Source organism: Enterovirga sp. CN4-39, from assembly GCF_049446235.1.
GTDB lineage: Bacteria > Pseudomonadota > Alphaproteobacteria > Rhizobiales > Beijerinckiaceae > Enterovirga.
Genome location: NZ_JBMSEF010000003.1, coordinates 1 through 55,022, shown reverse-complemented (window position 1 = coordinate 55,022; position 55,022 = coordinate 1). Strand labels below are relative to the sequence as shown.

Below are 55,022 nucleotides of genomic sequence, written 5' to 3'. Positions count from 1 at the left end.
GGACGCGCGAGAAGCGGCTCGCGATCATGAAAGACTCGCGGCTCGGTACCTACGGAGCAGTCGCACTCGGCCTGAGCCTCGCGCTGCAGGTGGGCGCACTCGCCGCGCTGCCGCCCCTTTTAGCGGCCTCTGCCCTCCTGGCAGCCCATGCCGCTGGGCGCCTCGGCCCGGTTCTTCTGATGGCGACCGCGCCCTATGCGGGCGATCTCGACGCCTCGCGCATCGAACACCGAAACGACCGGCCGAGTCCGGGCGAGGTGGCTGTCGCGGCTGTCTTCGGGCTCGCGGCCCTCGCGCTGCTTCCGCCCGAGCGTGCCGCCATGGCTCTCCTCATCGGCGGAGGAGCGGCCTTGCTCTTCGCCCAGGCCCTCTGCCGGACCCTCGGCGGCTACACGGGCGACGTCCTCGGCGGGACCGTGATGGTCTTCCAGACCGCCTTTCTCCTCGCCGTGGCCGGCGAGCCCGCGCGGACGCTCACGTGAGGCTGATCGGCTGCCCGGCACTGACCTTCGCGGATGTGTGCGGCGAATGCTCTCCGTCCCATATCGTGCTGCTTGCCTCCCCGGGCAGCGCCCCGCCCGACGCGCCGCCGGGTCCGCGCCTCCTGTCCCTCGCCTTCAACGACATCGAGGCCGAGCGGCCCGGCCTCGTGCCGCCCAGGTTTGCCGACGTGGAGGCAATCCTGGCCTTCGGCCAGAGTTGGGACGCCAGTGCGCCACTTCTCGCGAGTTGCCAGGCTGGCGTGAGCCGTTCCACGGCCGCGCTCTTCGTCATCGCCTGTGATCGCCGGCCGGACCTGCCCGAGGCCGTGATCGCGGATCGGCTTCGCACGGCTTCACCGTGCGCGACACCGAACCCGCTCCTGGTATCCCTGGCCGACAGGATCCTTGGACGACGGGATCGCATGATCCGGGCAGTCGCCGCGATCGGCCGCGGTGCGGATTACGTGCCGTACCGATCCTTCGAGGTCACGCTTCCCCCGGCCGGTTGAACGCCGCACGGCGACGTGCTTGGTCGCGGCCATGTCATCCCTGGCGACGACTCTCGTTCTCGGCGGCGCCCGCTCGGGCAAGTCTCGCCATGCCGAGCGCCTGCTGGCGGAGAGCGGCCTTGAGCGGGTCTATCTCGCGACCGCCCTGGCAGGCGACGGCGAAATGGCCGAGCGCATCGCCCGGCACCGCGAGGAGCGTGGTCCTGGCTGGCTCACGATCGAGGAGCAGTTCGACCTAGCCGGCGCGCTGCGTCGCGAGGCGCGACAAGGCCGGGCGATCCTGGTCGACTGCCTTACCCTCTGGCTGACGAACGTCATGCTGGCCGACCGGGACGTCGCAGCCGCCTCCGTTAGCCTCTGCGCGGTCCTGCCCGCCCTGCCCTGCCCGGTCGTCCTGGTCTCGAACGAAGTCGGGATGGGGCTGGTCCCCGAGACGAAGCTCGGCCGTCGCTTCCGCGACGAGCAGGGGCGGTTGAACCAAGCCGTCGCGGCCGTCGTGCCGGATGTCATCTTCGTCGCGGCAGGATTGCCGCTCACCCTCAAGCGGGCCGGAGAGCCCGGCCCACGGAGCCTCCCATGACCGAAGCAGTCGAGACGGCAGACGCAAATGCGCGCCATGCCGAGAAGATGAAGAAGTTCAAGGAGGCGAAGGACAAGCTCCTGGCCACCAAGACGGACGAGAAGGGACTCCTGATCGTCCATACGGGCGCCGGCAAAGGCAAAACCTCGGCCGCGCTGGGCATGGTGTTCCGCCACATCGCCTACGAGTACCCGGTCGGCGTCGTCCAGTTCATCAAGTCGCCCGATTGGGACACGGGCGAGGCGAAGCTCCTGCGGCGCTTTCCCGAACTCGTCACGCTGCAGGTCATGGGCGAGGGCTTCACCTGGAACACGCAGGACCGCGAGCGCGACATCGCGACGGCGCGCGCGGCCTGGGAAGAGGCCAAGCAGCTCATTCGCGACGATCGCCACCGGCTCGTCCTCCTCGACGAGCTCAACATCGTTCTCCGCTACGATTACCTGCCCGTGGACGAAGTCGTGGATTTTCTCCGAAGCGAGAAGCCGGATTGGAAGCACGTCGTCATCACCGGCCGGAATGCCAAGCCGGAGCTGATCGAGATCGCCGACCTCGTGACCGAGATGACGCTCGTGAAGCATCCCTTCAAAGCCGGAATCAAGGCGCAGAAGGGCATCGAGTATTGAGCGCTCGCGTCCCTGCCCTGATGATTCAGGGCACGGGCTCGAATGTCGGCAAGTCGACCCTGGTCGCGGGGCTCTGCCGCGCCTTTGCCCGCCAGGGTCTCGCGGTGCGGCCGTTCAAGCCGCAGAACATGTCGAACAACGCCGCCGTGACGGCGGATGGTGGCGAGATCGGCCGTGCCCAGGCCGTCCAGGCCCGTGCCGCGCGCGTTCCGCCCAGCGTCCACATGAACCCGGTCCTCCTGAAGCCGGAGACGGATACGGGCGCGCAGGTCATCGTCCAGGGAAAACGCAGGGGAACGCTTCGGGCGCGAGACTATGGCGCGCGGAAGGCCGACCTCATGCCGGCCGTGCTCGACAGTTTCGAGCGACTGTCCCGGGACGCCGACCTGGTCCTCGTCGAGGGGGCCGGCAGCCCGGCCGAGATCAACCTCCGGGCCGGCGACATCGCCAATATGGGCTTCGCGGAAGCGGCGGAGGTGCCGGTGGTGCTTGCCGGCGACATCGACCGGGGTGGCGTCATCGCGAGCCTCGTCGGGACGTATGCCGTGCTGGAACGGCAGGAACGTGAACGCATAAAAGGCTTTCTGATCAACAAGTTTCGCGGCGATGCTGCACTTTTTGCAGAAGGTGAGCGAGCCATCGCGCAGCGGACGGGCTGGCCCTCGCTCGGCATCCTGCCCTGGCTGCCCGCAGCCGCCTGGCTGCCCGCCGAGGACGCGCTCGATATCGACCGCAAGGGGCATGGCTCGGCCGCACCGAGGCGGGTGAGGATCGCCGTTCCGGTGATCGCCCGCATCGCGAATTTCGACGACCTCGATCCGCTCGGCATGGAACCCGGGGTCGAACTCATCCTGGTACCGCCCGGCCAGCCGCTTCCAGGCGATGCGGACCTCGTCATCCTGCCCGGCTCCAAGTCGACGATCGGCGATCTCGCCTTCCTGCGCGACCAGGGCTGGGACATTGACCTGCTCGCCCATCGGCGGCGCGGGGGAGCCGTCTTGGGTCTCTGCGGCGGCTACCAGATGCTCGGCCGCACGATCTCGGACCCGGACGGGATCGAAGGGCCGCCGGGCACGGTAGAGGGCTTGGCACTCCTGGACATCGCCACGGTCCTGGCCGGCGACAAGATCACGGCTGCGGCAGCCGGGACCCACATTCCGACGAACACCGCGATCTCAGGGTACGAGATCCATCTCGGCCGAACGGAGGGTGCTGATTGCGCCCGGCCGGTGCTGAGCCTGGATGGAGAGCGCCTCGACGGTGCCGCGAGCGCAGACGGCAAGGTAGCCGGTTGCTACGTGCACGGCCTGTTCGCGGCCGACTCCTTTCGCCGTGCCTTCCTGGCCGGCTTGGGCGTGTCGTCGGAACTCGCCTACGAGGCGCAGGTCGAGACAGCGCTGGAGGCGCTGGCCGACCATGTCGAGGAGCATCTGGACCTGGATCGGATGCTGGCGCTTGCCCGCGCCAGGTGAGGTCAGGCAGCGGCCGCCTGCTGGATGACGTCGGACACCCACTCGTTCAAGCTCTTGTTCTCGGCCGATGCCGCTATGACTGCTGCCTCGTGCGTCTTTGGATCGAGCCGCAGGTTGAAGCGCCCGGAGAATGCGCGGCGGGGCTCGATCCCCTTCTCGCGACACATCGCCAGAAATACGCTAAGGGATTTGCTTCCTTCCTCGCGCAGCTTCTCGACGCTGTCTGCATAAAAATCCGCCCCGCCATTCAGGCCGACGAACTCTCCGCGAAACATCCCGATCTCGGCGTCGAAGGAGAGCACGGCCCTCTCACCATCGATCTCGATCACGTTCTTCATGGCCTCACTCCGTGGCTCTCAAGCCACTTCCTGATGCTGGCAAGTGCACCCTTGTCGGTATTCGGGCTCGGATGCGGGCGATGGAAAACCCGGATTTCTCCAAAGAGAAACACGCCGACGCGGGATCCCTCGCGTTCGGTCACCTCCGCGCCTAGAGCCTTGAACAGAGCCTCCACGTCCGACCACCGGACAGACCCGCTCGCCGGCCGGCGGAAGATCAGTTCCAGAGTGGTCTGGTAGCGGCGGCTCAGCACGTCACTAAGTACCACTTAGTGGTACCAAAATCAAGAACTCACAGAACTAGCGGCGCTAGCGCCGCATACAGCAGACCGTGCAGCAGGGCGGCGGCGACCATCACCCGCAGCGCCCGCCCGATGTCCTTCGGCCCGGCATCCCGGCGGCCCGAAGCGTTGAGGAAGGGCTCGTCCACCGGACCGACGGCATAGATGCGGGGACCGCCGAGCGCGAGGCCGAGCGCGCCCGCCATCGCGGCTTCCGGCCAACCTGCATTCGGGGAGCGATGGACGGACGCGTCCCGCAGCATCACCGCTGCGGCGACCCGGGGAGAGCCTCTTGCAGCCCAGGCCGCACCCGCGACAAGGAATCCCGCGAGCCTTGCGGGAACGAGGTTGAGGAGGTCGTCGAGCCGGGCGGCCGCCCAGCCGAAATCACGGTGCCGAACCGACAGATGCCCGATCATGGAATCGGCGGTGTTCACGGCCTTGTAGACGACCAGGCCGGGAAGGCCGAGCAGCGCGAACCAGAAGGCGGGCGCGACGACGCCGTCGGAGAAATTCTCAGCCGTGGACTCGATGGCCGCCCGCGACACCCCGGCCTCGTCGAGCCGCTCGGGATCTCGCCCGACGATCATCGAAACTGCCTTCCGCGCCGCCGGGAGCCCACCCTTGGAGAACGCGTCCCGCACCGCCCGGACATGCCGATACAGGCTCTTCTGGGCCAGAAAGACGGAGGCGACGAGCGCCACGAGGATATCTCCGGCCGGAATCGCTCTGAGGAAGGATTCGAGGAGTAGCGCCGGCACGAAAGCGATCGCGACCAGCGCCGCAATGCTCAGGATGCCTGCCGTACGGCGGCTTTGCCCGCTCCAGCCCTCACGGTTGAAGAGCCGGTCGCAGAGCCCGATCAACGCCCCGAACCAGGCGACCGGATGCGGCACGCGGCGCCAGATCCGGTCCGGATCGCCGATGAGAGCGTCAAGAACGAGCGCGAGGAGAAGGACGAGCGGGGCGTCGGCCCGGAACAACATTCAGCGAATCCGCTCGATCTCCACCGCCAGACGGTCGAGCGCAGCCGCGATTTCCGGGCCGCCGCACACCGTCATCTGCTCGGGTAGCACGAGCCGGCGATCCGGCGGATAGCGCTCCTGCAACGCCGGATGATGAAGCAGGGCGCTGCCCTGATCCTCCGCCGCGGTCTCGCTGCGGGAGACAAGAAGCATGTCAGCCTTGAGGGCGACGATCTCCTCGAGACTGACGAGGCTGCCCTGGGATCCGAGCGCCGCGCCAGCATTGCGCAGGCCGACCGTCTCGAGAAAGGACGTCATCAGCGTCTCGCGGCCGGAAATCCAGCCACGCCGCTGGAGGGGCAACACCGTGACGGGGCGCGCGAGCGCTGCGGCGCGGGCCCTGGCGACCGCTGCCTCGATCTCGCCGATCTTGGCCTGCGCCCGATCTGGATGGCCGAGGATCGCCCCCGCGCGCCTGATCTGGTCGATCACTTGGCTGACCGAGGACGCCGCATCGAACTCGGCGACGCGCAGCCCGTGCGCCTTCAGGAGTTCACGGGTAGCACGCCGGGTGAAGCGGCCGGCCAGCACGAGGTCGGGCTTGAGGACGAGCACCTCTTCCGCCGTTCCGGACAGAATCGGATAGGCGCGGGCCTGGTCCCGCACCCAGGAGCGGCGGGGATCGCGCACGAAGGGGCTCAGACCGAGGATCTGATCCGGATCGGCCAGCGAGAGCAGCAGCTGGTCGGTGCAGAGATTGATCGAGACAACGCGCGGCCGATCGGGCGCGGCGGCAGCTGGCAATGTCGGCGTCGCCGCGGCAAATAGCGCAGCGAGAAGCCCCGTTCTCGCCGCCTTCGATGCCCACCTACGCGTCGCTGCGCCGATCGATTCCAGGGCCGGCCCAAACCATTTCAAGAAAGACCGGGAATGCAGCACGGCGGCGACCTTGGCGAGGCGGCCTCGCGGTTCGGCGGAACCGACTCCGCCTGGCTTGATCTCTCCACCGGCATCAACCCGCATCCCTGGCCGGTGCCTGACGAGTTGCGGAACGAGGGCTGGACTCGGCTTCCATCGGGCTCGGACCTCGCGCACCTGATCGCAGCCGCCCGCTCCGCCTACGAGGTCCCGCGGAACGTCGTGATCGCAGCCGCACCCGGAACGCAGGCGATCATACAATGGCTGCCGCATCTCGCGCCGCGGCGGCCGGTCGCGATCATCGGGCCGACCTATAGCGAGCACGAGACCGTGTGGCGCGGCCACGGGTCCCAAGTCGAACAGATCCAATCGCTTGGCGAGGCGAGCGATGGCTCGCGTCACATCGTCATCGTCAATCCGAACAATCCGGACGGCCGCATCGTCGGCCGCTCGGAAATCCTGGCGGCGGCCGCTCAGTGCCGGCGGCGCGGAAGCTGGCTCGTGGTGGACGAATCCTTCGCCGATGTCGAACCTTCCTGCAGCGTGGTGCGCGATTGCGGCGAGTTGCCCATCCTCGTCCTGCGCTCCTTCGGCAAGTTCTATGGCCTCGCCGGCCTTCGCCTCGGCTTCGCGATCGCGTCCCCGCCCATCGCCGAGAAGGTCGCGCGCGCACTCGGATTGTGGCCCGTCTCCGGGCCCGCCATCGCGGTCGGAACGGCGGCCCTCGCCGACACCGCCTGGGCCGCAGCGATGCGCGGACGGCTGATGAGCGAGGCGGAGGCGCTGGACGAGCGACTGACCGGGGCCGGGCTGAAGGTCGTCGGCGGCACGAGCCTGTTCCGGCTCGTCGAGCATCCGCGGGCGGGTCGGCTGCACGAGGCTCTCGCCTCCCGCAGGATCTGGATCCGCCGCTTTCTCTGGTCGCCGACGCTGCTGCGCATCGGCCTGCCGCCCGACGAGGCGGCTTCGGTTCGGTTGGCTAACGCCCTCGCGGCATGCCTGCGCGAGGTCGAGAACGGCCGTCACGACCAGGGCACCAGAACCGGCGCGCCCTGATACTCGCCGAGGAACGCCTCGATGCCGAAGACGCGGCGCAGAAGGTCGGGCGCCAGAGCTTCGGCTGGCGGTCCGGACCCGGCGAGCCGCCCGCCCTGCAGGAGCACGACCGTGTCCGCATAGCGGGCCGCGAGCCCGAGGTCATGGGTCACGGCTACGACGAGCGCGCCGCTACGGGCGCGCGCCCGTAGCGCGGACATCACGTCGATCTGGTGCCTGGGATCCAGGGCCGCCGTCGGCTCGTCGGCAAGGATCACCGGGGCGCCTGCCGCGAAGACCCTGGCGAGGGCGACGCGGGCGCGCTCGCCACCCGACAGCGAGGTGACCGGGCGATCCGCAAAGGCGACGGTTTCCGTGACCCGCATCGCTTCGGCGATCATCTCCAGGTCCGAAGGACCGAGCCGGTCGGGATCCGCCGCCCCATGCGGGAAACGGCCGAGGGCAACGATGTCGCGCGCCGGCAGCGGCCAGTGAACCTCGTGGCCCTGTGGCAGGTAGGCGATGCGGCGAGCACGCTCACGGGCGGAGAGCCCCGCGAGATCATCCGCCCCGAGCGCGACCCTCCCCCCATGGGGGACAAGCCCGACGATGGCGCGCAGGAGCGACGTCTTGCCGGCTCCGTTGGGTCCCACGACGGCGACGAAGCGTCCGAGGCTGAGGTCGAGCGAGACCTCGCTCAGCACGAGCCGTCCGCCGAGCCGGACCGAGAGGTCCCGGATGTGCAGGTCGGCGCTCATGCGAGCATTCCAGGCCCGAGCCGGCGGCGCTCGCGCAGGATCAGGTAGAGGAAGAAGGGCACGCCGATCAGCGAGGTCAGCACGCCGACCTTGATGTCGGTCGTCGAGGGGATGATCCGCACCGCGATGTCGGCGGCCGTCAGGAGGCACGATCCGGCCAGCGCGGCCGGCAGCAGCAGGCGGGCCGGGTCATAGCGGACGAGCGGCCGCACGAGATGCGGAGCGACGAGCCCGATGAACCCGATCGTTCCCGCAACCGCCACCGATGCGCCGACCCCGAGCGCCACGCCGACGATGACCAGGAGCCGGAGGCGGGCGACGTTCACGCCGAGGCTCTGCGCCGCCTCTTCCCCGAGCGTCAGGACCCGGAAGGCGCGCGCGTGGGCTGCGAGAATGGCCGCCCCGGCCAGGATGAAGGGGAGCGCCATCGCGACATGACGCATCGAGCGGTCCTCCAGGGACCCCAGCAGCCAGAACGCGATCTCCAGTGCGGCGAACGGGTTCGGCGCGAGGTTCATGGCGAGGGCCGTCGCGGCCCCGGCGAGGCTCGATATGGCGAGGCCGGCCAGGATGAGGAGCGTCAATCCGGCATTCCGGCCCGCGACCGCTATGAGAAGAAAAACGGACAGGAACGCCCCGACAATCGCCGCCACGGGCAGGGCGAATGAAAGCGCATCGGCCAGCCCGAGCGAGAGCGTCGCCACCGCCCCGAAGGCCGCAGCCTGCGGGGCCCCGAAGATCGAGGGGGCGGCAAGCGGGTTGCGCAGGAGCCCCTGCATGGCGGCGCCGCACAAGCCGAGGATCCCGCCGATCATCAGCGAGAGAATGGCACGCGGCAGCCTGATCTCCCGCACTATCACCTGCGCCGTCTCGTCGCCGCTTCCGAGGAGAGCAGCGGCCACGGTCGTGGGCGAGAGCCGGACCGGGCCGACGCCGAGCGAGAGAAGAAACAGGAGGAGTGCAACCGCCCCGAGGGCGCCCGCCACGATTCCCGTCGTCTTCCCCGCCTTCGTCGGCCCGCTGCTCACCACGTTACGCTAAGACCCGCATAGACCGCCCGCCCGGTGGTCCCATAATTCAGGACCTCCTGATAGCGCGCGTCGGTGATGTTCTCGATGCGGCCGAACACCTTCCAGGTCTGGTCGAACCGATACTCGCCGTAGACGTCGAAGCGGGCATAGGCCGGGAGGGGCAACGTCTCGTTGTTGCCGCTGAAGCGCTGCGCAACCATCGTGACGCGCGGCTCGAGCAGCAGCCCCGGCAAGGGCGTGACCGCGAGGCCGACCCGACCGACATGCGGCGGCCGACGTTGCAGCCTCAAGTTCGTCCGCTCGTCCTTCGCATCAAGATAGGTGTAGACGCCCGTCAGGGTGAGAAGCTCGGGCCAAAGGACGAGAGCGCCCTCGAGCTCAAGGCCCGAGGTCTTGGCCTTGGACACGTTGAAGTACCTGGACGTTGGCGAGTCGAACTCGATCATGTCCTGGAAGCGGTTTCCGAACACGGTCGCGGAGAGCGTCAGCCGGCCGTCCCAGACCGTCTGATCGATGCCGGCGTCCCAGCCGATGCTCGTCTCGGGAAGAAGGCCGGGATTGCCGAAGGTGGGCTGATAGAGCTGGTAGAGCGTGGGTGCCTTGCCGCCCGTACCGCCGGTGGCGCGGAGCTTCGTGCCAGTCTCCGGGATCAGGAAGGCGCCGGTAGCCCGCCACGTGTCGAAGCTGAGCCTGTTCACCTCGTCGTGGCGTCCGCCAGCCGAGAGGATGATGCGTTCGCCGATCGGCAGCTGGTAGAGCGCGAAGACGGACCGGGTGTCCTGCTGCGCCTCAAGGGTCCTTGTCCGGTTCGCCGGGCCAGGGACGTAGGATGTGGAGAAGGTGGCGGCCTTCTCCGATTCCACGCGGCCACCGAAGGTCATCGTCCCGAAGCTCTGAAGCCTGAGATCGCCCTGGTATTCGGTCCCGATGCGGTCGCCCCTGAACTCGGACAGGGCATCGCTCGTGATCCGCACCGGATTGGCCCGATATGTGAAGTCCCGAAATTCGCGATCGGTCTGGTTGGCGTAGACCTGGAGGGTCTGGGTCAGCGGGCCCTGCTCTGCCGTGCCCTTCGCCCAGATCTGCGTGAGCGTTCGGGTCGTCTCGGCCGGCGTATCGGGGAAGATCCGGCTATTGCCGCTATAGATCACGTTGCGCGGCAGCGCGGACGAGCCGGCATCGTATTCCGCCGAGGTGCGGAACGAGAGAAGCCCCGCCTCCAGCTTGACGCCCTCGCCGGCATCATAGCCCAGCCGCCCGTAGCCGCCCCAGCGCGTGAAGCCGTCCGGCTCGAACTTGCCGAACCGGCGCTCGAGCTGCGGGATGCGGTAGCCGTAGCGCGAGAAGCCGTTGCTCGTCTGGCCTCCGCCGGAGAAGGCATAAGACCAGGGCCCGATCGAGCCCGCAGCAGTCGCGCTGGACGAGAACGTGCCATAGGAGCCGCCCTGGCTCTGGACGTGGAAGCGAGGCTCTCCTCCCCCGCTGCTGGTGATGATGTTGACCACGCCGCCGATCGCGTCGGAGCCGTAAAGCGCGCTCTGCGGTCCGCGGAGCACCTCGATCCGATCGATGGCTGTCGGCAACAGGTTCGCAAAGTCGAACTCGCCGCTCGCCGAGCTCGGATCGTTCACGCGGATCCCGTCGATGAGAACCAGCGTCTGACCGGAATTTCCGCCGCGGATGCGGACGACGGTCGTCGAAGCGGGCCCGCCGGCGTCTGAGACGTCCAGGCCGGGAACATTGCGCAGCGCGTCGACGAGGGTCGTCGGGTTCGAGCGCTGGAGCTCCTCGCGTGTCACGACCGTGATGGCGCTGGCCGCCTGCCCGATCGGCTCCGGCCGCCGGTTGGCCGTGACGATGATGTCCGGAAGCGAAACCGCTTCGCCCGTGCCTTGGGCGTGTGCGGGGGCGCCGAGCGCCAGGACGAAAGCAAACGAAAAGAACAGCGGCGTCGCGCCGCTCAGGGGACGAAGCATGACATCTCCTCGCGGCCCACCGCCGCAGGTTTGGGGTCACGCTTCCGGCCGGTCTCCTGGCTCGCGGATCATCGCCTCCATCCGCCTTCCCGGCCGAGAGGCCAGTGGCATGTTGGAGAAGGCTCTCCGCTTACAGTTGCGGGGGCAGCCGCGGCATTGGGCCGAAGGTCACGAATGACCCTGGCCCGCACCGCATTCCCGTTTCACCCCGGATCATCCGAGGCACCGAAAGCCGGGCCAATGAGCATGCCGCGCCAGCCGCGGCAAGCCCCGAAAATCTCGGTCCGCGCGGTGAGATATTCCGGCAACAGCGGGAGCGGGTTCAGCCCTTCCGGCGGAAGACCAGGCTGAGATTGTTGGCTGGCATTTCGACACGCTGCGCCAGTCGGAGACCACACGCCTCCCCAAGCGCCCGCACCGCCCCAAGGTCCCGCAGGCCCCATTCTGGATCGCGCGCCTTGAGGCTGAAATCGAAAGCCTCGTTGCTCGGCGCGGTCGGCCTGCCGGCCTCGCGATACGGACCGTAGAGGAACAAGACGCCGTCGGAAGCGAGCAGCCGGGCGGCATTCGTGAAGAGCCCGACGGTAGCCGACCAGGGCGAGATGTGGACCATGTTGATCGAGACGACCGCGTCGATGCTCGGGGCGACCGGCCAGTTCCCCGAGGACGCATCGAGTTGGAGAGCCGCCATCAGGTTCGGCACCCCCGCGGCGCGCCGGTGGGTCGCTATGCTCGCGAGCGCATCCGGATCCCGGTCGCTGGGCTGCCAAACGATGCCAGGCAGATGGCCGGCGAAATAGGCCGCATGCTCGCCAGTGCCACTCGCGATCTCCAGGACGGTCCCTCGTCCCGGCAGGAGGTCGCGAAGGACCGCGAGAATGGGTTCGCGGTTGCGCGTGACCGCGGCTGAGCTGAGGGCCAGGTTCGACAAATTGGTCGGACGGTCCGCTTCGATCAGCGCGCCGAGAGAGGCCCAGCGACGAGGCTTCGCATCAGAGCGCGGTCGAACGGCTCGCGAACGACGGAATTCGCGAAAACCGTGGTCTTCATCCCCGTCTCGAAGTCGTAGGAGATGGACCGGGGCAGAAGTGACGTGACCTTACTCGGCTCCGCCGGGGAAGCGGCGGCGGCCACGGGCGATCCCTCAGGCAGCGTGGCAGCAGGCTGCGGTGCGGAACGAGGCTCCGCGCCGGCTGCCTGGGAAGACGATGCTGGGGAGAGAACGGGGGACCGGTCGCCCACCGCGACCGAGGCTGTCGCCTCGGGAGCCCGCTCCGGCTGCACCTCCAGGGCGCTCTTCGCCTTCAACTCATCGGCCCGCGCCTCGAGAGCGCGGCGTAGCCGAACGACCCGCTCATGTCCGGCGGTTCCGCTCTCATCTGCAGCCGGCACGGGCCCGACCGCCGCGGCGACGAGAGCCGCCTCGACGTCCGGCAGGACAGCCGCCGGCTGCGTCTCGCGCGGGCCGGGGATCGCCGCTGCGGCGGGAGGGGGCGTCTCACTACGGCGGAGGTCCAGTGGGGGGAGGACGACGTGGGTTGCCGTCGGCGGGACCTGCGTCACGCGGGGGACCGATGTCGTTCGACTCCCCTTGCTGGAGCGCGCGCGCGAACTCCGCTCGGCTTTCGGGAAACGCCCCTCGATCCAAACGCCGTTGACGCGCTTACGCGTATAGAATTGAGCCGCTTCGGCCGGGCCAATGCCGACCGTCTCGAAGGTAATCGCCGAGGATGCCAGGTATCCGCCGAGGGCAATTCCGGCTGTCACCGCTGCCCTCACGCACAAGCGCATGCGCATGAGAGTACTCCCGCTACACCCGCTCTTTTTGAACGATCACCTTGACAGGTGCAACCCGAGTGCGAATCAGCAGTAATCCGAAATGCCGTATGATGATCGGCAACCTTAACGCCGACGTGATGACTCATCTTCTGGCCCGCTTAGATCGACGAGTATCAGCTCAGTCGATCAGCGAAGCATGGCCGGATCGCGACCGGATCAGCTCGCGATTGCGGCGGTCCTGAAGGGTCTGATTTCGACCTTCGCCTGCTCCAGCACCGCGCGGACGCGCTGCGCCATGGCGATGGCCGTCGGCCCATCCCCATGGACGCAGATGGTCTCGATCTTTGCCGGAATGCGCTTCCCGGACGCGCAGAAGATCGCTCCCTCCTTGACCATCGCCAGAACACGCTCCGCGGCTTCGTCGGCATCGTGCAGCACGGAGCCAGGCTTCTTTCGGCTCATCAGCTGGCCGTCGTCCTCGTAGGCGCGGTCGGCGAAGATCTCCGCGGCCTGATCAAGGCCGAGTTCCTCGGCCACCCGCTCGGTGGGAAGACCCGGCATGGTGATGTAGACGAGCGAGCGATCGACCCCCTTGATCGCGCGGCCGATCGCCCGCGCGAATTCCGGCTCCTCGTTCGTCAGGTTGCCGAGCGAGCCGTGCGCCTTCACGTGAGTGACCTTGTGCCCGGCGAGCGCGGCGCAGGCCTGCATGGCGCCGATCTGATAGGCGACCATGCGCTCGATCTCGGCCATGCTGTCGCCGCGGATGACGCGACGTCCGAAGCCCCACAGGTCGTTGAACCCGGGATGCGCCCCGATCGCGACGCCGCGCTCCTTCGCGAGCCGGGCGGTCTCGACCATGATGTTCGGGTCGCCCGCATGATAGCCGCAGGCGATGTTGGCCGAGGTCACGATGTCGAGCATCGCCGCATCGTCACCGAGCGTCCAGCGCCCGTAGCCTTCGCCCATGTCGCAGTTGATATCGACCTGCATCAGACCAGCACCGGTTGGGGAGCGCGCTCGACGAATTCAAACATCCGGCGATAGCGCTCGATCTCAGATCGCGGCCCGATGGCCTTGGTCGGGTTGTCGGAAAGCTTCACGGTCGGCCGGCCATCCGCCGACACGACCTTGCAGACGATCGAGATCGGGTCGAGCTTGCCGTCCGGCACGAGGCCGCGGAAGTCGTTCGTGAGAAGAGTGCCCCAGCCATAGGCGACCCGCACCCGGCCATGGAACTGGCGGTGGACGCGCTCGATCCGCTCGATGTCAAGCCCGTCGGAGAAGATCACCAGCTTCTTCATCGGGTCCTGGCCGCGCGCGAGCCACCAGTCGATCGCCTCCTCCCCGCCCTCGAACGGGTCCTTTGAATCGACCCGGATGCCCGTCCACGACGCCACCCATTCGGGCGCATTCTTGAGGAAGCGGGTGGTGCCGTAGGTGTCCGGGAGGATCACAAGCAGGTTGCCCTGGTAGTCCTCCTGCCAGTCCGCGAGCACGTCGTAGGGAGCCTGGAGGAGCTCGGAATCGGTATTGGCGAGGGCCGCGTAGACCATCGGAAGCTCGTGAGCATTCGTGCCGATGGCCTCGACCTCGCGACGGAGTGCGATGAGGCAGTTCGACGTGCCCGTGAAGGCGGGCCCGAGCCCCTCGATCATGGCCTGCACGCACCAATCCTGCCACAGGAAGCCGTGTCGGCGACGCGTGCCGAAATCCGAAATCGACAGGTTCGGCAAGGCCTTGAGGCGTTGGATCTTCTCCCACACCCGCGTCATCGCCCGGGCGTACATGACCTGGAGCTCGAACTTGCCCATCCCCTTGGTCACGCCACGGGAGCGAAGCTCGTTCAGGATCGCGAGCGAGGGGATCTCCCACATCGTCGTCTCGATCCAGGGGCCGTGGAAGGTGAGCTCGTACTGGCCGTCGACACGCTCGAGTTCGTAATCGGGGAAGCGGAAGTTCTCGAGCCAGGCGATGAAGTCGGGCGAGAACATCTGGCGCCGGCCATAGAAGGTGTTGCCGCGCAGCCAGGTCGACTCGCCTCGCGAGAGGCGCAAGGTGCGGACGTGGTCGAGCTGCTCCCTCAACTCGCCCTGGTCGATGTACTCGGCGAGGCGGACGCGGGTCGTCCGGTTCTGGATGCCGAACGTCACCGCGACATCCCGATGGCGACGGAAAATCGTCTGCGCCATCAGGAGCTTGTAGAAATCGGTGTCCAGAACCGAGCGGATGATCGGGTCGATCTTCCAGCTGTGATTGTAGACCCGTGTGGCGATGTCGACCATCGCGATACTCACCTCGACGTGGATGCGACCAGCAGCCCTGGAGCCGCTGGTCGACATCATGCCCGGCCGGGCGAGCCAAAGCTACCTGGCCGCGAGATCGCGCTTAACTGGTCGCGAGGTCGCCGGGAAAGTCGCCTTGACCTCAGCTTGACCTCGTCTTGACCTCGTACGACCTCGCCCTCCCTCACGCCGTGAGGCTGACCTTCTTGTTGTCCGCCAATTCGGTCGGCTGCTCGCCGGTCAGCCGCGCCTTCGCATAGCCGTAGAGCTGCATGACGGTCCGGGAGGGGCTGTCCCAATATTCGCCGCCGGCCGGGTGGATGCGGATCAGCGCGATGTCCGGATCGTCCGACCCCTTCGGGAACCAGGTCCTCAGCGGCTCGCTCCAGAACTCCTTCACCTTGGCCTGGTCGCGCACGATCTCCGCCGTGCCGGAGATCGAGACGTAGTTCTGGCCGGACGGATCGGCGAAGGCGAGATTGACCTGGGCGTCCTTGCTCAGCTCGCGCACCTTCGGGGCTCGCTCCCGCGTGAAGAACCAGAGATCGCCGGATTCGTCCGCGCAGTGGTTCCACATCGGCCGGCTGTGCAGCGTCCCGTCCGGCTCCACCGTCGTCATCATGGCGACCTTGATGTCCTTCAGCATCGCGTAGAGCTTTTCCGCGCCCTCATGCTGCGTGTGGTCGTGCGCCATTCGAACTCTCCCTTATCCTGTGCGGTCCCGGACGCCTCCTTCGCGAGGAAGTCGTCCGCCTGCTCCGGTGGGGAACGGCCGGGGGGCGCGCATGGTTTCCCTTCGGCCGGTCACGGCCGCGTGCGCACGAGCTTCATCCGCCCGGCGGGATGGCGTAGAGCCGTCCGGTAATCAGGAGAGAGCCTGTGGCGGTTACCCGGGACAACGTCCTCGCAGCACTTCAGAACGTTCGCCTCGGCGGGCAGCCGCTTTCTGCGTCGGGCCGGCTGTCCGAGATTTCGATCGACCCCACGGGCCGCATCTCCTTCGCGATCGCCGCGAGCCCCGCGGAGGCCGGGACGCTCGAGCCCGTGCGGGCGGCGGCCGAAGCCGCCGTGCGAGCGCTCCCCGGAGCCGGAGCGGTCTTCGTGATGCTCACCGCCGACCGCCCCGCCGCCCCGGGACGGCCGGGCCCCTCCCCCGCGGCCCGCGGGCCTGCAGCCCCGCCCCGCGCGCAGGCAGTGCCGGGCGTGAAGCGCATCGTGGCGGTCGCCTCCGGGAAGGGCGGCGTCGGCAAGTCCACGCTGTCCTGCAACCTCGCCCTGGCGCTGAAGCTGCAGGGGCTGTCCGTCGGGCTCCTCGACGCCGATATCTACGGCCCCTCCGCGCCCAAGCTGTTCGGGCTGTCCGGTAAGCCGCGCCTCGTCGGCGAGCGCATGCTCGAGCCGCTCGACGGCTACGGCGTGAAGGTGATGTCGATCGGCTTTCTCGTCGACGAAAGCTCGGCCATGATCTGGCGCGGGCCCATGGTGACCTCGGCGATCCAGCAATTGCTGCGCGAGGTCGCCTGGGGCGAGCTCGACGTGCTGATCGTCGACATGCCCCCTGGGACGGGCGACGCCCAGCTCACGATGGCGCAATCGACCCCGCTGTCAGGCGCCGTGATCGTCTCGACGCCTCAGGACCTGGCGTTGATCGATGCCCGGCGCGGCGTCGCGATGTTCCAGAAGGTGGAGATCCCGATCCTCGGGGTGGTCGAGAACATGTCCACCTTCGTCTGCCCGCATTGCGGCACCGCATCGCCCATCTTCGGGCATGGCGGCGCCCGTCACGAAGCGGAGAAGCTCGGCGTGCCGTTCCTCGGCGAGATCCCCCTCCACATGGAGATCAGGGAGAACTCGGATGCCGGCCGGCCGGTGGTGGTCGCGGATCCCGGGACAGCCCATGCCCGCGCCTTCATGGATGTGGCGCAGCGTCTGTGGGCCGGGCTGGAGAGCGATGGCGGCAGGCGTGCCCCGCCGCGCATCGTCATCGAGTAAGGAAATTACCGGACGGCGAGCCGCTGTCCGGGGTGACGCAACTCCTGCTTGGGCCGACCCACATTCACCCGGGCCACCGACGCGAAACACCCGAGAAGACCGCCAGCGGCGGCAACGATCAGAACGATTTCCACTGGTACCCTCGCCGAACCGATAGGCACAGGGTGAACGCGCATGGTTGATGCGCCGTTAATGTCACGCTACGGGCTCCGGAGGGGCGGCCTTGAAATTGCCACGTTGACGGGCGCCCCCCGACCTGTTCCCGTCTATCTGGGTCCGAGCAAGAGATTCGCGAGTATCAGTAACAACAAGCTCCCGCCGAGACCGCGTATAACCAATGGCGTAACGATTCGTTAACCAAGTTTATTTACCGCTGGTTGAAGAAGGGGGTACCTGCGCGCGGCCGTGGGTACTGGCGGAGGCATAGAAATGCAGCAGGCACTCAAGACACTATGGACTGACGAACTGAGCGATCAGCTTCGGCAGCTGTCGACTCCGCAGGCCCGCCGGCCGGCTCAGCCCGCCGAGAACGTCGTCCGGGCGCCGTTTCCACAGCGTTCCGTCGCGCCGCAGCAGAAGCCGGAGCTCTCCGCCGCCCTGGACGCGGTGGTCAAGGCCGCGGACCTCATCAAGACCGCCCAGGAGCGCGCCGCCCACGCCGAGGAGCAGGCCCGCGCCCTCGCCGAGCGCACCGCCGAGCAGCTCAGCCAGGCCGAGCAGCAGATCCAGGCCCTGCAGGAGCGCACCCGCGCCGCCGAGGAACGCCTCAACGCCGTGACCGAGCGCGCGGCCGAGAAACTCGCCGATGCCGACGCCCAGATCCGCGCAGCCCGCGAGGAGAGCAAGCGCCAGGAGCAGCGCGCCGCCGCCGCCGAGCAGCGCATCCAGGACGAGATCGCCCACGCCAAGGCCCTCCTGAAGGAAGCCGACGAGCGGGTCTTCGCAGCCGAGACCCGCGCGATGGAGTCCAAGGAAGACCTCGCCTATCTCGAGAACTACATCCGCGAGCGCTTCGCGCTCTGACCCGCTCTGCGGGGGCGACACAAGGGGCCGGGCGCGAGAGCGCACCGGCCCTTTTCTTTTGCGGGGCGCATTCGCAAGGCGGCGGGGCGGCGCTACTGATCGCGACTCCAGACCCGGAGAGCCGAAGTGTCAGAGAAAGTCGCGATCATCACGGCCGGCGGCAGCGGAATGGGCGCGGCAGCCGCCCGGCGCCTCGCCCAGGACGGCTTCCGGGTGGCCATCCTGTCCTCCTCAGGCAAGGGGGAAGCCCTTGCGCAGGAGCTCGGCGGCTTCGGCGTGACCGGCTCGAACCGGTCGGGCGAGGACCTGCAGCGGCTCGTGGACGGCACCATGGCGCGCTGGGGCCGAGTTGACGTGCTCGTCAACAGCGCCGGCCACGGGCCAAGGGCGCCGATCCTCGAGATCACCGACGAGCAATGGCACACCGGGCTCGACGTCTATTTCCTGAACGCGGTCCGGCCCACGCGCCTCGTCACGCCGATCATGCAGGCGCAGAAGGGCGGCGCGATCATCAACATCTCGACGGCCTGGGCCTTCGAGCCGAGCGCGATGTTCCCGACCTCGGCCGTCTTCCGGGCGGGCCTCGCCTCTTTCACGAAGATCTTCTGCGACACCTACGCGGCCGACAACATCCGCATGAACAACGTCCTGCCCGGCTGGATCGACAGCCTCCCGGCCACCGAGGAGCGACGGGCAAGCGTTCCGCTCGGCCGCTATGGCCGGGCCGAGGAGATCGCGGCCACGATCGCATTCCTGGCCTCCGATGGCGGCTCCTACATCACCGGGCAGAACATCCGGGTCGATGGAGGCCTCACGCGCTCGGTCTGAAGAAGCTGCTGCGCTCGGCGCGCCATCTGGCAAACCGGCGAGGCTGTCCTATCTCAGCCATGCGAGGCCACGTCCTCCCCCATGAGGGTTCAAGTCCGGGACGGCCCGGCAGCTGTTAGGGAGCTGCCGCCATGGCCTGGACCATGCTCATCGCCGCCGGATTGCTGGAAGTCGTCTGGGCTTTCACCATGAAGCAATCCGAAGGCTTCTCGAAGCTCTGGCCCAGCCTGATCACGCTCGCCGCGATGGTCGCCAGCTTCGCCCTCCTGGCTCTCGCGATGCGCTCCCTCCCCCTCGGGACGGCCTATGCGATCTGGACCGGGATCGGCGCGGTCGGCGCGTTCCTGGTCGGCATCGCGGTGCTTGGGGAGAGCGCCAGCGCGTTGCGGGTGCTGGCCGCCCTGCTCATCGTGAGCGGCCTCGTCCTGATGAAGCTGTCCAGCGACGCGTGAGCGCTCAGTCGCTGACGCCGTCCCGCCCCTGGATCGTCATCAGCGTCGCCGTCAGCAGCGCGATCAGCTTCTCCTGGCCGTCACGCTGGGCGAAGACCTCCGACTGCGCCAGGGTCAGCGTGCGGCCGGATTTCACGACCCGGCCGCGCGCCACGATGAGCTCGCCCGCCCCGGGGGCCAGCAGGTTGATCTTGAACTCGGTGGTGAGGACGCCGGTGCCGGCAGGCATGAGGCTCAGCGCGGCATAGCCTGCCGCGCTGTCGGCAATGGCGCTGATGGCCCCGGCATGCACGAAACCGTGCTGCTGCGACACAGCCGGCGCCGGCCGGAGCGCGATCTCCACCAGCCCCGGCTCGACGCTGACCAGCGTCGCGCCGAGCGTCGTCATGAGGCCTTGCCTGGCGAAGCTCGAGCGGATCCGCTCGCCGGCCTCCATTCAGGCCGTGCTCGCGACCTTGCCGCCGATGGCTGCCTGGGCAGCGGCGAGCCGCGCGATCGGCACGCGATAGGGCGAGCAGGAGACGTAATCGAGCCCGATCTCGTCGCAGAAGCGCACGGAGGCCGGATCGCCGCCATGCTCGCCGCAGATGCCGAGCTTGAGGTTCTTGCGCACGGCGCGGCCGCGCTCGACGCCGATCTTCACCAGCTCGCCGACGCCCTCCTGGTCGATGCTGACGAAGGGGTCGGTCTCCAGGATGCCCTTCTGCGTGTAGGGCCCGAGGAAGGTCGACGCATCGTCGCGCGAGATGCCGAGCGCCGTCTGGGTGAGATCGTTCGTCCCGAAGGAGAAGAACTCGGCCGTCTCTGCGATCTCGCCCGCCTTCAGGCAGGCCCGCGGCAGCTCGATCATCGTGCCCACCTGGTATTCGACCGATGCGCCCTTCTCCTTGAAGACGGCCTCCGCCATGGCATCGATGCGCGCCTTCACGAGGTCGAACTCGGCGCGCGTGACGATGAGCGGGACCATGATCTCGGGCACGACGGCGGAGCCGGTCTTCTGCTGGGCCTCGACGGCCGCCTCCAGGATGGCGCGGGCCTGCATCTCGGCGATCTCCGGATAGGCGATCGCGATGCGGCAGCCGCGGAAGCCGAGCATGGGGTTGAACTCGTGCAGCTCGGCCGCGCGGCGCTTCAGCTTGTCCGCGCTGACACCCGTCTGGGCGGAGACCTCCGCGATTTCCTTGTCCGTGTGCGGCAGGAACTCGTGCAGGGGAGGATCGAGCAGCCGGATCGTGACCGGCAGGCCCTTCATGATGGTGAAGAGCTCCAGGAAATCGCCGCGCTGATACGGCAGGAGCTTGGCGAGCGCCGCACGGCGGCCCTTCTCGTCATCCGCCAGGATCATCTCCCGGACCGCCACGATGCGGTCGCCCTCGAAGAACATGTGCTCCGTCCGGCAGAGTCCGATGCCCTCGGCGCCGAAATTGCGCGCCGTCTCGGCGTCGCGCGGCGTGTCGGCATTCGCCCGGACCTTGAGCTTGCGGCCCTTGTCCGCCCATTCCATCAGGGTCGCGAACTCACCCGAGAGTTCGGGCTCCTGCATGCGCACGGAACCCTGCAGCACCTGGCCGGTGCCGCCGTCGATCGTGATCGTCTCGCCGGCCTGCACGGTCTGGCCGCCGACCGAGAAGATGCGCTTCGCGTAATCGACCCGGATCTGGCCGGCGCCCGAGACGCAGGGCTTGCCCATGCCGCGCGCGACGACGGCCGCATGCGAGGTCATGCCGCCGCGGGTGGTCAGGATGCCCTCGGCAGCGTGCATGCCGTGGATGTCCTCCGGGCTCGTCTCGACCCGGACCAGGATCACCTTGCGGCCGGCCTTCTTGGCGGCCTCGGCCTCGTCGGAGGAGAACACCACCTCGCCCGAGGCGGCACCGGGCGAGGCCGGCAGGCCGGTCGCGAGCACCTTGCGCTCGGCCTTCGGGTCGATGGTGGGATGGAGCAGCTGGTCGAGCGAAGCCGGATCGATCCGGTTCACGGCCTCCTCCTGCGAGATGAGGCCCTCGCTGGCGAGGTCGACCGCGATCCGCAGCGACGCCTTGGCGGTCCGCTTGCCGGACCGCGTCTGCAGCATCCAGAGTTTCCCCTTCTCGACGGTGAACTCCATGTCCTGCATGTCGCGGTAATGCCGCTCCAGGATCTCGTAGATCCGGACGAGCTCGGCATAGGCCTCCGGCATCGCCCTCTCCATGGAGGGCTTGTCGGAGCCGGACGCGATGCGGGCGGCCTCCGTGATGTCCTGCGGGGTGCGGATGCCAGCGACGACGTCCTCGCCCTGGGCGTTGATCAGGAACTCGCCATAGAGCGCGCGCTCGCCCGTGGACGGGTTGCGCGTGAAGGCGACGCCGGTCGCCGAGGTCTCGCCCATGTTGCCGAAGACCATGGCCTGGACGTTGACGGCCGTGCCCCAGGAGGCCGGGATGTGGTTGAGCTCGCGGTACTTGATCGCGCGGGCATTCATCCAGGAGCCGAAGACCGCGCCGATGGCGCCCCAGAGCTGCTCCTTCGGGTCCTGCGGGAACGGCTTCCCGAGCTGGTCCTGGACGATCTTCTTGTACCGGTTGATCAGCTCGGCCCAATCGTCCGCGTTCAGGTCGGTGTCGAGCGAATAGCCCTTGCGGTCCTTGTAGAGGTCGAGCGCCTCCTCGAAATTGTGGTGCTCGACGCCGAGCACGACGTCCGAATACATCGTGATGAAGCGGCGATAGCTGTCATAGGCGAAGCGCCGGTCGTCCGCGAGGCGCGCCACGGCCTCGACGGTCGTGTCGTTGAGGCCGAGGTTCAGCACCGTGTCCATCATGCCCGGCATGGAGGCGCGGGCGCCGGAGCGGACCGACACGAGCAGCGGGTTCTCGGGATCGCCGAACACCTTGCCGGTGAGGGTGCCGATGTAATCCAGTGCGCGGGCGACCTCCGCCTCGAGCTCCGGCGGGTACTGCCGGTCGTGGTCGTAGAAATAGGTGCAGACGGAGGTCGGGATCGTGAAGCCGGGCGGCACGGGCAACCCCAGGTTCGACATCTCGGCGAGGTTCGCACCCTTGCCGCCGAGGAGATCCCGCATGCCGGATTCCCCTTCGGCCTTGCCGTCGCCGAAGGTGTAGACCCACTTCGTCATTTCGATCCGATCCGAGCTTTCTCGTTGTCCCCTGGACGCCACGGTGGCTTAGGGCCAATCGGCATCCAAACGCAATTCGGCGCCCGAGGGCGCGATGCGGCGCGGCCAAGAACGCCGAAGGCCAAGCTTGGTTGCGCGCGCCTTTACCTTGTCTGCGCTTCCCGCGTGCAGACTGGCCCGCTCGTGCGTTCTCTCCGCCTGAGCTTTGCCTCCGCAAGCCCCTGGAGACAACCCATGGTACGTACCCTTCTCGCCGCGGCCGCCGTGATGGCCGGCGCCGTCCCGGCCCTTGCCGGCAGCTATGGCTGCTACGGCGATTGCTATCGCCAGGCCTATGTGCCGGCACGCTACGGCACGCTGGTCGAGCCCACCGTCGTCCGGGCGCCGCGGACCTATGCCGCAGTCACGCCGCCCCAGTACACCACTGTGACCGAGCGCGTCGCGATCCGGCCGCCGGGCCGGGTCTGGACCGTGAAGCGCGACGCCTATGGCCGGAAGATCGGCTGCTGGGTGGACGTGCCCGGCGAGTACAGGACAGTCACCCGCCGCGTGATGGTGCGCCCCGCGACGATCACCCCGATCGCGCAGAGCACGGTGTGGGGCCTCGCGAGCCAGCCGGTGCTCGTCGAGCGGGCGCACAAGGCCTGGGTGCCGCTCGACTGACAGGAGCGGTCGCGGCCGCACTTTGCTAAGGTGCGGCCATGGACGAGCGGGGACCCGAGCCGGAGGATTGGCGCGCACGCTACGGCGCGCTGATCGGCGTGATCTTCGCGGTCTGCCTCGCGCTCGGGGCGATCTGGATGATCGATCGCATGCGCACCTGGGCGGCGCTCGGCGATTGCGCCTTCACGCGCGCCCCCTCCTGCCGCGCCTTGATCAAGGACTGACCCGGCGGGTCTCGGCGGCCCGATCATGCGGCAGCTCAAAAAACTGGCACATCGGTTGCGACTCGCGGGTCGCAACACGAGGTGCCGATGTCGACCTTCGACGATCCTTTCGATTCCTCCCGTTCCCTGAGCCGGCGCGGCTGCTCCTGCGGCCGGCATGCGACCGAGGCCGAGCACGACGCCGTCCTGTCCTCGGAGGCCCGGGTCGGGCGCGTCGTCGAAGGCGCGCTCATGCGGGCGCTATTCCCGCAGGACGCCTCGCGCCGCGCCTTCCTGAAGGCGGTCGGCGCCCCTGCGGCGCTCGCGGCGATCTCCCAGTTCTTCCCCGTCGGGACCGCGACGGAAGCCTTCGCCCAGGGCGCGCCGCTCGAGAAGAAGGACCTGAAGGTCGGCTTCATCCCGATCACCTGCGCGACGCCCATCATCATGGCGGCGCCGATGGGCTTCTATTCGAAGCAGGGGCTGAACGTCGAAGTCGTGAAGACGGCGGGCTGGGCGGTGATCCGCGACAAGACCCTGAACAAGGAATACGACGCCGCCCACATGCTCTCGCCCATGCCGCTGGCGATCACGGTCGGGGCGGGCTCGAACCCGGTGCCCTACACGGTGCCGGCGATCGAGAACATCAACGGCCAGGCGATCACGCTGGCCATGAAGCACAAGGACAAGCGCGACCCGAAGAGCTGGAAGGGCTTCAAGTTCGCGGTGCCCTTCGACTACTCGATGCACAATTACCTGCTCCGCTACTACCTCGCGGAGCACGGCATCGACCCGGACACCGACGTGCAGATCCGGGCCGTGCCGCCGCCCGAGATGGTCGCCAACATGCGGGCCGACAACATCGACGGCTTCCTCGGGCCGGACCCGATGAACCAGCGCGCCGTCTATGACGGGGTCGGCTTCATCCACATCCTGTCGAAGGACATCTGGGAGGGACATCCCTGCTGCGCCTTCGCGGCCTCGCGCGAGTTCATCACCGCGATGCCGAACACCTATGCGGCGCTCCTGCGGGCGATCATCGACGCGACCGCCTATGCGTCCAAGGCTGAGAACCGCAAGGAGATCTCGGCCGCCATCGCGCCCGCGAACTACCTCAACCAGCCGCAGATCGTCGTGGAGCAGGTGCTGACCGGCACCTTCGCGGACGGGCTGGGCCAGGTGCAGAAGGTGCCCAACCGCGCCGATTTCGACGCCTTCCCGTGGGAGAGCTTCGCCGTCTGGATGCTGACCCAGATGAAGCGCTGGGGCCAGATCAAGGGCGATGTCGACTACGCGGCGATCGCCCGCCAGGTCTATCTCGCGACCGATGCCCAGAAGCTGATGGAGCAGCAGGGCCTCACGCCGCCGAAGGCGACCACCAAGACCTTCTCGGTGATGGGCAAGAGCTTCGATCCGGCCAAGCCCGAGGACTACCTCGCCTCCTTCGCCATCAAGCGGGCGTCTTGATGGTCCGTCGTTCCGGGCCCGGCGCCCCCGCGCCGGCCCGGACTGAGGTAAGCCGATGACCGATCCCGCTCCCGCCGAGGCACCCCGCCCGCCGCTGCCGCCCTTCACGCCGGAGACCGCCGCCCAGAAGGCGCGCGGCGCAGAGGATGCCTGGAACACGCGCGATCCCGCAAAGGTCGCGCTCGCCTATACGCCCGACAGCCGCTGGCGGAACCGGGCGGAGTTCTTCTCCGGCCGCGACGCCATCGAAGCCTTTCTCGCGCGCAAATGGGCGCGCGAGCTAGACTACCGGCTGATCAAGGAGGTCTGGGCCTTTGCAGGCGACCGGATCGCCGTCCGCTTCGCCTATGAGTGGCACGACGATAACGGCAACTGGTTCCGCTCCTACGGCAACGAGAACTGGGCCTTCGCCGAGGACGGGCGCATGCGCGAGCGCCACGCCAGCATCAACGACCTGCCGATCACCGAGGCCGACCGCCTCTTCCGCTGGCCGCTCGGCCCACGGACGGCCGATCACCCCGGCCTCACGGAGCTCGGGCTTTGAGCAGCGCAGCGCCATCTTCTCCCCGCTTGCGGGGAGAAGTCGAGCGACGCGGAACGCGTCGGCCGGATGAGGGGCGTTGCACCTCCGAGACCAGGGCTCGGCTGCCGCTCACCCGGTCGCGCCAATGCGCGACTCGACCTCTCCCCGTTACACGGGGAGAGGCGGAGCCATTCCGATGACCGCATCACCCCGCCTGCAATCCCTCGCCGTCTCGGCCCTGATCCTCGCCGTGTTCCTGGCGCTCTGGCAGATCGGCGTCAGCGGCTCCGGGCCGACCCAGCAGATGGATCCCGAATACGCCAAGCTGATGGGCGCGACGGCGACGGAGGGGAAGTCGGCCATGCCCGGCCCGCTCGACGTGGGCCGCACCATCTGGGGGCACCTCAAGGATCCCTTCTATGTGAAGGGCGCGAACGACAAGGGCATCGGGATCCAGCTCGCCCATTCGATCGCGCGGGTAGGACTGGGCTACCTGCTGGCGGTCCTCGTCGCCATTCCGATCGGGTTCCTGATCGGCATGTCGCCGCTGATGAGCCGCGCCCTCGATCCATACATCCAGCTGCTGAAGCCGGTCTCGCCGCTCGCCTGGATGCCGCTCGCGCTCTACACCATCAAGGATTCCGGCATCTCGGCCATTTTCGTCATCTTCATCTGCTCGCTCTGGCCGATGCTCATCAACACGGCCTTCGGGGTCGCGAGCGTCCGGCGCGAATGGCTGAACGTCGCCCGCACGCTCGAGGTCGGGCCGCTGCGCCGCGCCTTTACGGTCATCCTGCCCGCCGCCGCCCCGACGATCCTGACCGGCATGCGGATCTCCATCGGCATCGCCTGGCTCGTGATCGTGGCGGCCGAGATGCTCGTCGGCGGAACGGGCATCGGCTACTTCGTGTGGAACGAGTGGAACAACCTCAGCATCACCAATGTGATCACCTCGATCCTGGTGATCGGGCTCGTCGGCATGGTGCTGGATCAGCTGCTCGCGCAGGCGCAGCGCCTCGTGACCTTCCCGGAGTGAGCATGGTGGACGACAGGCTCATTTCCATCGAGGGGATCGCGAAGCGCTATCCTGCCGCCTCGGGCGGGCGGGGTGGAGGCCAGACGACGATCTTCGAAGACCTCTGGCTGCGCGTCGGGCGCGGCGAGTTCGTCTGCGTCATCGGCCATTCGGGCTGCGGCAAGACCACGGTGCTGAACATCCTGGCCGGGCTCGACGAGCCATCCGCCGGCGCGGTCATCGTCGACGGGCGGGAGATCGCCGGCCCCTCGCTCGACCGCGCCGTCATCTTCCAGGGCCACGCGCTGCTGCCGTGGAAGACAGTTCTCGGCAACGTCGCCTATGCGGTCGCCTCGCGCTGGCGGAAGGCCTCGAAGGCCGAGATCGAGTCCCGCGCCCGGGCCGCCATCGCCAAGGTCGGCCTGGCGGGCTCGGAGAACAAGCGCCCGGCGGAGCTTTCCGGCGGCATGAAGCAGCGCGTCGGCATCGCCCGCGCGCTCGCGATCGAGCCCAAGATCCTGCTCATGGACGAGCCGTTCTCGGCGCTCGATGCCCTGACGCGCGGCACCCTGCAGGAGGAGGCGCGCCGCATCTGCCGCGAGACCGGGCAGACCGTCTACATGATCACCCACGATGTCGACGAGGCGATCTACCTCGCCGACAAGATCGTGCTGATGACGAACGGTCCCGGGGCGCGCATCGCCGAGATCGTCGTGAACCCCCTGCCCGCCGACCGGCGCCAGGGCGAGATCCACCACGACCCGCACTACTACGCCATCCGCAACCACCTGATCGACTTCCTGGTCACGCGCTCGAAGACGTTTCGGGACGCCCCGCCGGCCGGCTACGATCCGCGCCACCCGCCGGTTGTGAGGCTGGATGGCGGGGTGGAGCCTACATCAAGGAAAGCGGTCGCAAGCCGGGCGGCGTGACCGCGCCGGTTTAGCAGGGGACCGTGCGGTGCCGGCGGAACCGGTCGGCACGTTGGAGGGCCCGATGCACCGCCCTTGCCGCTTCGCCTCCGAGCCGCCCGCATCGAGAAGCCCTGTCGCCCCCTCCACCGCCCTGCGGGCGGTTCCCCTCCCCCGCTCGCGGGGGAGGACCCACACCCAAGGAGAACCACCATGAAACGCGAAGAGCTCACGGAGAAGATCCTCGACATCAAGCGCGAGAAGGGCTGGACCTGGCGCCACATCTGCGACGAGATCGGCGGCATGTCGGACGTGCTGATCGTCGGCGCGCTGCTCGGCCAGATGAAGCTGGTGAAACCGCAGGCCGCCAAGGCCGCCGAGCTGTTCGGCCTCACCAAGGCCGAGGAGGCGATGCTGAACGAGATCCCCTACCGCGGCACCGGCACCCCCATGCCGCCGACCGATCCGCTCATCTACCGCTTCTACGAGATGGTGATGGTGAACGGCCCCGCCTGGAAGGAGCTTATCCAGGAGGAGTTCGGCGACGGCATCATGTCGGCCATCGACTTCGACATCACCTTCGCGCGCGAGGCCAATCCGAAGGGCGACCGCGTCCGCATCGCGATGTCCGGCAAGTTCCTGCCGTACAAATATTATGGCAACCAGCAGGGCATCCCGGATTACGGCTTCAAGGAGGAATAGGGGCGCCGCCGTCCCGCCTCCGGTCGTCGCAGGCGGCCGGGGCTCGCCGGGCCGAACGCCCGGCCACCCTTCCTTGGGGCCGCGGGATCAGTTCCCGGCCGGCGCGATGCGACATCCTTCGCGCATGCGGGCGAGATCAGGGTCCCTGCTGAAGCTGTAGAAGCCGTAGGGATCGCCGCTGCTCGTGCCGAGCGCGATATCGTGCGGCTCGCAGGCCGGGGCCGCACCCCGATCAGCGGGATCGCTGCCCTGCACCGTGATGCCACCGGCGTAGACCGCGACCGGTGGAGGCCTCGAATCCTGCGCGAAGGCCGTTGCGGCCAGCACAAGCGCGAGCCCCACAAGCGCTGCCGCTGTCAAGATCCTGCTGTCGCTTCCCAGAATATCCGAGCGCGGGGGAAGGTCTGAATCCGTCCTCATCGTGCGGCTCCTTCCGACTTCTCGTCCGAAGTCGAAAGCAAGACCTGTCGGCACAGAGCCGAAATTCCCTCATCGGAATGCTTTTGTTTTTGTTCTTGCCGGGAATAATGGGCCGGCCCAGACGGTCCATTATGACTGTCCGTCTGGCCTCCTGCAGCCTCGGAGGCCGCGGTGACGGGAGACGAGTCGAAATTCGGGGAGGTCGCCGTCCCCCATCTCGCCGACGGCTTCGCCCTGGCGCGCTGGATAACGGGCAACAACGTCGACGCCGAGGATGTGGTGCAGGAGGCTTCGCTACGTGCCTTCCGAGGTATCCAGGGCTACGCGGGCGGCAACGCCCGGGCGTGGTTTCTCACCATCGTCCGTAACACCGCCTATTCCTGGCTCAGGAAGAACCGGCCGGCCGAGATCATCAGCATCGGCGACCTGGAAACCCTCGAATACCGCGCCACGGAGCAGAGCGGAGGCAAGGACGGCTCATCCCTCGCCTCGCCCGAACGTATCGATCCCGTCGAGCTGCAGAGCGCGATCATGAGCCTGCCGGCGGCATTCCGCGAGACGCTGATCCTGCGCGAGCTTCACGGGCTCGACTACCGCGAGATCGCGTCCGTCACGGCCGTGCCTGTCGGCACGGTGATGTCACGCCTGGCCCGGGCACGCCGCCGGCTGTTCGACGAGCTCACAAGGGACGAATGATGAGCGGACAGGAAGACGAGCGCCTCCTCGTCCACGCCTATCTGGATGGCGAGCTGACCACGACCGATGCGCTCGCGATCGAGCGAAGGATGCGGGACGATCCGGTCCTCGCCGCAGAACGGCATCGGGTCGAGGCGCTGCGGGACGTGCTGCGGACCCATCTGCCGCCGCCGCAGGTTTCCGACGCCCTGTTGCGCCGGGTCAGGGCTCGCCACGGCAGGCGGAAGGGACTCGCTTCCGTTCCCTGGCAGGCCATGGCGGCCTCGCTTCTGCTCGGCGCAGTCGGGGCGAGTGGCGCAACCTGGGCATTGCTGGAGGGATCCGCACGCGAGGAAGCGACCGACGGCGTCCTGAGCAGCCATATCCGCAGCCTGATGGCGTCGCAGCCGACCGACGTGACCTCGTCCGACCGGCACACGGTAAAGCCCTGGTTCAATGGGCGTATCCCGCAGGCCCCCCGGGTGGTCGACCTGAGTGCCGCCGGCTTTCCCCTCGCCGGCGCCCGCATCGACGTGGTGAAACGCGTTCCGGCACCGACATTGGTTTATCGCCGGCGCCAGCACGTCATCAGCTTGACGGCCGTTCCCGCCGCCGAGGGAGATGCGTCCTCTCCGGCCACTGTCGACGGATACAACGTCGTCTCGTGGCGGGAGGGCGACGTCGCGTACTGGGCCGTGTCGGACCTTAACATGGCCGAGCTGAAGGAATTCGTTGCCGCATTCCGGAAGGTCTCGTAACGGCTCCTATGACGCGAGCGGTTTAGGAGGAGCCATGACGCCCGAAGCCTTCCTCGAAGAGGCTTTCGCTCTCGCCCGAGAGGCGAAGGCCAGCGAGGGAACTGCCCCGTTCGGGGCCGTCGTGGTCAAGGACGGCGCCATCGTCGGGCGAGGCCTCAATCACGCCCGGGCGCACTTCGACCCGACCTCACATGGCGAGACGGAGGCGATCCGCGATGCCTGTCGCAACCTCGGCACGCTCGACCTCTCTGGCTGCGACCTCTACGCCTCCTGCGAGCCCTGCCCGCTCTGCATCGCCACCATGACCATCACGGGCATCGGCTCGCTCACCTACGGAGCCTCGGCGGCCGACGCGCCGGTCGCGTTTGCCACTCTCCCGGCCGGGCTGAAGAGCCGCGTGCCGGTGGACGTGGTTCGCCGCGAGGCGGGGTCCACGCCTGACGCGCGCTCCATCCCCACCCGCCAGCTCTCCCGCGATGCCGGCGTGAAGGTGCTGGAGGACTGGGCCAAGGAGGCGGAAGGGCGGGGATGAACTGCCCCGCGTAACAAGCGGAGCGGCCCGACAGGCAGCGGCCCGCCTCACTACCGTCCCCGGCCCTCCCTGGCGGCCCGGATGATCGGCGGGATCGAGAGCAGGATCCCGCTCACCAGCACGCCGATGGCGAGCATGAAGCGCGGATCGACCGCCGCCCTCACCTCCACCTTGTTGCCGAGCCTCGCCTCGAGCGCTGCGCCATGTGTCATCTGCATGGATGTAAGAGATGAATGGGCCGCCGAATGGTTCCGCGCCTCCTCACTTCTTAGCGCCGCCGCAGATAGCGGATGAGCGCGGTGTCCAGAGCGCCCGAACCCTATCCGGCCGGCAGCGATTTCGCGGCTGCGGAGCGGCCGGGTAACCGTGTACGAACTTTCCCGACCCAGGAGGAACATTGCTCGCGGAACCTACGTTCCCGGATGCGCGGCCAGGCGGAACATGGCCGGAGAGAGCAAAGGATGAAGCAACAACAAGCACAGGCGTACACCGCATCGGGGCCGCTCAGCGAAAGGGACATCGAGGCCGTCGCGATGCGAAACTTCGAGGCGAGAAACACCCGGCGCGATCGCGCCTGGAGCAGGACGCAGGGCGATGGTTGCCCCCCTGCCCTCCCGCTGTCCGAACGCGAGCGGTTGGAGTTCATCGAATACGCCCGGCACCAGCTCGAGATGCAGGCTGGACGATCACGGAGCCATTCTGGGCCGCCCCATAGCCAGGCGGTGCTCTGAAGGAGCAGGAGCGCCGGGCTGCTCCTCATAACAGGCATTCCGAAGGCCCGCTGAGCATGCGGCGGCGCCGGGGTTGGCTCCGGTGCCGAGCGCTGCCCCCTCTCCTCGCGCTGCTTGTGCCCGGATAGCTCGGCGCCTACCCTCCGATTCAACAAGACGAGTTACGGAGGACGCTCAATGCTCATTAATCGCCGGGCCCTGCTTGCGACTTCTGCCGCCATCCCCCTAGTCAGGCCGGCATGGGCCCAGGTTCCGACGATCAAGCTCGGCGTCCTGAACGACCAATCCGGTGTCTACAGCGACGACACCGGCATGACGTCGGTCGCCTGCGTCCGGCAGGCGGTCGAGGACTTCAAGGCCGATGGGTTCCAGGTCGAGGTGATCTATGCCGATCACCAGAACAAGCCGGATATCGGGTCCAACATCGTCCGCCAGTGGCTCGATCGTGAAGGCGTGGACGCGGTGGTCGACGTGCCGACGAGTTCCGTGGCGCTCGCCGTCAACCAGATCTGCCGCGAGAAGAACAAGGTGCACCTCAATTCCGGTGCCGCGACCACGGACCTGACCGGAGCCCAATGCACGCCCAACACGGTGCACTGGACCTACGACACCTACATGCTGTCGAAGAGCACCGGCGGGGCCGTCGTGAAGTCCGGCGGCGATAGCTGGTACTTCATCACGGCCGACTACGCCTTCGGCCAGCAGCTCCAGCGCGATACCGCGAAGGTGGTGCAGGCGGCGGGCGGCAAGGTGCTCGGCAGCGCCTCCTATCCCTTCCCGGGCACCAGCGACTTCTCGTCGTTCCTGCTCCAGGCGCAGGCCTCGGGCGCAAAGGTGCTGGGGCTCGCCAATTCAGGCGCCGACACCATCAACTGCATCAAGCAGGCGAACGAGTTCGGCCTGACCCCGACGATGAAGATCGCAGCGCTCCTGTTCTACAACAGCAACGTCCACGCGCTTGGACAGGAAATGTCCCGCGGCATGGTGATGACCGAGAGCTTCTACTGGGATCTCAACGACCGCACCCGCGCCTTCACGAAGCGGCTCATGTCCACGCAGAAGCCGAAGCAATACCCGAACATGGTCCAGGCCGGGTGCTACGGCGTGACCCTGCACTACCTGAAGGCCGTCGCAAGCCTCGGCGCGGCAGCCGCGAAGGCCGACGGTCGCGCGGCGGTCGCCCGCATGAAGGACCTTCCGACGGACGACGACGCCTTCGGGGCGGGCCGGGTCCGGGTCGACGGACGCACGCTCCACCCCTCCTACCTGCTCGAGGCGAAGGCACCGGGCCAGAACAAGGGCGAGTGGGACCTGCTGAACGTCGTTGCGACGACTCCCGGGGAGGAGGCTTTCCGTCCCGAGAGCGAGGGCGGCTGCTCGCTGGTGAAATAAAGGCAGGGGCTGTAGGGCGGCGCATCTAACCGCCGGCGCCCTTCCTGAAGCCAACGCCCGATTCGAGGTCTGCCTCGAAACGGGCGCTGCCCTTCCCCTTACCTGCCGCCTACCGCAGAGCGAGCGGCCGGAGCGCCGTGCCGGCGACGGTGCCCCGGATCGCGTTCGTGGTCGCCACATAGGCGAATTCGTAGACGCGGTCGGCGGCGAGCCGCTCCAGGTTGTGGAACTCCATGATGTGCACGCCCTGCTGCATCAGCAGGTAGACGTGGACCGGGTTGAAGCTGCCGCCCACGGCCTGCGAATCCGCCGGCTTCGGGGGCACGTATTCGAGGCCGGAGGTGTCGGAGCCGAGCGCGAGCGCGCCCTTCTCCTCGACGAGCCATTTGGCGGCCGTGAGCCCGATGCCGGAAGAATCGTGCTGCGCCAGCTTGGCGTGGTCCTTGCCGTTCTCGCCCCAGTAGCGAGCGGTCCCGGTGCGGATCAGCACGATCGTGCCAGGCGTCACGTCGACGTTCTGGGCCCGGAGCGCGCCCTCTATGTCCTCGCGGGTGATCTCGTAGCCGGATGGCAGGGCATCCACGTTCTTCAAACCCGCCACGTCGACCATCACGCCGCGCGCAACGATCGGGGGGATCGTGGTGACGTCGGCCTTGCGGAGGCCGAAATCCCCGCCCCATTCGCTGGCCTTGAAGCCGTTGTAGAGTTCGTTGTTGGGGCCGTGGGTTATATGGCCGAGACCATCGATCTGCGTGGCGACGTTGTCGCTCATGAAGATCGCGTTCGAATGCCAAGCCGTGCCGCCGGTATTTCCGCCCTGCGGAGTGGTGAATTCGAGATCCTTCTGCGTCATCACCCCGGCAGGCGAACGGAAGGAGATGATCTCGCCCGGTGAATGGCCCGGCCACTTGTAGGAGTTGCGGTCATAGGGGAGGCCGAGGTCGTAGGCCTTGCCCTGGGTCACGAGCTTCAGCGCAGCGAGGCGTGACTGATCGGTCATCTCGTTCAGGTTGCCGACCTCGTCCTCGGCGCCCCACACCCAGCCCCATCCCTTGCCCTTGGTCCACCGCTTCATGCCCGCGTCCTGCGCAGCCGCTCCTCCGATCGCCAACGCGAGCGCGCCTGCAGCGAGCAATACTTGGCCGAAGATCCGCATTTCTTCCCTCCCCAAGTGCTATGCCGGTGTTCACCACCTAGCCGCAAATCTTCGCGCAAGGGGCGGGGCCGGACAAGGAGCGTCGGCTCTGCGGATTGCTTGCCGGCGCGGCCACGCAAAGGCCCGCGCGCATCCTGAAGAACTGGAGCAGGCGCGGAGGATCAGGCCGAGGGCGCGCGGGGCTGACCGCGACATCTCCTCGGCCGGCCGTGCCGGCAAATTCCGATGCGCACCCGCCGATCGAGCGGAGCTTCGCTTCTACCGCCGCGAAAGACGGCATCCTGCGATGCTCACGGCGCTACCGGAGCGCTGGGCGGCATTGCCGCGCCCTGCCGTGGCGTCAGTACATGCCGGCGGGCCGGGTTTCGTCCGCCCGGAGGTCCCGGAAACGGCGCAGCCGGACGAGCCCGAAGACGAGCCGGCGCTCCTCCCGCATCAGATAGGGCTCGAACCCAGCCTTGCGGCAGCCGCGCAGGGACGGGATGTTCGTGCTCTCGACGAAGGTGATGACATGACGGCAGCCGAGATCCGCTGCCCTGAGCGCGATCCGCGCCATGGCGGCAGACATGATACCCCTGCCTCGATAGGCCGGGGGCGTGTAGGCATTCTCGAGAAGGGCCTCGCCCGACTGAAGCCGGGGAAACCAGGTCTTTGGAAACAGCCTCTGGATCGTGTCGTTGTCGGCCTCGGTCATCAGCCATTGAAAGTAGCACGGCACGTTCTTCTCCCGGTCGATCGCGACGAAGCAGGTGCCGAGACGCTCGTCCATGAAACCGCGCCGGGTGTTCACCTCGACCCTGTCCTTGCGGCTCAGCGCCGACAGATCGGATGGTACGAGATGGGCCATGTCCGCCGACGACGCGGGCCGGACCGTGATCGGGGTTTTCGCCTCGAACTCGGCCAGCGGGAGGCCCAGATCCCGGCGCAGGCCGTAGGTGGCGCGGTTCTCGACGATCAGGCCCGCGCAGCGCCGCGCGAACTCGGCATAACGCCTGTTCGCAACCAGTTCTGCCGCAACCTGCACGGAATTCGGGACTGACAGCATCGTCTTCCTCCCGTTGTTGTTTCTCCCGTTCGCGACCGCGGCTCGCGTCGTGCAGTGGCCGATCACGAGTTGCGCGGGATCAGCGCTCGCTCAGCACCCCGCGCGGCCTCGGACGGAGCAACATAGCGCGCGCGCTGGCCCCCGGGCCGGGCTATTCCGGGTGACTGCCCTCGGCACGAGGGAGCACCGCAGGCTCTTCGGCGCGAGGCGGGCTCCGAACCTGCTCCCGGCCCTCCGCAGGACGTAGCCCTTCCGGGGATCGCCCCGGCGCACTCCGGGCGATGCCGCCGGCCGCGGCCGGCTCAGGGGAGGATCGTGAGGCGCCCGAGGAGCGCAACGAGCTCGCCCTGCCGGTTCGTCATCGTCTTCTCGAAGACCGAGGCGAGCTGTTTACGGATCGTACTGAGCTTGACGCCGCTGAGCTCGGCAATCTCCTCGAGGCTCCTGCCACGCGCGAGCTGATGGGCCACCCTGGCCTCGGCCGGGCTGAGGTCGAACAGATTCTTGAGAACTTCCCCGCTCGGGGCCGCCTTATAATCCAGGTTGATCAGGACCAGGACGGTGTGCGCGCCGGTGGGTGGCGGCGGCGAGATCGGCATTGCGTGGACCACCACCCCTCGTGCATCGGGGGTGTCGCCGGGGATGACCGCCCAGCTCTCGTCGTTCATGCGGAACCGCTTCGAGCCGGACGAGCGCAGCATCGACTTGGTGGCCTCGCGGATCTGCTCCAGACGACCGTCATCCGATAAAGGCGGCTCATATCGCCTGAGGATCGTCATCGCCGCTGCATTTGCGAGCAGCACATGCCCCGCCGTGTCGACAACTATCCCGCCAAAGCCCACCCGATCGAGTGCGTCCAACAGGACCGTTCCGTAGGGCAAACGCAGACGTCCTCCTCGTCAACATTCTGCAAATACGGCACGAAATTGATAAAAGTCAACGATACCGAGTATCACAGAATAGACGTAGGTAAACACGCTACATAGAGATCAGTGTTCGCCTTTCCGTATACCGGCGTCCACATTCTGGCCCGCCCCGGCGATGGCGGTGAGGCGGGCAGCCGCCCGACCCGCCGGCCAGGGCGGGCGGACTCGACGAAGGACTGAGCGCGCCGCCTCGCAATTCCGGCAATCTTCCGCATAGGATGCCCGGCATGCGGCCACGCAGAGGGCCGCCCCAGGGAGGATCTCGAATGACGTTCAGCTGGTCACGTCGGTCTGTTCTCGGCGCGGGAGCGGGTGCTGCCGTAGCGCTCGGCGGCCGAAGGGCCTCCGCCAGCTCCTATCCGGTCAGGCCGATCCGCTGGGTCGTCGGTTACCCGCCGGGCGGCACCACGGACGTGCTCGCCCGGCTTGTGGCGGAGCCTCTCGGCAAACGCCTCGGCCAGCAGGTCTATATCGAGAACCGTCCCGGTGCCGGCAACAATATCGGGACGGAGTCGGTCGTGAACGCCGACCCCGACGGCTACACGATCCTGCTCGTGAACCCGGCGAACGGCATCAACGCGACGCTGTACAAGAAGCTGAACTTCACCTTCGTGGACGATATCGCGCCGGTCGCCGGCATAACGCGCTCGCCCAACATCATGGAGGTCACACCCTCCCTGCCCGTGAAAACGGTCGCGGAGTTCATCGCCTACTGCAAGGAGAACCCGGGCAAGGTGAACATGGCCTCGTCCGGCCTCGGCACCTCGGTGCACATGTCGGGCGAGCTCTTCAAGTCGATGACCGGCGTGGACATGGTCCACGTGCCCTATCGGGGCGCCGGCCCGGCGCTCATCGACATGATCTCCGGCCAGGCGCACGTCCTGTTCGACAACCTCCCATCGTCGATCGAGCACGTCCGTTCGGGCAAGCTGCGCGCCCTCGCGGTGACGACGCTCGAGCCATCGCCAGCTTTGCCCGGCGTTCCGACGGTCGCGGAAACGGTACCGGGCTACGAGGCGGTGGCCTGGTTCGGCATCGGCGCCCCCAAGAAGACGCCCCCGGAACTGATCGCCCGCCTCAACAAGGAGGTGAACGAGATCCTCCAGGAGCCCGCCATGGTGAAGAGGCTTGCCGACCTCGGCGGCGCCCCCTGGCTGCTCACTCCAGCGCAGTTCGGCCAGGCAATCCGGGACGAGACGGCGAAGTGGAAGAAGGTGGTCGAATTCTCCGGCGCGAAGCTCGAATGAGCGGCGCTGGCCGGAGTCGTCCTGGCCCGTCCCGTGCGGGCGCGCACAGCCTCCCGCGAGAGCTCCGCTAGGTTATCTGCATGTCAGCGCCCATCACCTATCAGATCGAGAGCGAGCCTCTCGCCTCCCACGCCATCCCGGAGCGCCGCCCGGCCTGGGATTACGGACCAAGGCCGGCTGAAATCCGAGCTTGGGCGAGGCGTTGCGAGGAGCGCGCGCTGGAGGGGTTCAGCGTCGGGCCAGGCTGGCCGGCCGAGATCGTCGCCGAAGCGCTCCTCCTCCTGGCGGAACGCCGCGAGCGCCGCATGAGCCGACGCTAGCGCTATCCCCCAGCCAGTTCCCTCGCGTCGAGGAGATCGCGGACGCGCGCGGCGAGATCCGCGTACGAGAAGGGCTTGGTGATGAGTTCCACCCCCGGGTCCAGCCGCCCATGGTGGACGATGGCGTTCCGCGCGTAGCCCGTCGTGAACAGCACCTTCACGTCGGGCCGGATCCCACGGGCCTTGTCGGCCAGCACGGCGCCGGTCATCCCGCCCGGAAGAACGACATCGGTGAAGAGGAGGTCGACCCGACCCTCCCGCTCCAGCAGGCGAATAGCCGAGGCGCCGTCATGCGCCTCCAGGACGCGATATCCGAGCTCGCGCAGCACCTCGACCGAATAGGCCCGCACGTCGTCGTCATCCTCGCAGACCAGGATGCTCTCCTCGCGCGTGCCCTCCGGAACAAGCACGTTCCTGGCCTCCTCCTCTTCCTCGAGGGCCCCGATCAGGCGCGGGAGGTAGATCTTGACCGTCGTGCCGACGCCGGGCTCCGAATAGACCTTCACGTGGCCGCCGGACTGCTTGACGAAGCCGTAGACCATGGAGAGACCGAGACCGGTGCCCTTGCCGACCTCCTTGGTGGTGAAGAAGGGCTCGAATGCACGGGCCGCCGTGTCCGGGTCCATCCCGACGCCGGTATCCGAGACGCAGATCACGACGTACTGGCCCGGCACCACCTCGGCATTCTGCGCGACATAGCCGCGGTCGAGATGCGTGTTCGCAGTCTCGATCGTCAGCTTTCCGCCCTCGGGCATCGCATCGCGAGCGTTTACGGCCAGGTTGAGCAGCGCGTTTTCAAGCTGGTTCTGGTCGACCTCGACGCGCCAGGCGCCCGAGGACAACACTGTCTCGACCTCGATCGTTTCGTCGAGCGTGCGGTGCAGCAGCTCCGACATCCCGGCGACCAGCCGGTTCGGATCGGTTGGCTTCGGGGCGAGCGGCTGGCGGCGTGAGAAGGCGAGCAGGCGCTGGGTGAGGATCGCGGCCCGCTTGGCGCCCGTCATCGCATTCTCGGCCGCGCGACGAAGGCGCGGCGAATCCTCGGGCAGATTGCGCTGGAGAATCTCGAGGTTGCCCGTGACGATCTGGAGGAGGTTGTTGAAGTCGTGCGCGATGCCTCCGGTGAGCTGGCCCACCGTTTCCATTTTCTGCGCCTGGCGGAGGCTCTCCTCGGCGGCGCGGAGTTCGGCCGTGCGCTCCTCGACGGCAGCTTCCAGCGCGTCGCGCGCGAGCCTCGCCTCCGTCACGTCCACGTTGCAGCCCACGTAACCCAGGAAACGGCCCTCCCCGTCCCGGCGGGGGGTGCCAGCACAGCGGAGCCAGCGATACTCGCCTGCCAGGTTCTTTGCCCTGAAATCGCGCTCGAAGTCGCTGTGCGACCGGAACGCCTGCATGAAGGCGGCCTCGAACGTATCCACGTCTTCCGGGTGGACCATGTCCCGCCAATAGCCGTTCTGGATGCGCTCCGGCGTGATCCCGAATTCGTGCTCGTAGCGCCAGTTGACGAAGGTCGGCATCGCCTCCGCATCGCAGGCCCAGATCAGGGCTGGCGCACTGTCTGCCATGTTCCGGAAGCGCGCCTCGCTCTCGCGCAGAGCCGCCTCGGCCAGCTTCAGGTCATGGATATCGGTGCAGGTGCCGTACCATCGAGCAATCCTGCCTCCATCGTCTCGCACCGGCTGCGCACGACCGAGCACCCATCGGTACTCGCCGGACCTGTGCCGGAGGCGATACTCGATGTGGTAAGGGTCACCGCTCTCGAGGCAGTCCCGCCACACGCCCCAGGCACGCCCCTGGTCGTCAGGATGGAACATGTCGTTCCAGCCGGCGCCGTCCGTCGAGCCCTGCGGCACGCCCGTATAATCGTACCAGCGCTGGTTATAGAAGTCGTGGAAACCGTCCGGCCTGGTCGACCAGATCATCTGGTCGACGGAATCGACGATGCCCTTCAGCCGCGCATCGGCCTCCCGCTGGGCCTCGACGGCGCGGACCCGATCGGTGACGTCGGTGCCTTCCACGAAGATCGCCGTGATGCGGCCGTCGTCGTCCTTGATGGGCTGGTAGACGAAATCGAGAAGCCGCTCGGATGGCCCCTCGGGAGTGGCGAGCGTGACCGCCTGCTCCCAGCCACGGAACGGCTCGCCCGTGGTGCTCACCTGGTCGAGCAGCTCGAAGATGCCCTGGCCCGCGAGTTCCGGCAGCGCCTCGCGCACGGACCTGCCCAGCACGTCGCGCCCGCCGATCAGCTGCTGGTAGGAGGCGTTCGTCAGCTCGTAGACATGCCCGGGCTCGCGCAGCAGCGCCATGAAGCCGGGAGCCTGCTGAAACATGCCGGCCAGCCGCTCACGGGCTGCCGCCGTCTGCCGCTCCGCCCGGACCCGCTCCGTGGTCTCGCTGACGATGCAGAGGACACCGCCGACCGACCCGTCGTCGAGGGGAACGGGCGAGTAGGAGATGTCGAAGAAGACCTCCTCACCGTAGCCATGGCGCTCGATATAGAAGGGCCTGTCCTTGGCGGAGACAGTCTCGCCCGTCTCGCGCACCTTGGCCAGGAGGGGCTCGAGATCGTCCCAGAGCTCGCTCCAGTGCTCCCGCGCGGGGCGCCCGAGAGCATGGGGGTGCTTGTCCCCGATCGTCGGCGCATAGGCGTCGTTGTAGAGGGCGACGAAGTCCGGCCCCCAGAACAGCACGATCTGGGCTTGCGCCGGCAGGATGAGGTTGACCGCATTCCGTAGCGCAGTCGGCCAAGTCGACCGGGGCCCGAGCGGCGAAGTGCGCCAATCATAGCGGGCAATCAGCCCGCCCATGCTTCGGCCGTCGGGAAGATGCGCTCGCGGGACCGCAGCGGCGTTTCGCGGAGGCAGGAGAGACATGCGGCCCCCTCCGGGGCGGTGCCGGCGGATCCAAAGGTAGGCGCTTCTAACTGGATGGACGGACTGGCGAAAGCTGCCCTACCTGCGGCGCGTTCACGAGACCGAGAGCGAGGCTGTCGGCCTCAGCTGCGTCCGCCGATCGCGCTGGTCACGAGGGATTCGAGCGTCAGGCCCTCCGGTCCAGGCTCCGGCAGCGCGGGCTGCGCGTCCAGGCCATAGGCGTCCTCGCGGAAGTGCACGGTGCCGTCGGGCGTCGCGTAGCCGGTCAGGTACGTCCAGATGACGGGGATCTGCCGGGTCAGCTTCACGTCGATCCGCTGGCCGGATGCGATCGCGGCGGCGATCTCCGGCTGCCCCCAGCTTGACCCCTGCCCGTTCGGCCCGGCCTGTCCCTCGAGAATCCATTGCGCGAGGTCCCGGATGCCCGAAACGCGCACGCAGCCGGACGAGAGATTGCGCGTGTTGCGCGCGAAGAGCCGCTTCGAGGGCGTGTCGTGCATGTACACGGCCAGCTTGTTCGGCATGTCGATGCGGATCTCGCCGAGCGAGTTGTCGACGCCGGGGTCCTGGCGCAGCGTGTAGTTCGCGGCCCGGTCCGTCGACCAGTCGATCGTGGCCGGATCGACCTCCGCGCCCTGCCCGTCGAGGATCCGGATCTTCATCTTGGCCAGATAGCCAGGGTCCTTCCGCATGTGCGGGATGATGTCCTTCTTGATGAGGGACACCGGGACGGTCCAGGTCGGGTTGAAGTTCACGTTCTGGATGCGGGCGGCGATCATCGGCGAGGGACGATCCGCCTTGCCGACCACCGCGACGTAGCGCCTGGCGACGAGCCCGCCCTGAACGGCTTCGACGCTGGCGGACGGGATGTTCACGGCCACATAGCGCTCGCCGAACGGAAACTTCGAACCCATGAGCCGGTTCGCCGAGGCCTGGAGCTGGCGGATGCGGGTCGCGACAGGGACGTTCAGCTCGGTCAGGGTCCGCGGTCCGACGAGCCCGACATCCGGGAGGCCGTGCCTGTCCTGGAAGCGGCGGATGGCGGCCTGGACTTCCGCGTCGAGCGCGTCGCCGCCGACGAATTCCGCCGAGAGATCCCCCGACGCGATGAGCCGCGCCCGGAGCGCCGCGACATGCGGGCCCCTGTCGCCGGCCTTCGCTCGCGTGAGTTCGCTCGGAACGGTCGCCCAGCCGCCCGCCTCCGCGATCGTCCGGTAGCGCTCGACGGCGTTCATGGTGGCCACGAAGGTCCCCGGTCCGAGCGTGGGCCGCGGGTCGGCGGAGAGCTTCACGGGCTCGGGGATGGCGGCCGGCGGCTTGGCGGGCGCGGCTGGCGCCGGCGCCTGGACGACAGGTGCCTGGGCGGCGGCCGCGACCGCAGGGGCCGCGTCCTGCGCGACCTTGATGAGAGCGGGACGCGGCGCCGGCGCCGGCGCGGGCTCCGCCCACGCGGCTCCGGCGAGCACCGCCAACCCGCAGCTCAACCCGACCGATCCGATACGCAACAAGGCTCGGCTCCTACACAACGGGCCAAAGCATGGTTGATAGAGGTTGAAGAAACCTCACCCAATCCGAACGGCTCTCTCGGGCAGGTTGAGCCTCGAGGGGGCGGTCACGACCGTCGGCGGCGGGACAGGGCGATGATCCCGGCAGCCGCGAGGCCGGCGATCCCTGCCACGGCGAGCCCGGTGCTGATCCGCCCGGCGGGCGGCAAGCCCTTGCGGTCGAGCCAGCCGCCATCCACGTCGCGGCCCTCCGGGACGGGATGGAGCAGCGCGCCTTCGCTACGCGGGGCTGGGCCGGCCCGGGACACGAGGCGCCGCATCGTGGCTCCGACCAGGATCTCGGTCAAGCGGGGCGAGACGTTGTAGGCGATCTGCGCCGCCCGAGCTGGCCAGCCCACCGCAACCTCGCCCTGAGGATGCTGCGCAACCTCGACCATGCGGGCGGCGACATCCTCGGGCCTGTAGAGAAGCGGGCCGGGATCGAGCGTCTTGCCCGACATGTTCGCGCCATGGACGAAGCCCGGCGTATCGACCATCGCCGGGAACACGGCGCAGACGTGGATGTCCTCTCCGGCCGCGATCTCCTGGCGGAGGCTCGCCGTGAAGCCCCGGATCCCGAACTTGCTGGCCGTATAGGCGGCCGCGAAGGGCGTCGGCGCCCAGCCACCCAGCGACACCATGTTGATGAGGACGCCATGTCCCTGGCGCTTGAAGACGGGGAGCGCCGCATATGCGCCGTGCATGGTGCCGAAGAGGTTCACCTCGACCGTGCGGCGATGGAGGGCGATATCCGCGTCCTGATACGGGCCGAAGACGCCCGTGCCGGCATTGTTGATCCAGACGTCGATGCCGCCGAAGGTCCTCTGCGCCTCTTCCGCGAGCGCCTGGACGGCGCCCGCATCGGTGACGTCAGTCGGGACGGCGATGGCCTCGCCGCCGAGCTCTTCGCAATCGCGGGCGACCTCGTCGAGCAGATCCGCCCGGCGCGCCGCCAGGACCAGCCGGGCGCCCTCGCGCGCAAAGGCGAGCGCGGTGGCGCGGCCGATGCCGCTCGACGCGCCGGTGATGACGACAGATGCTCCACGAAGGTCGCGCGGCTTTCGAACCATTGAGCCTGTCCTGCAGAAGCGAAAGGGTTGGGGTGAGGACGAAACGGGCTGCCTCCGCCCGCGTTCCGACAAGGCCGGTGAGCGATCGCCCGGGGGTCCGCTTGCAGGGCCCGTGGGCAGCCAATAGACCCAGAGGCAATCGCCTCTTCTCGTGAGACAGACCCGTGTCCAGCGTCCCGAACCGTCTCGACAATGCACGCGTGATCCGGGCGAAGCATGGGCCCGAGCTCGATGCCAGGAGCTGGCTCACCGAAGCCCCGCTCCGGATGCTAATGAACAATCTCGACCCGGATGTCGCCGAGCGTCCGGGCGAGCTCGTCGTCTATGGCGGCATCGGCCGGGCCGCGCGCGACTGGGCGAGCTTCGACCGCATCGTCGCGGCGCTGAAGCAGCTGGAATCCGACGAGACGCTGCTGGTCCAGTCGGGCAAGCCGGTCGGCGTGTTCCGCACGCACCCGGACGCACCGCGCGTGCTGATCGCGAACTCGAACCTCGTGCCGCACTGGGCCACCTGGGACCACTTCAACGAGCTCGATCGCAAGGGGCTCATGATGTACGGCCAGATGACGGCCGGCTCCTGGATCTACATCGGCAGCCAGGGCATCGTTCAGGGCACCTACGAGACCTTCGTCGAGATGGGCCGCCGACATTATGGCGGCAGCCTCGCCGGCCGCTGGATCCTGACCGCCGGGCTCGGCGGCATGGGCGGCGCGCAGCCGCTCGCCGCCACCATGGCCGGCGCCTCCTGCCTCGCGATCGAGTGCCAGGCGAGCCGCATCGAGATGCGGCTGCGGACCGGCTATGTCGACGTGCAGGCGCGCGACCTCGACGACGCGCTCGCCATCGTCGAGCGGAGCTGCGCGGCGAAGAAGCCGATCTCGGTCGCGCTCCTCGGCAACGCCGCCGAGATCCTGCCCGAGCTCGTCCGCCGCGGCGTGCGGCCGGATTGCGTCACCGACCAGACTTCGGCGCACGACCCGGTGAACGGCTACCTGCCGAAGGGCTGGACCCTCGCCCAATGGGAGGAGGCGCGCGAGCGCGATCCGTCCGGCGTCACCAAGGCCGCCAAGCGCTCAATGGCGGAGCATGTCCGCGCCATGCTCGACTTCCACCGCATGGGCGTGCCGACCGTCGATTACGGCAACAACATCCGCCAGATGGCGCTCGAGGAGGGCGTGGCGGATGCCTTCGACTTCCCGGGCTTCGTGCCGGCCTATATCCGCCCGCTCTTCTGCCGCGGAGTCGGGCCGTTCCGCTGGGCCGCGCTATCGGGCGATCCGGAAGACATCTACCGCACCGACCAGAAGGTGAAGGAGCTTATGCCCGGCGCCACGCACCTGCATAACTGGCTCGACATGGCCAAGGAGCGGATCAAGTTCCAGGGCCTGCCCGCCCGTATCTGCTGGGTGGGGCTCGGCGACCGTCACCGGCTCGGCCTCGCCTTCAACGAGATGGTGGCAAAAGGCGAGCTCAAGGCACCGATCGTGATCGGCCGCGACCACCTCGATTCCGGCTCGGTCGCCTCACCCAACCGCGAGACCGAAGCCATGAAGGACGGCTCGGACGCCGTCTCCGACTGGCCGCTGCTCAATGCGCTCCTGAACTGCGCGTCCGGCGCCACCTGGGTGTCCCTGCACCATGGCGGTGGTGTCGGGATGGGCTTCTCGCAGCATTCCGGCATGGTGATCGTCTGCGACGGCACGCCGGAGGCGGCGAGGCGGATCGAGCGCGTACTCTGGAACGATCCGGCGACCGGCGTCATGCGGCACGCCGATGCCGGCTATCAGGAGGCAGTGGACTGCGCCCGCGAGCACGGCCTCAACCTGCCGAGCCTCCAAGGCTGAGGCGGGAGATGCCGGTCGTCCTTCAGCCCGGGTCGGTGCCCCTCTCCGCCTGGCGCGACATCTATTTCGGCGCCGAGGTGCGGCTCGACGAGAGCTGCCGCGAGGCGGTCGAGGCCTCCGCTTCGGTGATCGCTGCGATCGTCGAGAAAGGCGAGCCTGTCTACGGCGTGAATACCGGGTTCGGGAAACTCGCCAGCGTCCGCATCGGCCGCGAGGACCTCGAAACCCTCCAGCGCAACATCGTGCTGTCCCATGCGGCAGGAATCGGCGAGCCGGTCGACGTCGACGCCACCCGGCTGATGCTCGCCCTCAAGGTCGCGAGCCTGGCCCAAGGCGCCTCGGGCATCCGCTGGGGCACGCTCTCCTATCTGACCCGCTGCCTCGAGACCGGCATCCTGCCGGTCATCCCTGCCCAGGGTTCCGTCGGCGCCTCGGGCGACCTCGCGCCGCTCGCCCACATGGTCGCGGCCCTGATGGGACATGGCGCGTTCTGGAGCGACGGGGCACAGGTGCCCGCAGCCGATGGCCTCGCGGCGCTGGGCCTGCAGCCGTTGCAACTCGGCGCGAAGGAGGGGCTTGCGCTCCTGAACGGCACCCAGTTCTCGACGGCGCTCGCCCTCGCGGGCCTGTTCCGGGCCGAGCGCGCCTTCCAGGCGGCGCTGGTCACGGGCGCGCTCGCGACTGACGCGGCGAGGGGCTCCGACACACCTTTCGATGCGCGGATCCAGGCCCTGCGCGGCCATCGCGGGCAGGCCGAGGTCGCGGCCGCCCTGCGGGAGCTGATGGCCGGGAGCGGGATCCGTGCGTCCCACCTCACCGGCGACGAGCGGATCCAGGACCCCTACTGCCTGCGCTGCCAGCCGCAGGTGATGGGCGCCTGCCTCGACCTGCTGCGCCAGGCCGCCGGCACGCTCGCCATCGAGGCGAACGGCGTCTCCGACAACCCGCTCGTCTTCCGGGAGACTGGCGAGGTGCTGTCGGGCGGGAATTTCCATGCGGAGCCCGTCGCCTTCGCGGCCGACATGATCGCGATGGCGTTATGCGAGATCGGCTCCCTCGCCGAGCGGCGGATCGCCATGCTGGTCGATCCGGTTCTGTCGGGCCTTCCGGCGTTTCTCACGCCAAGGCCTGGGCTGAATTCCGGCTTCATGATCCCGCAGGTCACGGCCGCCGCGCTCGTGTCCGAGAACAAGCAGAAGGCGTTCCCCGCGAGCGTCGATTCCATCCCGACCTCGGCCAACCAGGAGGACCACGTCTCCATGGCGGCGCATGGCGCGCGGCGGCTCCTCCCGATGGCCGAGAACGTGTCGCAGATCATCGCGATCGAGCTCCTCGCGGCCGCGCAGGGCTGCGATTTCCACGCCCCCCTCCCCTCGAGCGCGCCGCTCGAGGCGGCACGCGGGCTGCTGCGAAACGCGGTCCCCCACCTCGCGGACGACCGATACTTCGCCCCTGAGATCTCGAACTCGGCGAGCCTCGTCCGAAGCGGCGAACTCGCGGCTTCGACGGGCCTGTTGCTTCCGGCGATCGCCGGCGCGTAGCCGGCAAATCCCTACCAGCCGATCGCCCTTGGCAGCCAGGTCGAGATCTCGGGATAGGCGAAGCAGATCACGAGTGCGAGAAGCTGCAGCAGGATGAAGGGCACCACGCCCTTGTAGATGTCGAGCGTAGTGACCTCGGGTGGCGCGACGCCGCGCAGGTAGAACAGCGCCCAGCCGAAGGGTGGCGTCAGGAACGAGGTCTGCAGGACAACGGCGATCAGGGTCGCGACCCAGACCTGGTCGAGGTTCGCCGCCACGATCATCGGCAGGAACATCGGCACCACGATGTAGGAGATCTCGATCCACTCGATGAAGAAGCCGAGGACGAAGATCAGGGCGAGCATGAAGACGAGCCCGCCCGTCGCCCCGCCCGGCACCATCTGGAAGGCGTCGTGGACGAGTTGCTCCCCCTGCAGGCCGCGGAAGGCGAGCGCGAAGACCTGCGAACAGATCAGGACGAAGATCATCACGGCGACGATCCGGGCGGAGGTGTGGACCACGTCGACGAGCGTGCGCCAGGAGAGCCGGCCGGCCAGCGCCGCGACCAGGATGGAGCCGATCGCCCCCATCGAGGCCGCCTCGGTCGGGGCCGCGATCCCGCCGATGATCGAGCCCAGCACCGCGAGAACGAGCGCGATCGGCGGCAGGGCCACCTTGAAGACCTTGGCCATCAGCACGCGCCGCGGCAGCGCATTCCTCTCGTCGACCGGGATCGGCGGGACTTTGTCTGGCCAGATGATGCCGATCAGCAGCATCCACACGACGAAGATGCCCGACAGGAGCAGGCCGGGCAGCACGGCCGCAGCAAAAAGCGTGCCGACGGACTGCCCCATGATGTCGGCCAGTAGGATGATGATCGTCGAGGGCGGGATGAGCTGCCCGAGCGTGCCGGAGGCGCAGATCGTGCCGCAGGCGAGGCTCTTGTCGTAGCCGCGCCGGAGCAGCGTCGGCAGCGTCAGCAGCCCGAGCGTGACGATCGTGGCGCCGACGATGCCGGTCGTCGCACCCATGAGCACGCCGACGAGGATGATGCCGATCCCCATGCCGCCGCGCAGGTTGCCGGAGACGTGGCCGATCACCTCCATCAGCTCGTCGGCAATGCGCGACTTCTCCAGCATCACGCCCATGAACACGAAGAGCGGGATCGCGATCAGCGTGTAGTTGGCCGTCACGCCATAGATGCGCGCCGGCAGGAGGTTGAACAGAAGCGAGCCGAACCCGATCCAGCCGAAGACGAAGCCCGAGATGGCGAGCGTCAGCGCGACCGGGACCCCGACCGCGAGCAGGATGAAGAACGAGGCGATGCAGGCGAGGGCCAGGATCTCGTTAAGGGGCATTGATCGTGACCGTCGACGGCACGTCCCGATGCGGACCGCCAGTGAAGGGGATGAGCGCGCGGAAGGTCGCGGCGAGGCTCTGGATGCCGAGGAGGACGAAGGCGGCCGGAATGAGCGCCTTGAGGATCCATCGATGCGGCAGGCCGCCGGGATCGGGCGAGCCCTCCCCGATGCGGTAGGACTGCATCACGTAGGGCCAGGACAGCCGGACCAGGATGATGCAGAGCGCCACCGCCATGATGGCCGAGAAGAGGCCAATGGCCTCCTGGACCCGCCGCGGGAGGCGGCCGTACAGGATGTCGACCTGGACGTGCCCCTCATGCTTGATCGCGTAGGCGATGCAGAGCAGCGACAATGGCGCCATCAGGTGCCATTCGAGCTCCTGCATGGCGACTGATCCGGTGCGGAACACGTACCGGATGATGACGTTCGCGGCCATGACGAGGACCAGCGCGAGGCCGGTCCAGGACGCGATCCGGCCCGAGGCCTCGACGATCGTGTCGAGGCCCCTGGCCCACCTCTCGAGGCGGTGGGGCATGAAGATCAGGCGCGGATCTGGTTCTGGAAGACGGCTTCGGACACGCCGGCCCAGGAATCGTGCTTCGCCTTGAAGGCCGTGAAGCTGTCGTAGACCTTCTTGATCTTCGCATCCTTGGCGAGATCGTCGAGCACGGTCTTGGTGACCGTCTTCAGCTTCTCGATCACGGGCTGCGGCAGAGGTCCGGCGATGACGCCCTGCTTCTTCAGGTCGTCCAGCGCCTCCGCGTTGGTCGCCTCGCACCAGGTGTGGCTGATCGTGTTGCAGGCCGCGGCCGCCGTGCGGACGATCTGCTTGAGGTCCTCCGGCAGCGAGTCCCAGGCCGCCTTGTTGACCACCAGCTCGGTGACGTTGTTCGGCTCGTGCCAGCCCGTCGTGTAGTAGTACTTCGCCGCCTTCTGCAGCCCGAGCCGCCGGTCCTGGTAGGGGCCGACGAACTCCGCCGCATCGATGACGCCGCGCTCCAGCGCCGGGAAGATCTCGCCTCCCGGGAGCAGCTTCACGTCGACGCCGAGCTGCGCATAGACCTTCCCGGCAAGGCCAGGGATCCGCATCTTGAGGCCCTGGAAGTCCTCGACCTTCTCGATCGGCTTCCTGAACCAGCCCGTCATCTGCACGCCGGTATTGCCCATCGGCATCGGCACGAGGTTGAACGGCGCGTAGAGCTCCTCCCAGAGTTGCAGGCCGCCGCCATGCATGATCCAGGCGGTCTGCCCCTGGAAGTTCAGACCGAACGGCACAGTGGTGAAGAATTGTGCAGCCGGGACCTTGCCGGCCCAGAAGTAGCTGTTGGCTGCATTCATCTCGACAGTGCCGGCCGAGACCGCGTCGAAACCTTCGAGCGCCGGGATTAATTCACCCGCCGCGAAATGCTGGATGGTGAGGCGGCCACCGGACATCGCCTTGACCATGGCGCAGAAATCCGTCGGGCTGCCCGGCCCCGTCACATAGAACGGGGAGCCCGGCCCGTAGGCGTTCGTCATTTTCCAGTTGAAGGATTTCTGGGCGCGCGCGACGTGCGGCATGGCGATTGCGGCGCCGGCGCCCGCGACAGCGCCGGTGATCAGGTTACGTCTCAGCATCAGGAGACCTCATCCGGGGGTGTGCGCGTGCCGACACCCAGGACGGGGCGGCACCGTCGCACACAGAGCGGCGCGACGAGCCTCCTCCAGCAAGGTCCATGCCTGATTGTCGCACGGCAGCGCGCAGCCGCAAGGCCACGCGACCCGCGCGCCGCCGTCAGGGCAGCGGCGGATGTTCTCCTTCAGGCTCCTTCTGCGCAGGCGCGCCCGAGACCGAGCGGCTCGCCACCACGATGCGGTTCCCCTCGCCGCCGAGCGCCACCCAGGCAGGGCCGTCTGCCCCCTCCCGCTTCACGAACTCGTAGCCGGTCTCGTGCCAGGGCAGGATGGTATCGACCTCGTTGTCGAGGATGAGGTCGCCGCGGTCGGTCCGCACGGTGAGCACGGCGTGGCCGGCATCGCGTTTGTCGATCACCACCGTCATGCGCATCGCGCGCCGGGGAAGCCCTGCCTCGGCCAGGAGCTTGCGCTTTAGGAGCTGGATGTCCTCGCAATCGCCCTTGCCGTCGTCCGGGTAGTCCCAGCGATCGTTGACGCCCCAATGCTCCAGGTCCGTGACCTGGATGATCGTCTGGTTGACCGTCAGGTTGACCCGCTTCAGCAGGTCCCAGGATTCCGGCGTCAACGCGATGACGGCCGGCTCGGCAACATCAACCTGGCATTCGGCCGGGAGCCTGAGGCAGAACTCCTTCCATGCCGTCGTGGGGTGATTGTCCTCGCCGCCCACCGGCAGGACCGGTGCAGATGGCAGAGCCGCGATCGACTCCGCCCGCCCCTGCGGCGCCGCAAAGGCCGCCGCCAGCCACAATGCTGCGGATGCGGCCCAGGCAAGCCTGGCCGCGGTATTAGCCCCCATCGTCGTGCCCATTTTGTTGTTCGAGCACGCAGAAGCAGGCTTGAGGCCACAGGCCCTGCGCCGCATCCGCGCACCCACCGAGGCTGAAGCCTCGTTGGTTAACGAGCCGTTATCGCAGGGTCGCCGTCCGGCGGTCGAGCAGCACTTTGCCGCGCATCACTCCTCGGCGGCGCCTCGCGTGCATCTTCCGCCCCCTCCCCCGCGTCAGGGAACGTAGAGGGAGCGAATGCGCGCGTCGGTGAGCTGGCGCACGGCGGGAATGCCGCGGCGTCAGGCGGCAGGAGACGGGAACGGGTCCTCCACCCGCTCCGGCAGCGGCACCTCGAAGGCGTTGATGGTCATCGAGATCAGGCCGTAATAGCCGAGCACCCCGACGAGATCGACGACGCCCCGCTGGCCGAGAGCGTCCATCGCGAGTTGGAACGTGCCGTCGGACACGCGGCGCGTCCGCAACAATTCGCAGGAAAACGCGTAGACGGCCCGCTCGTCGACGGCCGTGAGGTTCGGCTCGCCTCCGGTCCGTATCGCCTCGACGGCGTCGGGGTCGATCCCCGCCCGCATGGCGATCGGGGCGTGGACGGCCCATTCGAAGCCGGCCTGCCAATGCGCGCCGGTGACAATGATGGCGAGTTCGGACAGGCGCTGCGGAAGGCTGGTGCCGTAGCGGCAGAACGCGCCGAGCTCCTGAGCCTTCTCGGCGAGGCCGGGGCTGTTCACCCATACCCGCAGCGGCCCCTGCACGACGCCGCGGGGGCCCGACAGGATGGCGTCGTAGACGCGGCGCTGCTCGGAATCGAGCGTGTCCGGGTCGATGTCTGGAATGCGAGCCATCGTGCGGTGTCAGTCCTCGAGCGGTGTGTGCGTGCCATAGCGACCGCCTGCGAAGATCAGCGGCTCGCCTTCCCGGTAATGGGCCTGGATCACCCGGCCGATGAAGATCATATGATCGCCGCCCTCGATCATGCTTTCCGTGCGGCACTCGAAGATGGCCAGGCTGCCATCCAGCATGGGGCAGCCGCCGATCCCCTCCGAGAAGGCGACATCCTCGAACTTGTCGTGGCGCGGCGTGGCGAAGTGCTGCGAGGTCGTGCTCTGCTCGGAGGAAAGGACGTTGACCACGAACGCGCCCGAGCTCTTGAACGAGGGCAGCGAGGGCGAGGCGAGGCGCAGGCTCCACAGCACGAGCGGCGGATCGAGCGAGACGGCGGAGAACGAGTTCGCCGTCAGGCCCTCGCATTTCCCGTCCGGGGCGCGCGTCGTGATGACCGTGACGCCGGTCGCGAACCGGCCCAGCGCCTGCCGAAGCAGCTTCGGGTCCGTCGCCTCGCGGTCGAGCGGAAGGGACAGCATCGTCATCGCCAATGCCTAGCCGGTCGCGATCCGGAGGGAAACCGGCTCCCGCGGCACCGGGGCGGAGACGCTACGAAGCGCGACGGAAGGCCACCACCGTCATGTCGTCCCGCGCCTTCTCCGCGCCCCGGTAACGCGCGAGATCGTCCTTCAGCGCCGTCATCTGGTCGACAACGGGGAGTTCGCGATGCCGGACGAGGATCTCGCCCAATCCCGCGTGGCCGAGGAGCCTCCTTTGGCCTGGGGACGGGCTGCCCATCTGGTCGGATACGCCATCCGTCATCAGGAAGAAGGTGGTGCCGGCATTCGCCGGTATCCTCACCTCCTCGAGATTGAGGGCTTCGGCGCGACGTGAGGCGAAGCCGAGGCCGCGCTTGGCGCCCCGGATGCGGTGGGCCGCCCCGCCCTCGCTGTAGGTCAGAGACAGGCCGGCACCGGCGAAGACCACCTCCCCCGCGGCGCGATCCCACACGCAGATCCCGCATTCGACGCCGTCATCGGAGGTGGCACATCGCCCATCCTGGCGCAGCCGCGTGCGCACGCGGCCGTCCAGCGCGGCCAGAATCTCGGCCGGCCCGTAAAGCTTCTCCACGTGCAGGATATGCTCCAGGGCGGTCGCCACGATCAGGCTGAGGAAGGCGCCCGGGATGCCATGGCCCGTGCAATCGGCCACGATGATGATCGAGCGCCCTTCGACCTCCTCCATCCAGTAATAGTCGCCGCCGACCATCTGGAGCGGCTCCCACAGGACGGCGACCTCGAGGCCGCTGCCGGCGAGCGCGCCCGCCTCGGGCAGGGTCGCGCCCTGGATCCGGCGCGCATAGCCCAGGCTTTCCATGACGAGCCGGTTGGCCTGCTCGAGCTTGCCGTGGGTCTCTTCCAGCCGCGCCAGCAGTTGCTTGGCCTCGTCGCCGGATTGCAAGCCGTCGACCATCCGGTTGAAGGCGAGGCAGACGGAGTCGATCTCGTTCGAGGGGCGATGCCGTCCTGACAGTTCGACGTGGGTCCAGCTCTTCCGCTCGACCTCGCGCATCGCGGCGAGGAGCCGCTGGAGCGGACCGAGCACGTGGCGCCGGACATTGAGCTGGAGCGTCACCACGAAGGCGAGCATGAGGATGAGGATCGCCGCCATCGCGAGAAGCGCCTGGTGCTGGGCGAAGCCGCGGAAATCCTCGCCCAGGACGAAGAGCGTGAGGCTGCCCTCCGGCGCCGCCTGCCCCTCAGGCGCGATCGGGGCCGCGACCGTGATCATGCCCCAGGCCTTGGGACTGACCTCTTCGCCCTGAGCCGCGATCACTCGCCCGGCGCCGTCGCGCAGGACGGCGCGCCGAACATCCGGCGCGGCCATCACGGCCCGCAACGCCCGCAGGCTGGAAGGGTCCGACATCCATCCGGGCCGCGCGATCGTGTCCGCCGTGACCCGGGCCAGGCTCGCGGCCTGGTTGGTGCGGATGCGGACCGTGTCCTCGTAATTGATGAAGGCGATCGCGCATTGGGTGATCAGGAGCACGAGCCCGATCACCGGGTAGATGCGCAGGAACAGCGTATGGGCGAGGCTGTCGAGGTCCCGCCCCTGGGCGGCGCCCCGCAGGGCGCCGGGGTTCATGGCTGCCGCGGCCGTGGGCAGCGTGCCGATACCGCCGGAGCCACCCTCGAAGGCGGCGGGCCCGGCACCGCGGAGAGAAGCCACCCGCTCCGGGCGAGACGCCTCGCCCTCCGCAGCAGCGCTCACGCGGCGGCGCTCCCCATGCGGTCCGGCGCAAAGACCTGGACGCGGTTCCGCCCGGAATGCTTGGCGCGATAGAGCGCCTTGTCGGCGCGGGTCATGGCGTCCTCGAGGGTATCGCCGGCGCAACCCTGGGCGAGGCCGATGCTGGCCGAGAGCGAGACGCGGCCGCGATCCGAGCTGAGATCGATCGCAGCCACGACCCGCCGGATGTCTTCCGCGATCCGGCACGCCTCGGCGACGCCCGTCTCCGGCAGGACGATGCAGAATTCCTCCCCGCCGATCCGGCCTATCAGGTCCCGTGGGCGAAGCTGCGCCTTACAGGCGAGCGCGAAGCCTACGAGTGCCCTGTCGCCGGCCGCATGGCCGTGCGCATCGTTGATGACCTTGAAGCGGTCGAGGTCGACCATCAGGAGGCAGGCCGGCAGCCGAGAGCCCGCTTGGCGGCCCCACTCGGCCTCGGCGAGTTCGAGGAAGCGGCGGCGCGACAGCGTGTCGGTCAGCGTATCGGTCTCCACGAGGCGGCGCAGTTCGGCCTCGAGCGCGACGCGGTGGGCGATCTCAGCCGAGAGCGTCTCGTTGAGCTCTTGGAGCTCGCGCGCCTGTTCCTCCAGCCGCTGCACGGCGTTGTGCAGGTCGAGCTGCATGCGGTCGCTGATGCGCACGAGCCGGCGCTGCTCGCGGTAGCTGCGCCGATAGGCATGCGCGAGGTCCTGCACGCCGCCCGCGACCTCGGCGAGGCGGCTCAGCATCACCTCGGACTTCTCGAGGACGGCCTCCTCGGTCGCGTAGAGGCTGAAGGAGGGCGTGGCGACGGGCTCGCCGTCCGGGTTGTTGCTGCGGCTCACCTGCGCGCCTCCGCGACGAGCTCGAAACGGGCATGCTGGAAGTCGGCCGCGAAATCCTCGCCGGCTTCCTCGATGGTGTCGTCGTCCGCCGCATAGCGCCAGCGGATCGTCACGGACGCGCCCGCCTCCGCCGCGTCCTCGAGCAGCATGAACATGTTCATCAGGGCCTTGGCGCTGGAGCTGTTGAAGTAGCTGAGCGCGAGCTCGAAGGTCAGGGGCCGGTCAGGGGAGGCCGCGACGTGGCCCGCGATCGCCTCGTGCAGCGGCCCGAAGAAGGCCGCCGCGTCCTCCGGGTAGCTCTCGCCGGAGAGGAGCAGGCTGCCCTGCGCGAAGTCGAACTGGACTTCCGGCGTCCGTTCGGTCGCCGCGATGGAGATGGGCTCCATGTCTCTCGTCCGTCCTCAGATATAGGCCTTGAGGCAGAAGAAGCTGCGCTCCCGCCCGACCTCGCGGAAATCGAACTCGACGGGTGCGGTCGAGCGGCGGGCGATCTCGATGAGGCCGATGCTGCCCCCGAGGGATCCCTCGTCGGCCGGCTGCCGGATCTTCTCCCGGTAGTAGGCCTTGAGCTCCTCCGGGCTCATCCCGGCGATGCGCGAGAGCCGATCGCGCAGGGGCTCGACCTGATCCCGCGGCACCTCGTTCCCGCAGGCGACGAAGAACCGGTCGTTCTCCATGCCCACGACGAGCATGCCGTTGCTTACCACGCGAGGCTTGGCGTCCGGGCTGCTCACCTTGTCGGCCGAGTAGCGGATGATGTTCTGGGCCTGTTCGACGAAGATGGAGAAGACGCGCTTGGCCACGGAGGCATCGGTGTCTCCCTCGACCATCCGGCGCTTCAGCACCTCGCCGAGGGAGAAGAGGACGTTCTCCGACACGTCCCCGCTGAAGGACAGAAGCACCCCGCTCTGTCGCGAGATCTGGTGGAACGAGGTGAAGTCCTGGACGTTCACGGGCCTCTCCAGCCTGCATGGGCCGCGCGTTCTCCGGACCCGCCTCTCTGCCTAGCACCTGAGAGTTACCAGCCGCTTGCCGCGCTGCAGCGTGGTTTCGCCGTCCTCGCGCGGCCCCCCTCCCCCCCCCCGGCGGGCACGGGGCGGTCGGGAAAAAAGTTGGAGCCCCCGGAAAAAGGCGCTTGCAAACGCCGAAAAGGCAGGTATATCAACATCCATCGACGGCGGCGCTGACACGGCGCTTCCGCCGGAGAGCTTCCTCGGATTTCTGGGTGACCTACCCGGCTTCGGTCGGATGGGGAACTTGTTGTCCGCGGTGTTCTGGTTTTTTC

56 protein-coding genes, 1 pseudogene and 1 riboswitch (1 of these 58 running past the window's edge) are annotated in these 55,022 nt (G+C 68.1%); of the genes and pseudogenes, 25 read left to right on the top strand and 32 right to left on the bottom strand.

Annotated elements, in window-relative coordinates:
* The 5 genes in view from cobS to ACO2SS_RS06830 are tightly spaced (at most 31 nt apart) and all read left to right on the top strand, a layout consistent with a single transcriptional unit that may run on beyond the window.
* Nucleotides 1–482: the 3' portion of an adenosylcobinamide-GDP ribazoletransferase gene (gene cobS, locus ACO2SS_RS06850; RefSeq protein WP_423276867.1), read on the top strand. It extends 292 nt beyond the left edge of the window; the window shows 482 of its 774 coding nt (coding positions 293–774); its start codon lies off the left edge, out of view; the stop codon is at nt 480–482.
* Nucleotides 479–991, top strand: coding sequence for a tyrosine phosphatase family protein (locus ACO2SS_RS06845; RefSeq protein ID WP_423276866.1), 513 nt, complete (start codon nt 479–481; stop codon nt 989–991). The genes cobS and ACO2SS_RS06845 overlap by 4 nt, the downstream gene beginning before the upstream one ends.
* Before the next feature lie 31 nt (nt 992–1,022).
* Nucleotides 1,023–1,571, top strand: a complete 549-nt coding sequence (cobU, locus tag ACO2SS_RS06840) for a bifunctional adenosylcobinamide kinase/adenosylcobinamide-phosphate guanylyltransferase (protein WP_423276865.1) — start codon at nt 1,023–1,025, stop codon at nt 1,569–1,571.
* Nucleotides 1,568–2,194 (top strand): cob(I)yrinic acid a,c-diamide adenosyltransferase, encoded by a 627-nt coding sequence (gene cobO, locus ACO2SS_RS06835; protein ID WP_423276864.1) that lies wholly within the window; start codon nt 1,568–1,570, stop codon nt 2,192–2,194. The genes cobU and cobO overlap by 4 nt, the downstream gene beginning before the upstream one ends.
* Nucleotides 2,195–2,214: 20 nt before the next feature.
* Complete coding sequence (locus tag ACO2SS_RS06830) at nt 2,215–3,666, top strand: cobyric acid synthase (protein WP_423277170.1); 1,452 nt, start codon at nt 2,215–2,217, stop codon at nt 3,664–3,666.
* 2 nt (nt 3,667–3,668) lie between these two features.
* Here ACO2SS_RS06830 and ACO2SS_RS06825 read toward each other — a convergent pair whose 3' ends face one another.
* The 4 genes from ACO2SS_RS06825 to ACO2SS_RS06810 form a co-directional block, all read right to left on the bottom strand.
* Nucleotides 3,669–4,004, bottom strand: a complete 336-nt coding sequence (locus ACO2SS_RS06825; protein ID WP_423276863.1) for a type II toxin-antitoxin system HicB family antitoxin — start codon at nt 4,002–4,004, stop codon at nt 3,669–3,671.
* The gene (locus tag ACO2SS_RS06820) at nt 4,001–4,180 is read right to left on the bottom strand and encodes a type II toxin-antitoxin system HicA family toxin (protein WP_423277169.1); all 180 of its coding nucleotides are present in this window, start codon (nt 4,178–4,180) and stop codon (nt 4,001–4,003) included. The genes ACO2SS_RS06825 and ACO2SS_RS06820 overlap by 4 nt, the downstream gene beginning before the upstream one ends.
* 116 nt (nt 4,181–4,296) lie before the next feature.
* Nucleotides 4,297–5,271: an adenosylcobinamide-phosphate synthase CbiB gene (cbiB, locus tag ACO2SS_RS06815; protein ID WP_423276862.1), complete on the bottom strand. Its 975-nt coding sequence runs from the start codon at nt 5,269–5,271 to the stop codon at nt 4,297–4,299.
* On the bottom strand, nt 5,272–6,054 hold the full coding sequence (locus ACO2SS_RS06810) for an ABC transporter substrate-binding protein (protein WP_423276861.1): 783 nt from the start codon (nt 6,052–6,054) through the stop codon (nt 5,272–5,274).
* A 126-nt stretch (nt 6,055–6,180) separates the two neighbouring features.
* On the opposite strand from ACO2SS_RS06810, the gene cobD reads away from it, so the two are divergent.
* Nucleotides 6,181–7,224: a threonine-phosphate decarboxylase CobD gene (gene cobD, locus ACO2SS_RS06805; protein WP_423276860.1), complete on the top strand. Its 1,044-nt coding sequence runs from the start codon at nt 6,181–6,183 to the stop codon at nt 7,222–7,224.
* On the opposite strand, the gene ACO2SS_RS06800 is transcribed toward cobD, so the two are convergent.
* The 8 genes from ACO2SS_RS06800 to ACO2SS_RS06765 all read right to left on the bottom strand — a co-directional run bounded on the left by ACO2SS_RS06800 (nt 7,191) and on the right by ACO2SS_RS06765 (nt 15,726).
* On the bottom strand, nt 7,191–7,961 hold the full coding sequence (locus tag ACO2SS_RS06800) for an ABC transporter ATP-binding protein (RefSeq protein WP_423276859.1): 771 nt from the start codon (nt 7,959–7,961) through the stop codon (nt 7,191–7,193). The genes cobD and ACO2SS_RS06800 overlap by 34 nt on opposite strands.
* Complete coding sequence (locus tag ACO2SS_RS06795; protein WP_423276858.1) at nt 7,958–8,989, bottom strand: FecCD family ABC transporter permease; 1,032 nt, start codon at nt 8,987–8,989, stop codon at nt 7,958–7,960. Before ACO2SS_RS06795 ends, ACO2SS_RS06800 begins: the two co-directional genes overlap by 4 nt.
* On the bottom strand, nt 8,986–10,968 hold the full coding sequence (locus ACO2SS_RS06790) for a TonB-dependent receptor plug domain-containing protein (protein ID WP_423276857.1): 1,983 nt from the start codon (nt 10,966–10,968) through the stop codon (nt 8,986–8,988). The genes ACO2SS_RS06795 and ACO2SS_RS06790 overlap by 4 nt, the downstream gene beginning before the upstream one ends.
* Before the next feature lie 29 nt (nt 10,969–10,997).
* A riboswitch (cobalamin riboswitch) is annotated at nt 10,998–11,213 on the bottom strand.
* A 77-nt stretch (nt 11,214–11,290) separates the two neighbouring features.
* On the bottom strand, nt 11,291–11,899 hold the full coding sequence (locus ACO2SS_RS06785) for a DUF938 domain-containing protein (protein WP_423276856.1): 609 nt from the start codon (nt 11,897–11,899) through the stop codon (nt 11,291–11,293).
* 23 nt (nt 11,900–11,922) lie between these two features.
* Nucleotides 11,923–12,765, bottom strand: coding sequence for a hypothetical protein (locus ACO2SS_RS06780; RefSeq protein WP_423276855.1), 843 nt, complete (start codon nt 12,763–12,765; stop codon nt 11,923–11,925).
* Nucleotides 12,766–12,963: 198 nt separating this feature from the next.
* The gene (locus tag ACO2SS_RS06775) at nt 12,964–13,740 is read right to left on the bottom strand and encodes a LamB/YcsF family protein (RefSeq protein ID WP_423276854.1); all 777 of its coding nucleotides are present in this window, start codon (nt 13,738–13,740) and stop codon (nt 12,964–12,966) included.
* On the bottom strand, nt 13,740–15,032 hold the full coding sequence (gene pncB, locus ACO2SS_RS06770; protein ID WP_423277168.1) for a nicotinate phosphoribosyltransferase: 1,293 nt from the start codon (nt 15,030–15,032) through the stop codon (nt 13,740–13,742). The genes ACO2SS_RS06775 and pncB overlap by 1 nt, the downstream gene beginning before the upstream one ends.
* A 184-nt stretch (nt 15,033–15,216) precedes the next feature.
* The gene (locus tag ACO2SS_RS06765; protein WP_423276853.1) at nt 15,217–15,726 is read right to left on the bottom strand and encodes a pyridoxamine 5'-phosphate oxidase family protein; all 510 of its coding nucleotides are present in this window, start codon (nt 15,724–15,726) and stop codon (nt 15,217–15,219) included.
* A gap of 185 nt (nt 15,727–15,911) precedes the next feature.
* Between ACO2SS_RS06765 and ACO2SS_RS06760 the strand changes: the two genes are divergently transcribed.
* The 4 genes from ACO2SS_RS06760 (at nt 15,912) to sugE (ending at nt 19,327) form a co-directional block, all read left to right on the top strand.
* Nucleotides 15,912–17,024: an Mrp/NBP35 family ATP-binding protein gene (locus ACO2SS_RS06760; protein WP_423276852.1), complete on the top strand. Its 1,113-nt coding sequence runs from the start codon at nt 15,912–15,914 to the stop codon at nt 17,022–17,024.
* Nucleotides 17,025–17,453: 429 nt separating this feature from the next.
* Nucleotides 17,454–18,047 (top strand): hypothetical protein, encoded by a 594-nt coding sequence (locus ACO2SS_RS06755; protein WP_423276851.1) that lies wholly within the window; start codon nt 17,454–17,456, stop codon nt 18,045–18,047.
* 126 nt (nt 18,048–18,173) lie between these two features.
* A complete protein-coding gene (locus ACO2SS_RS06750) occupies nt 18,174–18,875 on the top strand; it encodes an SDR family oxidoreductase (protein WP_423276850.1) in 702 nt (233 codons plus the stop codon).
* 131 nt (nt 18,876–19,006) lie between these two features.
* Nucleotides 19,007–19,327, top strand: a complete 321-nt coding sequence (gene sugE / locus ACO2SS_RS06745) for a quaternary ammonium compound efflux SMR transporter SugE (RefSeq protein WP_423276849.1) — start codon at nt 19,007–19,009, stop codon at nt 19,325–19,327.
* Between the two features lie 4 nt (nt 19,328–19,331).
* On the opposite strand, the gene ACO2SS_RS06740 is transcribed toward sugE, so the two are convergent.
* Entirely contained in the window at nt 19,332–19,715 is a 384-nt protein-coding gene (locus tag ACO2SS_RS06740; protein WP_423276848.1) for a PaaI family thioesterase, read from the bottom strand.
* A 48-nt stretch (nt 19,716–19,763) separates the two neighbouring features.
* Entirely contained in the window at nt 19,764–22,442 is a 2,679-nt protein-coding gene (gene ppdK, locus ACO2SS_RS06735; protein WP_423276847.1) for a pyruvate, phosphate dikinase, read from the bottom strand.
* A 234-nt stretch (nt 22,443–22,676) separates the two neighbouring features.
* Between ppdK and ACO2SS_RS06730 the strand changes: the two genes are divergently transcribed.
* From ACO2SS_RS06730 to cynS, 7 genes are all read left to right on the top strand, one after another.
* On the top strand, nt 22,677–23,105 hold the full coding sequence (locus ACO2SS_RS06730; protein ID WP_423276846.1) for a hypothetical protein: 429 nt from the start codon (nt 22,677–22,679) through the stop codon (nt 23,103–23,105).
* 38 nt (nt 23,106–23,143) lie between these two features.
* Nucleotides 23,144–23,329: a hypothetical protein gene (locus ACO2SS_RS06725; RefSeq protein WP_423276845.1), complete on the top strand. Its 186-nt coding sequence runs from the start codon at nt 23,144–23,146 to the stop codon at nt 23,327–23,329.
* Nucleotides 23,330–23,416: 87 nt separating this feature from the next.
* Nucleotides 23,417–24,775, top strand: a complete 1,359-nt coding sequence (locus ACO2SS_RS06720; RefSeq protein ID WP_423276844.1) for a CmpA/NrtA family ABC transporter substrate-binding protein — start codon at nt 23,417–23,419, stop codon at nt 24,773–24,775.
* Between the two features lie 55 nt (nt 24,776–24,830).
* A complete protein-coding gene (locus tag ACO2SS_RS06715; protein WP_423276843.1) occupies nt 24,831–25,319 on the top strand; it encodes a DUF1348 family protein in 489 nt (162 codons plus the stop codon).
* Nucleotides 25,320–25,494: 175 nt separating this feature from the next.
* Nucleotides 25,495–26,334 (top strand): nitrate ABC transporter permease, encoded by an 840-nt coding sequence (gene ntrB / locus ACO2SS_RS06710; RefSeq protein ID WP_423276842.1) that lies wholly within the window; start codon nt 25,495–25,497, stop codon nt 26,332–26,334.
* Nucleotides 26,335–26,336: 2 nt separating this feature from the next.
* On the top strand, nt 26,337–27,245 hold the full coding sequence (locus ACO2SS_RS06705; RefSeq protein WP_423276841.1) for an ABC transporter ATP-binding protein: 909 nt from the start codon (nt 26,337–26,339) through the stop codon (nt 27,243–27,245).
* Nucleotides 27,246–27,437: 192 nt separating this feature from the next.
* The gene (gene cynS / locus ACO2SS_RS06700) at nt 27,438–27,926 is read left to right on the top strand and encodes a cyanase (RefSeq protein ID WP_423276840.1); all 489 of its coding nucleotides are present in this window, start codon (nt 27,438–27,440) and stop codon (nt 27,924–27,926) included.
* Between the two features lie 87 nt (nt 27,927–28,013).
* On the opposite strand, the gene ACO2SS_RS06695 is transcribed toward cynS, so the two are convergent.
* A complete protein-coding gene (locus ACO2SS_RS06695; protein WP_423276839.1) occupies nt 28,014–28,286 on the bottom strand; it encodes a hypothetical protein in 273 nt (90 codons plus the stop codon).
* 231 nt (nt 28,287–28,517) lie between these two features.
* On the opposite strand from ACO2SS_RS06695, the gene ACO2SS_RS06690 reads away from it, so the two are divergent.
* Genes ACO2SS_RS06690 through ACO2SS_RS06680 form a run of 3 tightly spaced genes read left to right on the top strand, consistent with a single transcriptional unit; the run spans nt 28,518 to nt 30,311 of the window.
* Entirely contained in the window at nt 28,518–29,042 is a 525-nt protein-coding gene (locus tag ACO2SS_RS06690) for a sigma-70 family RNA polymerase sigma factor (protein WP_423276838.1), read from the top strand.
* A complete protein-coding gene (locus ACO2SS_RS06685; RefSeq protein WP_423276837.1) occupies nt 29,039–29,779 on the top strand; it encodes an anti-sigma factor family protein in 741 nt (246 codons plus the stop codon). Before ACO2SS_RS06690 ends, ACO2SS_RS06685 begins: the two co-directional genes overlap by 4 nt.
* A gap of 34 nt (nt 29,780–29,813) precedes the next feature.
* Complete coding sequence (locus tag ACO2SS_RS06680) at nt 29,814–30,311, top strand: nucleoside deaminase (RefSeq protein ID WP_423276836.1); 498 nt, start codon at nt 29,814–29,816, stop codon at nt 30,309–30,311.
* A gap of 50 nt (nt 30,312–30,361) precedes the next feature.
* Here ACO2SS_RS06680 and ACO2SS_RS06675 read toward each other — a convergent pair whose 3' ends face one another.
* Complete coding sequence (locus ACO2SS_RS06675; RefSeq protein ID WP_423276835.1) at nt 30,362–30,529, bottom strand: hypothetical protein; 168 nt, start codon at nt 30,527–30,529, stop codon at nt 30,362–30,364.
* Nucleotides 30,530–31,219: 690 nt separating this feature from the next.
* Here ACO2SS_RS06675 and ACO2SS_RS06670 point away from each other — a divergent pair.
* On the top strand, nt 31,220–32,434 hold the full coding sequence (locus tag ACO2SS_RS06670) for an ABC transporter substrate-binding protein (RefSeq protein ID WP_423276834.1): 1,215 nt from the start codon (nt 31,220–31,222) through the stop codon (nt 32,432–32,434).
* 109 nt (nt 32,435–32,543) lie between these two features.
* On the opposite strand, the gene ACO2SS_RS06665 is transcribed toward ACO2SS_RS06670, so the two are convergent.
* From ACO2SS_RS06665 to ACO2SS_RS06655, 3 genes are all read right to left on the bottom strand, one after another.
* Entirely contained in the window at nt 32,544–33,509 is a 966-nt protein-coding gene (locus tag ACO2SS_RS06665; protein ID WP_423276833.1) for a cyclase family protein, read from the bottom strand.
* A 421-nt stretch (nt 33,510–33,930) separates the two neighbouring features.
* On the bottom strand, nt 33,931–34,635 hold the full coding sequence (locus tag ACO2SS_RS06660) for a GNAT family N-acetyltransferase (protein WP_423276832.1): 705 nt from the start codon (nt 34,633–34,635) through the stop codon (nt 33,931–33,933).
* Nucleotides 34,636–34,937: 302 nt separating this feature from the next.
* Nucleotides 34,938–35,495, bottom strand: coding sequence for a helix-turn-helix transcriptional regulator (locus ACO2SS_RS06655; protein WP_423276831.1), 558 nt, complete (start codon nt 35,493–35,495; stop codon nt 34,938–34,940).
* Nucleotides 35,496–35,827: 332 nt separating this feature from the next.
* Between ACO2SS_RS06655 and ACO2SS_RS06650 the strand changes: the two genes are divergently transcribed.
* A complete protein-coding gene (locus ACO2SS_RS06650) occupies nt 35,828–36,808 on the top strand; it encodes a Bug family tripartite tricarboxylate transporter substrate binding protein (RefSeq protein WP_423276830.1) in 981 nt (326 codons plus the stop codon).
* Nucleotides 36,809–36,888: 80 nt separating this feature from the next.
* Nucleotides 36,889–37,128, top strand: coding sequence for a hypothetical protein (locus tag ACO2SS_RS06645; RefSeq protein ID WP_423276829.1), 240 nt, complete (start codon nt 36,889–36,891; stop codon nt 37,126–37,128).
* 2 nt (nt 37,129–37,130) lie between these two features.
* On the opposite strand, the gene ACO2SS_RS06640 is transcribed toward ACO2SS_RS06645, so the two are convergent.
* The 3 genes and pseudogenes from ACO2SS_RS06640 to ACO2SS_RS06630 all read right to left on the bottom strand — a co-directional run.
* Nucleotides 37,131–39,935 (bottom strand): PAS domain S-box protein, encoded by a 2,805-nt coding sequence (locus tag ACO2SS_RS06640; RefSeq protein WP_423276828.1) that lies wholly within the window; start codon nt 39,933–39,935, stop codon nt 37,131–37,133.
* A gap of 188 nt (nt 39,936–40,123) precedes the next feature.
* Nucleotides 40,124–41,509: a L,D-transpeptidase family protein gene (locus tag ACO2SS_RS06635; RefSeq protein ID WP_423276827.1), complete on the bottom strand. Its 1,386-nt coding sequence runs from the start codon at nt 41,507–41,509 to the stop codon at nt 40,124–40,126.
* Nucleotides 41,510–41,613: 104 nt separating this feature from the next.
* A pseudogene (locus ACO2SS_RS06630) lies at nt 41,614–42,609 on the bottom strand (SDR family oxidoreductase); the annotation flags it as partial.
* A gap of 170 nt (nt 42,610–42,779) precedes the next feature.
* Between ACO2SS_RS06630 and hutU the strand changes: the two are divergent.
* Nucleotides 42,780–44,459, top strand: a complete 1,680-nt coding sequence (gene hutU, locus ACO2SS_RS06625; protein WP_423276826.1) for a urocanate hydratase — start codon at nt 42,780–42,782, stop codon at nt 44,457–44,459.
* A gap of 8 nt (nt 44,460–44,467) precedes the next feature.
* The gene (gene hutH / locus ACO2SS_RS06620) at nt 44,468–46,000 is read left to right on the top strand and encodes a histidine ammonia-lyase (RefSeq protein ID WP_423276825.1); all 1,533 of its coding nucleotides are present in this window, start codon (nt 44,468–44,470) and stop codon (nt 45,998–46,000) included.
* 11 nt (nt 46,001–46,011) lie between these two features.
* Here the strand turns inward: hutH and ACO2SS_RS06615 are convergent, their stop codons facing one another.
* From ACO2SS_RS06615 to ACO2SS_RS06570, 10 genes are all read right to left on the bottom strand, one after another.
* On the bottom strand, nt 46,012–47,337 hold the full coding sequence (locus tag ACO2SS_RS06615; protein ID WP_423276824.1) for a TRAP transporter large permease: 1,326 nt from the start codon (nt 47,335–47,337) through the stop codon (nt 46,012–46,014).
* Nucleotides 47,327–47,875 carry a TRAP transporter small permease subunit gene (locus ACO2SS_RS06610; RefSeq protein WP_423276823.1) on the bottom strand — a complete coding sequence of 183 codons (549 nt, stop codon included), beginning with the start codon at nt 47,873–47,875 and terminating at the stop codon, nt 47,327–47,329. The genes ACO2SS_RS06615 and ACO2SS_RS06610 overlap by 11 nt, the downstream gene beginning before the upstream one ends.
* Nucleotides 47,876–47,880: 5 nt before the next feature.
* The gene (locus ACO2SS_RS06605; RefSeq protein WP_423276822.1) at nt 47,881–48,957 is read right to left on the bottom strand and encodes a TRAP transporter substrate-binding protein; all 1,077 of its coding nucleotides are present in this window, start codon (nt 48,955–48,957) and stop codon (nt 47,881–47,883) included.
* Nucleotides 48,958–49,114: 157 nt separating this feature from the next.
* Nucleotides 49,115–49,813: a transglutaminase-like cysteine peptidase gene (locus ACO2SS_RS06600; protein ID WP_423276821.1), complete on the bottom strand. Its 699-nt coding sequence runs from the start codon at nt 49,811–49,813 to the stop codon at nt 49,115–49,117.
* Between the two features lie 270 nt (nt 49,814–50,083).
* Complete coding sequence (locus tag ACO2SS_RS06595; RefSeq protein ID WP_423276820.1) at nt 50,084–50,644, bottom strand: carboxymuconolactone decarboxylase family protein; 561 nt, start codon at nt 50,642–50,644, stop codon at nt 50,084–50,086.
* Between the two features lie 9 nt (nt 50,645–50,653).
* Complete coding sequence (locus ACO2SS_RS06590) at nt 50,654–51,163, bottom strand: flavin reductase family protein (protein WP_423276819.1); 510 nt, start codon at nt 51,161–51,163, stop codon at nt 50,654–50,656.
* A gap of 70 nt (nt 51,164–51,233) precedes the next feature.
* Nucleotides 51,234–52,895 carry a SpoIIE family protein phosphatase gene (locus ACO2SS_RS06585; RefSeq protein ID WP_423276818.1) on the bottom strand — a complete coding sequence of 554 codons (1,662 nt, stop codon included), beginning with the start codon at nt 52,893–52,895 and terminating at the stop codon, nt 51,234–51,236.
* Entirely contained in the window at nt 52,892–53,737 is an 846-nt protein-coding gene (locus ACO2SS_RS06580; RefSeq protein WP_423276817.1) for a GGDEF domain-containing protein, read from the bottom strand. Before ACO2SS_RS06580 ends, ACO2SS_RS06585 begins: the two co-directional genes overlap by 4 nt.
* A complete protein-coding gene (locus tag ACO2SS_RS06575) occupies nt 53,734–54,123 on the bottom strand; it encodes a DUF1987 domain-containing protein (protein ID WP_423276816.1) in 390 nt (129 codons plus the stop codon). Before ACO2SS_RS06575 ends, ACO2SS_RS06580 begins: the two co-directional genes overlap by 4 nt.
* 15 nt (nt 54,124–54,138) lie before the next feature.
* Complete coding sequence (locus ACO2SS_RS06570) at nt 54,139–54,690, bottom strand: SiaB family protein kinase (protein WP_423276815.1); 552 nt, start codon at nt 54,688–54,690, stop codon at nt 54,139–54,141.
* Nucleotides 54,691–55,022: the final 332 nt, after the last annotated feature.

What these genes read in the sequence shown, in the direction of transcription:
- cobU (WP_423276865.1), top strand. Translation starts at nt 1,023, where the DNA reads ATGTCATCCCTGGCGACGACTCTCGTTCTCGGCGGCGCCCGCTCGGGC.
- cobO (WP_423276864.1), top strand. Translation starts at nt 1,568, where the DNA reads ATGACCGAAGCAGTCGAGACGGCAGACGCAAATGCGCGCCATGCCGAG.
- ACO2SS_RS06830 (WP_423277170.1), top strand. Translation starts at nt 2,215, where the DNA reads ATGATTCAGGGCACGGGCTCGAATGTCGGCAAGTCGACCCTGGTCGCG.
- ACO2SS_RS06825 (WP_423276863.1), bottom strand. Translation starts at nt 4,004, where the DNA reads ATGAAGAACGTGATCGAGATCGATGGTGAGAGGGCCGTGCTCTCCTTC.
- cbiB (WP_423276862.1), bottom strand. Translation starts at nt 5,271, where the DNA reads ATGTTGTTCCGGGCCGACGCCCCGCTCGTCCTTCTCCTCGCGCTCGTT.
- cobD (WP_423276860.1), top strand. Translation starts at nt 6,181, where the DNA reads ATGCAGCACGGCGGCGACCTTGGCGAGGCGGCCTCGCGGTTCGGCGGA.
- ACO2SS_RS06800 (WP_423276859.1), bottom strand. Translation starts at nt 7,961, where the DNA reads ATGAGCGCCGACCTGCACATCCGGGACCTCTCGGTCCGGCTCGGCGGA.
- ACO2SS_RS06790 (WP_423276857.1), bottom strand. Translation starts at nt 10,968, where the DNA reads ATGCTTCGTCCCCTGAGCGGCGCGACGCCGCTGTTCTTTTCGTTTGCT.
- ACO2SS_RS06780 (WP_423276855.1), bottom strand. Translation starts at nt 12,765, where the DNA reads ATGCGCATGCGCTTGTGCGTGAGGGCAGCGGTGACAGCCGGAATTGCC.
- ACO2SS_RS06775 (WP_423276854.1), bottom strand. Translation starts at nt 13,740, where the DNA reads ATGCAGGTCGATATCAACTGCGACATGGGCGAAGGCTACGGGCGCTGG.
- pncB (WP_423277168.1), bottom strand. Translation starts at nt 15,032, where the DNA reads ATGGTCGACATCGCCACACGGGTCTACAATCACAGCTGGAAGATCGAC.
- ACO2SS_RS06765 (WP_423276853.1), bottom strand. Translation starts at nt 15,726, where the DNA reads ATGGCGCACGACCACACGCAGCATGAGGGCGCGGAAAAGCTCTACGCG.
- ACO2SS_RS06755 (WP_423276851.1), top strand. Translation starts at nt 17,454, where the DNA reads ATGCAGCAGGCACTCAAGACACTATGGACTGACGAACTGAGCGATCAG.
- sugE (WP_423276849.1), top strand. Translation starts at nt 19,007, where the DNA reads ATGGCCTGGACCATGCTCATCGCCGCCGGATTGCTGGAAGTCGTCTGG.
- ACO2SS_RS06740 (WP_423276848.1), bottom strand. Translation starts at nt 19,715, where the DNA reads ATGACGACGCTCGGCGCGACGCTGGTCAGCGTCGAGCCGGGGCTGGTG.
- ppdK (WP_423276847.1), bottom strand. Translation starts at nt 22,442, where the DNA reads ATGACGAAGTGGGTCTACACCTTCGGCGACGGCAAGGCCGAAGGGGAA.
- ACO2SS_RS06730 (WP_423276846.1), top strand. Translation starts at nt 22,677, where the DNA reads ATGGTACGTACCCTTCTCGCCGCGGCCGCCGTGATGGCCGGCGCCGTC.
- ACO2SS_RS06725 (WP_423276845.1), top strand. Translation starts at nt 23,144, where the DNA reads ATGGACGAGCGGGGACCCGAGCCGGAGGATTGGCGCGCACGCTACGGC.
- ACO2SS_RS06720 (WP_423276844.1), top strand. Translation starts at nt 23,417, where the DNA reads ATGTCGACCTTCGACGATCCTTTCGATTCCTCCCGTTCCCTGAGCCGG.
- ACO2SS_RS06715 (WP_423276843.1), top strand. Translation starts at nt 24,831, where the DNA reads ATGACCGATCCCGCTCCCGCCGAGGCACCCCGCCCGCCGCTGCCGCCC.
- ntrB (WP_423276842.1), top strand. Translation starts at nt 25,495, where the DNA reads ATGACCGCATCACCCCGCCTGCAATCCCTCGCCGTCTCGGCCCTGATC.
- ACO2SS_RS06705 (WP_423276841.1), top strand. Translation starts at nt 26,337, where the DNA reads ATGGTGGACGACAGGCTCATTTCCATCGAGGGGATCGCGAAGCGCTAT.
- cynS (WP_423276840.1), top strand. Translation starts at nt 27,438, where the DNA reads ATGAAACGCGAAGAGCTCACGGAGAAGATCCTCGACATCAAGCGCGAG.
- ACO2SS_RS06685 (WP_423276837.1), top strand. Translation starts at nt 29,039, where the DNA reads ATGATGAGCGGACAGGAAGACGAGCGCCTCCTCGTCCACGCCTATCTG.
- ACO2SS_RS06680 (WP_423276836.1), top strand. Translation starts at nt 29,814, where the DNA reads ATGACGCCCGAAGCCTTCCTCGAAGAGGCTTTCGCTCTCGCCCGAGAG.
- ACO2SS_RS06675 (WP_423276835.1), bottom strand. Translation starts at nt 30,529, where the DNA reads ATGCAGATGACACATGGCGCAGCGCTCGAGGCGAGGCTCGGCAACAAG.
- ACO2SS_RS06670 (WP_423276834.1), top strand. Translation starts at nt 31,220, where the DNA reads ATGCTCATTAATCGCCGGGCCCTGCTTGCGACTTCTGCCGCCATCCCC.
- ACO2SS_RS06665 (WP_423276833.1), bottom strand. Translation starts at nt 33,509, where the DNA reads ATGAAGCGGTGGACCAAGGGCAAGGGATGGGGCTGGGTGTGGGGCGCC.
- ACO2SS_RS06660 (WP_423276832.1), bottom strand. Translation starts at nt 34,635, where the DNA reads ATGCTGTCAGTCCCGAATTCCGTGCAGGTTGCGGCAGAACTGGTTGCG.
- ACO2SS_RS06650 (WP_423276830.1), top strand. Translation starts at nt 35,828, where the DNA reads ATGACGTTCAGCTGGTCACGTCGGTCTGTTCTCGGCGCGGGAGCGGGT.
- ACO2SS_RS06645 (WP_423276829.1), top strand. Translation starts at nt 36,889, where the DNA reads ATGTCAGCGCCCATCACCTATCAGATCGAGAGCGAGCCTCTCGCCTCC.
- ACO2SS_RS06640 (WP_423276828.1), bottom strand. Translation starts at nt 39,935, where the DNA reads ATGGGCGGGCTGATTGCCCGCTATGATTGGCGCACTTCGCCGCTCGGG.
- hutH (WP_423276825.1), top strand. Translation starts at nt 44,468, where the DNA reads ATGCCGGTCGTCCTTCAGCCCGGGTCGGTGCCCCTCTCCGCCTGGCGC.
- ACO2SS_RS06615 (WP_423276824.1), bottom strand. Translation starts at nt 47,337, where the DNA reads ATGCCCCTTAACGAGATCCTGGCCCTCGCCTGCATCGCCTCGTTCTTC.
- ACO2SS_RS06610 (WP_423276823.1), bottom strand. Translation starts at nt 47,875, where the DNA reads ATGCCCCACCGCCTCGAGAGGTGGGCCAGGGGCCTCGACACGATCGTC.
- ACO2SS_RS06605 (WP_423276822.1), bottom strand. Translation starts at nt 48,957, where the DNA reads ATGCTGAGACGTAACCTGATCACCGGCGCTGTCGCGGGCGCCGGCGCC.
- ACO2SS_RS06600 (WP_423276821.1), bottom strand. Translation starts at nt 49,813, where the DNA reads ATGGGGGCTAATACCGCGGCCAGGCTTGCCTGGGCCGCATCCGCAGCA.
- ACO2SS_RS06595 (WP_423276820.1), bottom strand. Translation starts at nt 50,644, where the DNA reads ATGGCTCGCATTCCAGACATCGACCCGGACACGCTCGATTCCGAGCAG.
- ACO2SS_RS06590 (WP_423276819.1), bottom strand. Translation starts at nt 51,163, where the DNA reads ATGCTGTCCCTTCCGCTCGACCGCGAGGCGACGGACCCGAAGCTGCTT.
- ACO2SS_RS06575 (WP_423276816.1), bottom strand. Translation starts at nt 54,123, where the DNA reads ATGGAGCCCATCTCCATCGCGGCGACCGAACGGACGCCGGAAGTCCAG.